Below are 41865 nucleotides of genomic sequence, written 5' to 3'. Positions count from 1 at the left end.
GTCCGCCGCCGGGCCGAGCCGGGCCCGCGGGAGGCGGCCGGCATCCTCACCGCCCTGCGCGAGGACCGCGAGGAAACGGCCTCCCGCCGACCCGCGCCCGGTCGGGGCGGGGGGGCCCCCCGCCCGGGGAACACCTGCCGCCGCCCGAGTGGGGGCCGCACTCCGGTACATGCCCCCACATGCCCTGTGAGCTGCGCGAACACCCTCCCGACCGGTCACCCGCCGTCACCCGACCGGCCCCGTCTGCCGCGAGATCCGCGGCGAGCGGGGGCAGGGTGGGTGCATGTGGTACCCACGACTTGTGCTGGGCGCCGCCCTTCTGCCGCTGGCGCTGCTGGCGGCGCGGGACGTTCCCGCCCACCTCCTCGAACCCCCGGGACCGGAGACCGCCGGTCCCGCCACCGCCTACACCGCGCCACGGCCCGCGGTCGTCAGCCGGAAGGCCTGGCGCGCCGACGAGAGCATGGTCAGGGAGGAGGCCAGCTACACGGGCCCGGTGAGCGCCGTCTTCGTCCACCACACCGGCCACCCCAACGGCTACGACTGCTCGGAGGTCCCGGAGCTGCTGCGTGCCCTGGAGACGGACCACGTCGAGGGCCAGGGATGGGACGACATCGGATACAACTTCGTCGTGGACAGGTGCGGGACCATCTACGAGGGGCGGGGCGGCGGCATCGGACGTCCGGTGTACGGCGCGCACACCAAGGGCTTCAACCGCAACAGCGTCGGTGTGGCGGCGCTGGGCACCTTCGGGGCGGGGCAGGAGGTGCCGCGCGCGGTGATCGACGCGATCGCCGCGGTCGCGGCGTGGAAGCTGCGGCCCGGTGCCGATCCGGAGGGCAGGGTGCGGCTGGTCTCGACGAACGACGAGAGCCGCTACGGCAAGGGCGAGGCGGCGGCGTTCGACGTCATCGCGGGCCACCGGGACAGCCACCAGACCGACTGTCCCGGCCAGGCGCTGTACGACCGGCTGCCGGAGATCCGCGCGGAGGCCACCCGCCTGCGCGCCCTCGACCCCTGACGGCGCCGGCGGCCCCGGGTACGCGGCGCGGCCGCGGGGCCGCCGGGTGCGCGCCTCACTCCTTCCCGGTCCTCTGCCCGTCGCTCCCCGGATCCGCCGCCGGTGCCCGGGCGGAGGAAGCCGCCGCGTACGGGGCCTGCGCGGGCGGGACCGCGGCCTGGGCGGAGGGTGCCACACCTGGCTGCGGGCCCTGCTGTGCCTTCTCCAGGAACCGCAGCAGTTCGACGGGGAAGGGCAGGACCAGGGTGGAGTTCTTCTCGGCGGCGACCGCCACCACCGTCTGCAGAAGCCGCAACTGTAGCGCGGACGGCGTGTCGGCCATCTGCTGCGCGGCCTCCGCCAGCTTCTTCGACGCCTGGAACTCCGCGTCGGCGTTGATGACGCGGGCCCGCCGGTCGCGGGCGGCCTCGGCCTGGCGGGCCATCGACCGCTTCATCGTCTCCGGCAGGGAGACGTCCTTGATCTCCACCCGGTCGACGTGGACGCCCCAGCCCACGGCCGGGCTGTCGATCATCAGCTCCAGGCCCTGGTTGAGTTTCTCCCGGTTGGACAGCAGATCGTCCAGATCGCTCTTGCCGATGATGGAGCGCAGCGAGGTCTGCGCCATCTGGGAGACCGCGAAGCGGTAGTCCTCCACCCGTACGACCGCGTCGACGGGGTCGACCACCTTGAAGTACACGACCGCGTCGACCCGGACGGTCACGTTGTCCCTGCTGATGCCCTCCTGGGCGGGCACCGGCAAGGTCACGATCTGCAGGTTGACCTTGCGCATCCGGTCGACAAACGGAACGATCATGGTGAAGCCCGGCGGGCGTACGTCCTTCATGACCCGCCCGAGCCGGAAGACCACCCCGCGTTCGTACTGTTTGACCACACGGGCCGCCAGTGCGACGTAGACGGCGCAGACGCAGAGCAGAACGATCCCCGCCGCCGCGAGTCCCTGGAGCATCGCAGACACCTACTGTCCATGGGCTGGGCTGTTTCCCCCGTCCGGTTCGCCTTGTATTTACCATAGCTCCGTATGAGTGACAGAGGGAGTCCCGCTCAGCGGGTGCCGACCGCGCCGGACACGGCGTCGCCGTCGGAGGAGGGCGGGTGGTCGACGAACCTCCGCTCAACCTCGGCCCGCTCGGCCTCCGACGGGTCGCTGTCGAGGGAGTCGAGCAGCGCGTCGCGCGCCGGACTGCCCTCGGGCCGCACCAGTCCGACGGCGAGGTACAGCGCCAGCGAGGTGAGGACCGGCAGGCCGACGCTCACGGTCTGGCTCGCGCCCTCCACGCCCCAGTAGAGATAAGCCCAGACCGTCAGGCCGCCCGCCCAGGAGACGAGCGCCGCGCGCGGCCCGTGACGCCGGAACCAGGGCAGCAGGCCCAGCATCAGCGGAATGGAGATCGGCCCCATGGTGGCGGCGACGACGCTCACCACGACCGTCATGATGAAGCCGTCCGGGTCGGCGAGGAGGGCGATGCCCATGCTGAACGTGACGAAGGCGACCGTGGTGATCCGGGCGAACAGCAGTTGTCCGGCCTCCGTCAGGCGCCGCACGCGCGGGACGACCACCGGGGCGAGATCGCGGGTGATGACGGCGGTGATGACGTTGGAGTCGGAGGCCACCATGGCCATGGTGTGGGAGAAGAAGCCGGCCAGGAGCAGCCCGATCAGACCGGCGGGCAGCAGCTCCTGGGCGAGCATGATGTACGACCTCTCGCCGTCGTCCAGGCCGGGGACGACGAGCGGGGCGGCGATCATCGGGACGAAGAGGATGAACGGCCACACGATCCACAGGAAGCTGGAGAGCAGCGCGGATCTCCTGGCCCGGGAGCCGGAGGGCGCGGCCATGTAGCGCTGCGCCAGGTTCCACATGCCGCCGTTGTACTCGAAGGTCTTCACCAGCAGGAACGCCATGATCAGCCCGGTCGTGACGGGGCCGTTGACCGGGTCGCCGCGGCCGGCCGGGAGGTCGTCCCACATCGTCCAGAGCGTGGCCACCCCGTCGAGGTGGGCGAAGAGCGCGAAGAGCATCGCGAACCCGGCGACGGCCTGGATGACGAACTGGCCGAAGTCGGTGAGGACGTCGGCCCACAGGCCGCCGAAGGCCATGTAGAGCATGGTGCAGGCGCCGGTCAGGGCGATGCCCCACACCAGCGGGATGTCCGCGAACCCCTGGAGCAGCAGGGCGATGGCGACCCACTTCGCGGCGATGTCCACCACCTTGAGCGCGGTGCCGCTGTAGGCGAGGACCTGCTGGGTGGGCAGGTCGTAGCGGACGGCGAGATAGGCGAGCGGGGAGTTGACGCCGTGCCTGGCGCGCAGCCGGTTCCAGCGCGCGGCGAAGAGGAAGGCGCCGACGCCGATGCCCAGTCCGATGGTGAGGGGCCACCAGAAGTAGACGGTGACACCGTGGTCGTACGCGACCGCGGCGAAGGTCACGAACATGATCGCGCTGTAGCCGGACATGTGGTGCGATATCCCGGAGAGCCACCACGGGATACGGCCGCGGGCCGTGAAGAAGTCGGCGATGGTGTGGATGCGTCTCCTCGACCACAGGCCGATGCCCACCATCACGAGGAAGTACGCGCCCAGCACGGTCCAGTCCAGTGCGGCCATGACGGCTCCTTAGTTCATAGATGTGAACAGCTGTCAACTCTATGAATGCGTGCCGTCACAGTAGGAGTGCCATCACGGGCCGTCAATACGTGTGAACGAAGGGATGGAGATGAGCCGGGGGAGCCGTGGCACCTCGCTTGGTGTTCATGCATATGCATGACGTTCCATCCAATGGTGTGAGTCTGCCAGTGTGGGGCCCGACCGGGCCCCACACAGGCAGACTCACACCAGCAGGGCGCGCCCGCGTTCCATCAGGGCGGACAGCTCCTTGACGTGCGCGCCGTCCGGCTCGCTCAGCGGGGGCCGCACGCCGCCCACGTCCAGGCCGCGCAGGCGCACTCCGGCCTTGACCAGTGAGACCGCGTAACCGCGGCCCTTGTTCCGCAGTTCCACCAGGGGGCGGTAGAAGCCGTCGAGGAGGCGGCGCACGGTGGCGTCGTCGCCCCCGGTGAAGGCGCGGTGGAAGGCGACGGCGATCTCCGGCGCGAAGCAGAAGGCGGCGGAGGAGTAGAGACCGACCCCGATGCCCCGGTAGGCGGGGCAGGTGAGTTCGGCGGTGGGCAGTCCGTTGAAGTACAGGAACTCGCGGCCGGGTTCCGCGGTACGCACCGCGCTGACGATCCGCTGCATCAGGTCGAGGTCGCCGACGCCGTCCTTCAGGCCGGCGATCCCGGGGTGGCGTGCGAGTTCGGCCACGGTGGCCGGAGCCAGGACGGCGTTGTCCCGCTGGTAGACGATGACGTCCAGCCCGGTCGAGCCGGCGAGGGCGGTGTAGTGGGCCAGCAGCCCCTCCTGGTCCGGCACGACCAGGTAGGGGGGCATGGCCAGGAGTCCGTCGGCGCCCGCCTCCTCCGCGGCGCGGGCGTACCGCGTGGCGAGGGCGGTGCCGTAGCCGGTACCGGCGACCACCGGCACCCGTCCCGCCGCCTCCGCCACCGCCGCGGAGACGCACGCGCCGTACTCCTCGGGGGTCAGGGCGTGGAACTCGCCGGTGCCGCAGCAGGCGAAGACGGCGCCGGCGCCGGCGTCGATGCCGCCGCGCACATGTGCGCGGAACACGTCGGTGTCGAGGGCGCCGTCCGGTCCGTACGCGGTGACGGGGAAGAAGAGCAGGCCGTCGAGCCGGGCGGAGAGAGGGGATGTGGTCACGGCACTCCCTGGTGTCGCGGGCTGGTGGATGATGTACACATCTACGATCGCTGTCCATATTCGTGAACATGATTACGGTAAGACAGTGGTTCGCCGCGGTCAAGGCGGCCGCCCCTCGGGAAAGTTCCGCCCGAGAAGAGGCGTGAGAAAGCGCTTTCCCATATGCTTGACGACGTTGAGGGGAGTCCTTACTGTCTCCACAGTTGTGAATGACGTTCAGTGAACCGCTCCTGTGTCGAGCCTGTTCCGGCGCGTGCGCGCCGGCCGTCCCACCGCACCGAGGAGACAGCCCATGCCCGCCCCCCAGACCGTCCTGCTCACCGGTGCCGCGGGCGGCCTCGGCACCCTGATGCGGGGCCTGCTCCCCTCCTACGGCTACACCCTCCGGCTCCTCGACGTCGCCCCCGTCGAGCCGCTCCCCGGGGCGGAGGAGCGGTCCGAGGAGACGATCACCGCCGACCTCGCGGACCGGGCCGCGCTGCGCGAGGCCGTGCGGGGCGTGGACGCCGTCGTCCATCTCGCCGGGATCTCCCTGGAGGCCCCCTTCGAGAAGATCGTGCGGGCGAACATCGAAGGCGCCTACAACCTCTACGAGGCGGTCCGCGAGGAGGGTGTCGGACGGGTCGTCTCGGCCTCCTCCAACCACGCCGTCGGCTACACGCCCTGCCCGCGCGAGGGCGATCCGCTGATCCCGGTGGACACCCCGCGCCGCCCCGACACCTTCTACGGGCTGTCCAAGTGCTTCGGCGAGGACCTGGCCCAGCTCTACTGGGACCGGCACGGCGTCGAGACCGTCTCCGTCCGCATCGGTTCCTGCTTTCCCGAGCCCACGACGGTGCGGATGCTCTCGGTCTGGATGAGCCCCGCCGACGGGGCCCGGCTGCTGCACGCCGCCCTGACCGCCGAGGGCGTCGGGCACACCGTCGTCTACGGCTCCTCCGCCAACACCCGGCTGTGGTGGGACCTCTCCTCGGCACGGGCGCTGGGGTACGAGCCGCGCGACGACTCCGAACCGTACGCGGCCGGGCTCATCGCCGAGCAGGGCGAACTCGACCCGGACAGGCCGGAACACGCGTGCCTGGGCGGCCACTTCACCACCGCCCCGCCGCTCTGGCCGCACTGACCCGCCGCTCCACCGCCCCTCCCGCCCCGGCGGCCTCAGCCGAAGTCGTCGAACACGGCCTGCAGCGCCTGCTCGTCGGCCTCCTCCGGCCCGGGTCCGCCCCGGCCGGAGTGCGGCACCTGTTCGGCCCACACCGCCTTGCCCGTCCGCATGTGGCGAACTCCCCTGTTCCTGGCGCGCCGCGCCACCGGGAACAGGCCCCGCCCGCCCTCCTCGGTCACCCCGGCACGCCGGATGCGCGGGGAGGAGTTGCTGCGGCCGGACACCTCGCGGATCAGGGAGGCGCCGCGCCGCAGCCGCACCGGCAAGGCCGCCCTGACCGGGCGGGAGTCCGACTCCAGATCGCTCTCGACGGGCAGCGCCGGGCGCTCCTGGTCGATGCCGAACAGGCGCGACCGCTGCCAGGAGGCGAGGATCTCCGCACGCACCTCGGGAGCGGGCGGTCGCTCGTCGCGACCGCCCCCCCGCGGGCATCGGGAAGTAATTCACCAAAAAGGAATAGTGGTGCGAAAAGAGCGGCCGCTCATGTCAGTGCGCGTACGCCGGCCGCCCCCGTGCGCGTTCCCGCGACCGGCGTCGGCGGTGTGTGATGCTGGCGGGACCATGCCGGTCGGACGGCGTGCGACGACCTGCAGTGATGTGCCGAGGAGGGCGACCCATGTCGAAGCCACCGCTTCCCGAAGAGGCCGTGACCATGCTGGAGAAGGCCAATCCGGCCGTCATCACCACTCTGCGCTCGGACGGCCAGCCGGTGTCCACCGCCACCTGGTACCTGTGGGACGGGGGCCGTGTGCTGGTCAACATGGACGAGGCCCGCAAACGGCTGCGGCACGTGCGCGACGACCCCCGTGTCACCCTCACCGTGCTCGACGAGGGCAACTGGTACACACACGTCAGCCTCATCGGCCGTGTCACCGAGATCCACGACGACCCGGAGCTCGCCGACATCGACCGGCTGGCCCGCCACTATCTGGGCGAACCGTATCCGCGGCGGGACCGCCGCCGCGTCAGTGCCTGGATCGAGATCGACCGCTGGCACGGCTGGGGCTCCCTGAAGGACAGCGACCAGCCGGGATGAGGCCTTTGGCCGGGCACCCGCGCCTCGAGGCCCGGCCGGGGCGGCCGCGAGCGGGCAGGAGTGTTCTTCTCCGTCCGGGGCACCGGTCGATGACAGCCCGGTTCGGTTGTTCCAGGAGGCACCGTGACGGAAACCGTCGTTCTCATCCTCGGCCTGGTGGTCGCGCCCATCGCCGCCCTCGCCCTGCTCACCTGGGGACTGAACGGCGCCGTGTGGCTGCTGGACCGCTTCGCCGGCCGGAGGCGGCCGGTGGCGCGGACCGTGCGGTGGCGGGCGCCGCGGACGGACCCGGGCGGCGGCGTCGGCACCCTTCCCCGCTGACTTCCCACCGGTCCCCGCGCTGACCCTGCCGGGGTATGGGCGGGTGAATCGGGCATGGCATCCGGCCCGCCCGGTCACACGTCGGAACATGAACGACTCACCGAGCACACCCCCCGCCGCCGACCCGGCGGACGAGCAGGCCGTCCGGCGCCTGGTACCGGTCTGGCTGAAGGAGTCCGCCGGCCATGACGCCGAGGCGGCCGGGCGGGCCCGGCGGGAGTGGGAACAGGACCGCCTGTCCTCCGACGCCGCCAGGGAGTTGGCCGCCTGGGTCACGGCCCGGGTCACCGACACCGGGTTCAACCAGGACGAGGGGCCTTCCAGGCCGGGGCCCGCGCACGTCAGCGTGGCCGACAAGGCCGCGGTCCACCGGTGGCTCGCCGCCCGGGGGCACGACGTGTGAGGCGGCGCCGGGCTCCCGGAGCGGGGCGGCGGCTCAGGTCCAGGTGTACTTGTCCCCGCCCACCCACCGCACGGTGGCCGGGTCGTCCAGGTCCACCGGGCTCAGCCCTGCGTCGTACGCCAGCCGGACCACGTCGGTGATGTCGTGGGCGAGACCGACCGTCCCGTCACCGAGCTGGACCGTGCGGAACGGCCGGTCCCCGTGTGTCACGCCCCAGACGATGATCGGGGGCTGCGACGGCTTCTCGTCGGTCACGCCTTCCATCGTGGACCGGTGCGGCCCTTCCCGCACCCCGGCCCTGCCTGTGGTCCGGGGCCGGGGTGCGGAGCGGGGTGGGCCGGCCGGATCAGCCGGACCGGCCCTTGATCAGTGCCCGGTGGGACTCCTGCAGGCCCTCGGGCAGGTCTCCGGGCGCGAACCACCTCGCCTCCAGGACCTCGAAAGGATCGACCTCGAGGGCGCCGCCGGCGAGCCGGGCCTCGTAGGCGACCTCCGCCCGCAGCCGGTACCCGCTGGTGAGACGGACGAGTTCGCCCACGTGCACGTCCAGCCCGGTCTCCTCGCGCACCTCGCGGACGACCGTCTCCTGGAAGGTCTCGCCCTTCTTCGCATAACCCGTCGGCAGGCCCCACGGACGGTCCTCCCGCCACATGCGGTGCCGCAGCAGGAGCACGTTGCCGTCCGCGTCGCGTACGACGCCGGTGACGCCCACCATGAACTTCGGGTTGGCCAGCCACAGCAGGCGCCACTGCAGCGGGCCACCGATGCGGTGCCAGATCCGGGCGACGATCCTCTTCACGGCCTCTTCTCCTTCGGCAGGCGCGGCACGGGCCGTCCTCCGCGCCGCACCGGTGCGGAAGGCGCCGCCGCCCACGATGGCGCATCCGACGCCCCCGCGCGGGAGGAAACCGGGACGGGCCGGTGCGCGCCACCCGCCGGCGGCGGAGACAGGCAGGCCGGCGGGGCGGCGGCGGGGGGACGGCCGGCGGGCGCGCGGCCTGCCCGTGCTCCGGTCCCGGTGTCAGGCGCGGAAGTCGTCCGGCCGCTCCGGGGACGCCTCGGCCAGTGCGGCGGCGACCTCCTCGGCGCCGGCCCGCAGTCCGTACACGGGTGTGCCGGGCTGCTGGCGCCAGGAGTCGTCGATGCCGCCCGCGTCGACGGTGTCGAAGCCCATCTCCTCGATGAGGGCCCGCACACGGCGTTTGGCGTCCTCGTCGTCCCCGGCCACCGGCAGGGCCATGCGCTCCGGGTCGCCCGCGGGGCGCGGCCTGTCGACGATGTCCTGGGCGTAGGTGTCGTTGAAGGCCTTGACGACCGGGTGGCCGATCTGCCGCTCGGTCCAGCGGCTCTCGGTCAGCCCCTCGTCCTCGATGGCGTCGATCCGGCCGTCGCGCTGCCGCGGGTAGTAGTTGCCCGTGTCGATGACGGCCACTTCGGGGACGGCCCCGTCGAGCAGCCCGGAGGGCAGGTCGGGCACGGCCTTCAGCGGGACGGTGACCACCACGACCTCCGCACCGCGCGCCGCCTCGGAGGCCGTGACGGGGGCGGCTCCGGTCTCCTCGGCCAGCGCGGTGAGGGTGTGCGGTCCGCGCGAGTTCGCCACCGACACCTCGTGACCGAGCGCGGTCAGCCGCCGGGTCAGATTGCCGCCGATGTTGCCTGCGCCGATGATGCCGATCTTCATCGCTTGCCCTTTCGCGTCCGTCGGTCCGGGGCGGTCGTCGGCCGCCCCGCGCCGGCCCGGCGAGGGCCGGGCGTCTTCCCGCGCAACGCCGCCGCCAGGGACATCTGTTCCCCGGCTCACCGCGCCTCCCGTCCGGCGTCGGCCGCGCAAGAGCGTGCGTGTGCGCCTGCTTGCTTCCTCCGTCCCTGTCCCGCTCTCCGGACGGAGGAGCCCGCACGGGCCGGTGCGAGGGAGGGCGGCGGGGCCGTCCGCCGGCCGTCCGTCGTGCTACAGGGCGGCCGCCAGGCGGGTGCCCTGGTCGATCGCGCGCTTGGCGTCGAGCTCGGCGGCGATGTCGGCGCCGCCGATGAGATGGGCCTTGACGCCACGCCCGGCCAGCTCGTCGTACAGGTCGCGCCGGGGCTCCTGCCCGGTGCACAGCACCACGGTGTCCACCGGCAGCACCCTGGGCTGTCCGTCGACGGTGAGGTGCAGGCCCTCGTCGTCGATGCGCTCGTAGGTGACGCCGGGGAGCATGGTGACGCCGCGTTCCCTGAGCTCGGTGCGGTGGATCCAGCCGGTGGTCCTGCCCAGGCCCGCGCCGACCTTGCTCGCCTTGCGCTGGAGCAGGTGGACGGTGCGCCCGCCGGTGGGGTGGGCGGGCTCGGTCAGACCGCCGGGGGAGCGGTACTCGGCATCGACGCCCCAGCGGGTGAGGAACGCCTCCGTCGTCTCCGGCCCGCCGGGCCCGCCGTCCGCCCCCGGGTGGGTGAGGTAGGCGGCGACGTCGAAGCCGATGCCGCCCGCGCCCAGGATCGCGACGCGCCGGCCGACGGGCCTGCGGCCGTGGAGGACGTCGAGGTAGCCCACCACGCTCGGGTGGTCGATGCCGGGGATCCCGGGAACGCGGGGGGTGACGCCGGTGGCCAGGACGATCTCGTCGTGGCCGGCGTCCGCGAGCTGCCCGGCGGTGACCTCGGCGCCCAGACGCCGCTCGACGCCGAGGGCGTCGAGCCGGTGGCGGTAGTAGCGCAGGGTCTCGTCGAACTCCTGCTTGCCGGGGACGCGGCGGGCGGTGTTGAGCTGCCCGCCGATCTCGGGGGCGGCGTCGTACAGGGTGACGGTGTGGCCGCGCTCGGCCGCGGAGACGGCGAAGGCGAGACCGGCCGGTCCGGCGCCGACCACCGCGATGTCCTTGACCCGGCGGGCGGGCTCCAGGACGAGCTCGGTCTCGTGGCAGGCCCGCGGGTTGACCAGGCAGGAGGTGATCTTGAGGCTGAAGGTGTGGTCGAGGCAGGCCTGGTTGCAGCCGATGCAGGTGTTGATCGCCCCGGGCGTTCCGGCGGCGGCCTTGGCGACGAAGTCGGCGTCGGCGAGCATGGGGCGGGCCAGGGAGACCATGTCGGCGTCGCCGCCGGCGAGGATCCGCTCGGCCAGCTCGGGGTTGTTGATGCGGTTGCAGGTGACCAGCGGGACGGAGACGGACCCCATCAGCCTGCGGGTGACCCAGGTGTAGGCGCCTCGGGGCACGGAGGCGGCGATGGTGGGGATGCGCGCCTCGTGCCAGCCGATGCCGGTGTTGATGATGGTGGCGCCCGCGGCCTCGACGGCGCGGGCGAGTTCGACGACCTCGGGGAAGGTGGAACCGCCGGGCACCAGGTCGAGCATGGACAGCCGGTAGACGATGATGAAGTCCTCGCCGACGCGCTCGCGGACCCGGCGCACGATCTCGACGGGGAAGCGCATGCGGTTGGTGTACGAGCCGCCCCAGCGGTCGGTGCGGTGGTTGGTGGCGGAGGCGGTGAACTCGTTGATCAGGTAGCCCTCGGAGCCCATGATCTCCACGCCGTCGTAGCCCGCGGACCGGGCGAGGGCGGCGCAGTGGGCGAAGTCCTCGATGGTCCGCTCGACCTCGGCGTCGGTGAGTTCGCGTGGGGTGTGCGGGCTGATCGGTGCCTTCAGCGGGCTTGGGGCGACGAGGTCGGGGTGGTAGGCGTAGCGGCCGAAGTGGAGGATCTGCATCGCGATGCGGCCGCCCTCGGCGTGGACGGCGTCGGTGACGGCACGGTGGCGCCCGGCCTCCTCCTCGGTGGTGAGCATGGCGCCGCCGGGATAGGGGCGTCCGGTCTCGTTGGGGGCTATGCCGCCGGTGACGATCAGGCCGACGCCGCCGCGGGCGCGCTCCGCGTAGAAGGCGGCCATCCGGGAGAAGCCGTCGGGGGCCTCCTCCAGTCCGACGTGCATCGAGCCCATGAGGACCCGGTTGGGCAGGGTGGTGAAGCCCAGATCCAGCGGCCGGAGCAGATGAGGGTAGGCGGTCATGCGGTCGGTCTCCCGGTTCGGTGCGGGTGAGGGCGGGGCGGAACGGTGGGACGGCTGGGCGAGACGGGGCGTGGCGGCCGGACGGGCCGGCGGTCAGGCGCCGGCGGCCTCGCGCGAGATCCGCTCGAACCGCGTGCCCATGGCCTCGGCGAGCGCCCGGGCGGCGGACAGCGGGCGGACCATGACGGTGAGGTCGTCGATCCTGCCGTCCTCGTCGAAGTGCAGGAAGTCGCAGCCCTGGATCCGCCGGCCGCCGACGGTGGCGGTGAAGACGAGGGCGTGGTCCCGGCCGTCCGGGCCGGAGAACTCACGGGTGTAGGCGAAGTCCTGGAGGACCCGCATCACACCGCGCAGGATCGCCGCGGTGATCGCCCTGCCCTCGTAGGGCCTGAACGCGACGGGGCTGGTGAAGACGACGTCCTCGGCCAGCAGGTCCGCCAGGGCCTGCTCGTCGCGGGCCTCCACGGCACGCCGGAAGGAGTTCATGCCGACCACCTCGATAGCCAAAAAGTTTACTAGGTGCGTTGGAGAGTAAATCCTGGCGGGGAGTCTGTCCACACCGGGCCGAAACCGCGCCCGCCTGCGCGGAAACCGGCGGGAGCAGTCGATTTGTCGGCGGGTCGCCCCCGTGCTCCAATACGGGGATGGCTCTGCGCAACGCGGTGATGGCAGCCCTACTGGAAGGCGAGGCATCGGGCTGGGACCTGGCCAAGGGGTTCGACTCCTCGGTCGCCGACTTCTGGACGGCCACGCCCCAGCAGCTCTACCGCGAACTCGAGCGCATGGAGCGGGAAGGACTCGTCGCCGCCCGTGTCGTCCAGCAGGAACGCCGGCCCAACAAACGGCTGTTCTCCCTGACCGAGGCGGGGCACGCCGCACTGCGCGACTACACCGCGGCCCCCCTCGCCCGGCCCACCGTCATCCGCGACGAACTGCTGGTGAAGGTTCAGAGCGCCGACGCGGGCGACATCGAGGGCGTCCGGGCCGCCGTGGAGACGCAACTGGAGTGGTCGACGGCCAAACTGGCCCGTTACGAGCGGGGGCGCGCCAAGCTGCTGGACGGACGCACGGAGGAGGAGTACTTCGCACGGGCCAGGCGTGTGGGCCCCTACCTCACACTGCTGCGCGGCATCGCGTTCGAACGCGAGAACCTGCAGTGGTGCGAGACCGCCCTGAGGGTCCTGCGGCGGCGCGGTGCCGCAGCGGGCGCCGACGAGCGCGGGGACGCGGTGGAGGCGTCCGGCAGCCGGCGGTGAGCGGCCCCGCGCCCGCCGGCCGGGGCCCGGACTACGTTTCCGAGCCCACCGCGCCGCCGGGCACCAGATCCGGATGCGCCTCCAGCAGCCGCTCGGGAGCCGCCTGCCGCCAGGAGTCGACGAGGATGTCCCGCAGCTCGGCGAGGTCCTCCAACGCGGCCAGCCTGACCCGCACCCACGCCGAGGACGCCTCGTGGGGCGGCACCCAGAACTTCTCCGGCTCGGCCGCGATCAGCTCGGTGCGCTCAAGGCGCGGACAGCGCACGGCGACGGAGGTCTCGTCGTCGGGGACGGTGATGTACATCTTCCCGGCCACCCGGAAGGTGGGCATGCTCCACGCCTCCTTCTCCACGGTCTCCGGGAGGGACAGCGCGATACGCCGGACGTCGTCTGAATCGATCACGGCGACACCGTAGCCGCGCCCACCGACACGGCGGGACCGTACCGGGCGCCCCGCCCTCTCAGGAGGGCCGGGACGCGGCCCGGGAGAGGAAGGCGTCCCGGTCCAGGAAGACCAGCCGGGCCCGCTTGTGCGGCAGCTCGATCTCGGGGCCGAGGACGAAACCGGTCCGCAGCAGCCGGGAGACCGCCTTCTCGTTGCGGGCGTCGGGTTCGGCGACGATCCGCCTGCGGCCGGGGTCCTCGGCCAGCAGACGGGTCAGGAAGACGGTCAGCAGGGTATCGGTGAAGCCCGGCCGCGCCCCGCCGTCCGCAGGGCCCACCATCAGATGGAGGCCGAAGTCCCCCGGCCGCACCTCGTAGTACTCACCGACCGGGTCGGCGCCCGGCTCGTAGGTCTGGAAGAGGGCGGCCGGCCGGTCGTCGAGGTGGATCAGGTAGGCGTGGTGCGTGGACAGGGAGTCCAGGTGCTCGTAGATCTCCAGGACCTGCTCGTGGGTGTGGCCGAGCATCCCCCAGAAGCGGGCCCGCTCCCGGGTCACCCAGTCGTGCAGCAGATCGACGTCGCGCGCGGGGTCCACGGGGACGACGCGGACCGTGCCGAAGCCCTCGACGCGGGCCTCGTGCACTGCTTCGCGGCGCCGGGGGGCCGAGGGCGTGGAGGGGGCGGAGGCGCCGGGGGGCGCGGCCGGGTCGGTCACTTCTCTCCTCGGTCGGAGGCTGCGGACGGTACGGATGGTACCGGTGGCGCGGCGGACTCCTCGGTGAGCTCGTCCCAGTCGGTGACCACCGGGACGAGCTCGCAGCGCGCCCACAGCGGGAGCTGGTCACGGTGGTGCGGGTCCCCGGGCACGCCCGAGGCGCCCAGTGGCACCACCCAGGTGCTGTCCTCGCGGCGGGCGAGGTCCCACACGTAGCGGGCGGCGGAGGCTCGGGTGCTGAGGTCGGTGACCCCGGGCACGCTGGAGGTGGCCAGCACGCAGTCGTGGTCGCCGTCCAGGGCAGGCCAGGGCTCACCGGGATCGGCCGGCAGCGCCTGCCAGGGCGCGAGCCGGTGGGTGTCGCCCCACCGCGCCGGCGGGCCCTGTGAGGCGGCCCCGCGCGCCGCCACCTCCTCGACGGCGGCCCGTACGGCCCCGGTCCGGTCCGCCAGCGGCAGACGGTCCGTGGTCAGCAGGTGCTCCAGGGCGTATCCGACGCGGGGCAGGAGCGCGAGCCAGGGCCGGAAGACCTCCGGGGCGTGCGGCGGGTCCGCCAGCGGCCGCAGCAGCGGATGCTGCGCCAGCAGCCGCACCGTCGCGGTGCGGACGGCGGCGAAGGCGGCGGCGCCGGCGCTGTCGGCGTCCATACGGCGGTCCCAGCCCAGCAGCCGTTCCCGCAGCCGCCGGGCGTTGGGCCCCAGTTCCCCGGGGCCGGTGCGCGCCAGCAGGTCCAGCAGGGGCGCGGCCGAGGCCAGCAGGGTGTCGCGGTGAACGGCAGCCATGTCCTTCGCGGACCACACGGCCCGCTCCGCCAGCAGTTCCCGGATGCGCCCGGCCCGGTGCGGCGGCGCGAACTCCACACCGAAAGGCCCGGCGATCCCCCGCTGGTTGGCCATGACCACGACGCCCTCGACGCGTTCGCGCGGCATCGGCCCGTGCCGGGCCCGCCAGGCGTACCGGGGCTCCCAGGCGGGCACGACCCTCGTGCGGTTGTCCGGATGGCGCACGGGGACGGCGCCCGCCACCCGGTGCAGCGTCCCGCCCGCGGTGTCGGCGGCCAGGACGACGTTGACCGGCTCCACCCAGCCGTCCAGGGCCCGGTCGATGTCGGCGACGCTCCGGGCCCGCAACAGGGCGGGAAGCACGCCGAAACCGAGGTCGGCGCCCGCACGCGAGGGGTGGCGCAGGGAGAGCGCGCCGAAGGCGTCCGGGACGTGGGAGCCCGGATCCGCCCAGGCCGCCGCCTCGTCGCCGTCGGCGATGACGGGACCGCGTTCGGTCTCGATCACCTCGACCGCCACGGGCTCGCCGCCGGCCACCTCGATCGTCTCGATACGGCGCTCGGCGGGCCGCCATCCGTCCGGGCCCAGCGCCTCCACCCGCTCCCCGCCCGGCCCGGTGCGCCGCAGCCGCTCGCGGTAGAGGTCCTGGTAGTCGGCCATGGCGTTGGTGATGGCCCAGGCCACATGGCCGGCGTGGCCGAAGTGGGCGATGCCGGGGACACCGGGGACGGCGAGGCCGACGACGTCGAACTCCGGGCAGGCCAGCCGGATCTGCTGGTAGACGCCCGGGGCCTCGATGAACCGGTGGGGGTCGCCCGCGACGATCGCCGAGCCCGTGGCGGTGCGCTCCGCCGGGACGAGCCAGCCGTTGCTGCCGGAGGTGCCGGGCCCGTCGGTGGCGAACACCCCGACCCACTCGGGCCCCAGGCGGCGGGCGACGGCGTCGCGCCAGAGTTTGGCCGGGAAACCCGCGAACAGGATGTGCGCCGACAGCCAGACGCCCATCGGCGTCCACGGCCGCCAGCGGCCGGGGAGGAGGCCGGTGGCGGCGAACTCCGGTGCCCGGGCGGCCCCTTCCGCCAGCCCGTCGTTGACTCCGCCGACGTAGGAGCGGACCCAGGCGGCGGTGCCGGGATCCTCGCGCTCCAGGGCCTCCATGCACCGCCGGGCGGTGTCGTCCAGCCGCACCCGCCGCGCGAACCGGTCCCAGGAGACGGCCTCCGCGCCGAGGAACGACGCGGTGGTGCCCTGCGAGCGGTGCCGCTCGACCTCGAGCTGCCAGGCGCGGTCCGCCGCAGCGTTGCGGCCCTGGGCGTACGCCAGCTCCTGCGCGCCGTCCGCGCGCAGGTGCGGCACGCCCCAGGCGTCCCGGTAGACCTTCACGGCCATGTGTCAGCTCTCCTTCCCGTGGGAGGGACGCGGCTTTGCCGCCGTACCCCGTACGGTGGGCCGCCCGGCGCGGCCCAGCAGCAGGCCGGCCGCGCAGCCGCCGGCGAGGACCGCCGCGGCGCCGGCCAGCTGCCCGGTCCGCAGGCCGGAGGCGAACGCCTCGGCGACCGCGGCCAGACCGGCCTCGCCGGAGACCCGGGCCAGCGCGGCGGGCAGCGACTCGGCGTTGCCCGCCGAGTCCGGCAGCAGGGCCGCGAACCGGGAGGCCAGGACGGCACCCAGGACGGCGACGCCCAGACCGGCGCCCATCTCGGTGAGGGTGCCGTTGACACCGGCCCCCGCGCCCGCCTTCTCCTTGGGGATCGAGCTCATGACGGCCTCGGCGATGGCCGGGTTGGCACAGCCGCAGCCCGCTCCCATCAGCACCAGGCCGGACAGGATCCCGCCATAGTCCCCGCCGCCGACGAGGGCGACGACCGCGAGACCGGCCGCCATCACGGCCATGCCCGAGGCGATCATCACCGGCAGGCCGAAGCGCGCGATCAGCCGCGCGGAGACGCCGGTGAAGTTCACCAGCACCACCGTCAGCGCGAAGGGCGCCACGGCCAGACCCGCCTGGAGCGGGCTGTCGCCGCGGACGAACTGGAACTGCTGCGTGAGCAGGTACAGGGCGCCGCCGCTGCCGAAGGTGATCAGCACGACACCCGTCACCGCCCCGGTGAAGCGGCGGCTGCGGAACAGGGCCGGATCCAGCATCGGGTGCTCGGTGCGCCGCTCCCAGCGCAGGAAGGCCGCCAGCACGGCGGCTCCCAGCACGGCCGGCACCAGGATCCGCGGAGAGGCCCAGCCCTCCTCCGGGCCGGTGATGACGGCGTAGACCACGCAGGTCATGCCGGTGACGGAGAGCACCAGGCCCGGCAGGTCCAGGCGACCGCCGCGCGGGTCGCGGCTCTCGGGGACGAGGACCGCGACGGCGACCAGCCCGAGAAGCACCACCGGGATGTTGATCAGGAAAACCGCGCCCCACCAGAAGTGGCTGAGCACCAGACCACCGACCACCGGACCGGAGGCGAAGCCGAGGGCGTTGACGGCGCCCCACAGGCCGATGGCCTTCGGCCGCTCGCTCGCGTCGAAGACCTGCATGACGACGGCGAGGGTGGTCGTCAGCAGCAGCGCCGCGCCCACGCCCATGCCCGCGCGGGCCGCGATGAGCTGGGCGGAGGAGGAGGCCAGTCCCGCGGCCAGCGAGCCGGCCCCGAACAGGGCCAGCCCGGTCAGCAGCATCCGCTTGCGTCCGTAGCGGTCGGCGGCGTTGCCCGCCGCGAGCAGCAGACCCGCCTGCACCAGGGCGTAGGCGTTGATCATCCACTGCACGTCCGCGGTGGACGCGTCCAGCTCACCGGTCAGCGACGGGATCGCCACGTTGAGCACGGTGTTGTCGAGCACCACGACGAGTTCGGCCAGGCAGACCACGGCCAGGATCGCCCAGCGGGCGGGGTGTCCGCCGGGCGGTCCGGCCTCCGCCGTGCCGGGTTCCTGGCCGGGCGCCGGGCCGGCGCCGGCGGCCGGGTCGGTGGTCACCACGGTGTGTCAGGCCCTCCCCGGGGCGTAGGGGGCGATGGGGTTCTTCAGGCTGCCGACGAGCTGGAGTGCTCCGGAGGGGTCCGCCAGGTCCACCATCTGCCGGTTGTCGCGCAGCTGGAGCCGGTTGAGGCAGGACAGTGCGAACTCCTCGGCGAAGATGTCGTACCGCTCGAACCGCCCGGCCAGCTCCGGCACGGACTCCTGGTAGCGGATCACCGCCTCGGCGACCGTGCGCCAGAAGGCGTCCTCGGTCAGTACGCCCCGGTCGGCGAGGATCGCGCCGAGGTGGCGCAGGAAGCAGTCGAAGACGTCGGTGAGGATGGCCAGCAGCCGCATGTCCTCGGGTGTCTCGGCGCGGACGCGCTCGACCTCGGGGGGCAGTTCCACGCCGGAGTCCATCACGACGATCTCCTCGGCGATGTCCTTGAACACCGCCCGCGCCACCGCGTCGTCCTCCAGGACGAGGATGACGTTCTCGCCGTGCGGCATGTACGCCAGGTCGTAGGCGTAGAAGCTGTGGAGCAGCGGGGCGAGGTAGGCGTCCAGGTAGCGGCCCAGCCAGGCCTCGGGGGTGAGGCCGGAGCGCTCGATCAGCGCGGCGGCCAGCGAGCCCCCTGCCGCGTCGGTGTGGAGCAGGGAGGCCATGGTGGCCAGGCGCTGCCCCTCCTCCAGGGCGGGGACGGGGCTCTCGCGCCACAGGGCCGCGAGCATCTTGCGGTAGGGCGAGTAGCGGTCGGTGGCGGCCTCGTAGCCGGGGTGGCGGTAGCCGACGGCGGCGCGCTCCCGGATGATCTCCAGTCCGGTGGCACGCAGGACGGGGTCCTTGGCGACCAGGTCGGCCAGCCAGTCGTTGATGGCGGGGGTGGCCTCCATGTAGGCCGCCGACAGGCCCCGCATGAAACCCATGTTGAGCACGGACAGGGCCGTCTTGACGTAGTGCTTGTCCGGCGCGGAGGTGTTGAAGAAGGTGCGGATGGACTGCTGCGCCAGGTACTCGTCCTCGCCCTCGCCCACCAGCACGATCCGGCGCTGGGCGACCTCGGCGGAGAAGGTCACGGCGAGCTTGTTCCACCACTGCCAGGGGTGGACGGGGATCAGCAGGTACTCCGCCGGGTCCAGGTCCTGACCGCGCAGGACGGAGTCGAACCGGTCGAGGGCGGCCTGCCCGAGCTCGGCGCGCAGCAGCGTGTGGTAGCCGGTGTCGGCCGAGCAGGTGAAGGTGGTGTGGTCACGGTGGGCGGCCACCCACAGCAGCCGCACCGGGGCCGCGGCCTCGGGCGCGTAGGCCAGGTACTCGTGGATCCCGAAGCCGAGGCGGCCGTTGTTGGCGACGAAGCAGGGATGACCCTCGGTCATACCGGTCTCGATCGCCTGGAAGCCGGCGCCGGCCAGCTCGGCGGCGGTGACCGGCTCCTTCGCCAGTTTGTACGCGGTGCTCGCCAGGGTGGAGCTGATCTCCTCCAGGTAGACGGGCAGTATCTCGTCGCTCAGGCCCAGGGCGCCGCGGAACTCGGTGAAGAACGCGAAGGCGTCCAGGGGTAGTTCGGCGCCGCCGCGGTGGCGGGTGATGCTGTCGGCGTCGATCTGCCAGTGGTCGAGCGCCATCAGGCGGGCCGTGAAGCGGTACTCGGTCCCCTCCCGGCCGTCCCCGTCCTCGCCGCCGGTGACGGCGTAGCGCCCGCCGCCCAGCTCGGCGGGGGCCAGCAGGCGCTCGTGGGAGAACTCCGACAGGGCCTTGCGCAGCAGCAGCCGTACGGCGGTGTCCCAGTTGCCGGGGGTCAGATGGGCCACGGCCCGCTGTGGACCGGACTGCGGGCCGGGATACGGGCCGGGGTGCGGTACGGCGCGGGGGGAGTCGGTGGTCACAGGGCGGCTCCTCGCATGGCGGCCTCGAAGCTCTCGCGGGTGCAGAAGCTCAGCAGGGCCTCCTTCTCCGGCTTGGCGATCGTGCCGGCGACCTCGAAACCGACGGCGGCGTTGAGGGCGTGCACGGCGGTGTTGCGGGCGTCGGGCTCGACGACCACACGGCGGGTGGCCGGGGCGTCGAAGAGCATCTCCATCACCGTGGTGATGACGGCGAGGGTGAACCCGTGGACCGGGGTGCCGGACGGCGCGGTGAGGAAGTGCATCCCGACATCGCCCGCCCGGTGGTCGTACAGCCCGGCCAGCTCCACGTGGGCGGGGTCGTAGCGCTCGACGAGGAAGGCGGGACTGCCGCGGTGCAGACCCAGGAAGGCGTCGTGGTGCGGGTGTTCGGCGATCCGCCGGTACTCGTCGGCCACCTGCCGCTCGTCGGCGTCCTGCATCATCCAGTACACGGCCTTGGGGTGGGTCACCCAGGAGTGCAGCAGGGGCGCGTCGGCGGCGGGGTCGAGGGCGACCACGGAGAATCCCCCCAGTCCGGGGTCCTCGCGGTGGAACAGGACGTCGCTCACGCGATGCCCCCCTCGGGTGCGCCGAAGTCCTGGAAGGTGATGGACCTCTCGACGGGGTAGACCTCGCGGCCGAGGATCTCGCGGATGATCCAGGAGTTGCGGTACGGGCCCATGCCCAGGTCCGGCGAGGTGACGCTGTGGGCGTGGACGGCGCCGTTCTGCAGGAAGACGCCGCGGCCGGTGACATCGACGCTGTAGTTGCGGGCCACGTCGAAGCGGCCCGATGAGTCGAAGCGGAGGCGGTCGCCGATCCCGTCCAGGAAGGCGGGGACGCGGTGGCGGTAGCCGGTGGCCAGGACCAGTCCCTCGGTGGTGAGGGTGAACTCCTCGTCCTGCTCGACCTGGTGCAGCCCGAGGGTGTAGGAGCCGCTCGCCTCGTCGTGGGAGGCGGAGGTCAGCGCTGTGTTGGTCAGCAGCCGGGTGGGGACGGGACCGGCGGCGCTCTTGGCGTACAGCAGGTCGAAGATGTCGTTGATCAGGGCCTCGTTGATGCCCTTGAACAGACCCTTCTGCTCGCCCTCCAGTCGGTGCCGGGTGGTCTCGGGCAGGGCGTGGAAGTAGTCGATGTAGTCGGGGGAGGTCATCTCCAGGGTCAGCTTGGTGTACTCCAGCGGGAAGAACCGCGGGGAGCGGGTGACCCAGTTCAGGCGGTAGCCGTGGGTGTCGATCTCCGAGAGCAGGTCGTGGTAGATCTCGGCGGCGCTCTGCCCGCTGCCCACGACCGTGATGCTTTTCTTGGCCTGGAGCGCCTTCCTGTGCTCCAGGTAGCGGGAGTTGTGGATCACGTCGCCGCCCAGCCCCTCGCAGGACTCGGGGACGTACGGCGGGGTACCGGTGCCCAGCACCAGGTGGCGGGCGCGGTGTTCGCCGAGTTCGCCGGTGGAGGTGTCGCGGGCGGTGACGGTGTACAGGCCCTCGGTCTCGTCGTGGGAGACGGCTGTGACCTCGCGGCCGAAGCGGACGCAGGACAGCCGGCCGGCGGCCCAGCGGCAGTAGGCGTTGTACTCGGCGCGCAGCGGATAGAAGCTCTCGCGGATGTAGAACTGGTACAGGCGCCCGGACTGCTTGAGGTAGTTGAGGAAGGAGTAGGGGGAGGTGGGGTCGGCCATGGTCACCAGGTCGGCCATGAAGGGCGTCTGCAGGGTGACGCCGTCCAGCAGCATGCCGGGGTGCCAGTCGAACTCCGGGCGGCTCTCCAGGAAGAGCCCGTCGAGGTCGTCGACCGGTTCCGTCAGACAGGCCAGCCCCAGGTTGAAGGGGCCCAGTCCGATGGCTATGAAGTCGTGAGGGGTGGACACGTCGTCTCCGTGGGTCTGGTGGATCCGGTGGTTCATGCGGCCGGTGAGCCGTCCGGGCGGGCGGCGGAGGAGGCCAGGTGTTCCTGGGCGTGCCCGGCGATCAGGTCGAGGACGGCGCGGATGTCGTCCGTCGTCGTCTCCGGGTTGAGCAGGGTGAACTTCAGGTGGTGGCGGCCGTCGACCACCGTTCCGGCGACCACGGCCTCGCCGGAGGCGGCCAGGGCCTCGCGGGCGTGCAGGTTGGCCAGGTCCACGGCCGTCTCGTCGGCGCGGCCTGCGCCTGCGCCGGTGTCCGTGCCGGGGGTGTAGCGGAAGACCAGGGTGGAGAGCGTCGGCCTGGTGACGACGGTGAAACGGGGATCGTCCTCCAGGATCCGCCAGGTGTCGGCGGCCAGATCCACCACCTGGTCGAAGAGCGTGCCGACGGCGTCGGCGCCCATGATGCGCAGGGTCAGCCACAGCTTGAGCGCGTCGAAGCGCCGGGTCGTCTGGAGGGACTTGTCGACCTGGTTGGGGATGAGCTTCTCGGCGCTGCGGGCCGGGTTGAGGTAGTCGGCGTGGTACGTGGCGTGCCGCAGGGTGGCGCCGTCGCGGACGAGGACGGCACTGGAACTGACCGGCTGGAAGAAGGACTTGTGGTAGTCGACGGTGACCGAGTCGGCCCGCTCGATGCCGCTCAGCAGATGGCGGCGCGTGGGCGAGGCCAGCAGTCCGCAGCCGTAGGCGGCGTCGACGTGGAACCAGGTCCCGGCCTCCTGGCACAGCTCGGCGATCTCGGGCAGGGGGTCGATGGAGCCGAAGTCGGTGGTGCCGGCGGTGGCGGAGACCGCCATCACCGTCAGGCCCTCCTCCCGGCAGCGGCGCAGCTCGCGGGCGAGGGCGTCGGTACGCATCCGGCGGTCGCCGTCGCAGGGGACGCAGATGACCGACTCCGGCTCCAGACCGAGGAGTTTGGCGGCCTTCAGCACGGAGAAGTGGCCGGCCTCGGAGGTCAGGACGCGCAGTTTCGGCAGCATCCGGGAGACCGGCGGCGGGGTGGAGGAGTTCTTCCGCAGCAGCCGGAGGGCCTCCTCGCGGGCCAGCAGCAGCGCCTGGAGGTTGGACTGGGTGCCGCCGCTGGTGAAGATGCCGTCGGCGGCACGGCCCAGGCCGATGCGTTCGGCGGTCCAGTCGATGAGCCGGCGCTCCATCAGGGTGCCGCCGGCGCTCTGGTCCCAGGTGTCCAGGGAGGAGTTGACGGCGGAGAGGACGGCCTCGCCGAGGAGGGCGGGAAGCACCACCGGGCAGTTGAGGTGGGCGAGGTAGCGGGGGTGGTGGAAGTAGACCGCGTCGCGGAGGTAGACGCGCTCCAGTTCGTCGAGGGCGGCGGCCGGGTCGCCCAGGGGGCGGTCGAGGTCGATGCCGTCCACCACCGGGGCCAGTTCGCCGGGGGTGACGCCGGTGAACGGGCGGCTGGTTCCGGCGACCGTCCGGGCGACCCGTGCCACGCCGTCGGAGACCAGCCGCCGGTAGTACTCGGCGGTGGAGTCGTTCAGCAGATGGGAACGGGGGGCGCCGCCGACGGGGCCGGCCGTGTCGACAGGAGCGAGAGGGGAGGCGGATCCCTGGGGGCTCACGCGCGGGTCCTCCGAATCGGGGGAGCGGGAAACTTAGGTAAGGCTATCCTAACTTACTTTGATCATGTGAGAGCCCCTCGTACCGCGGGTGGTACGTGGGGCTCTGTGCGGGTTCGACCCCGTGTCAGGCGGCGCCGGCGAGCGCCTCGGCGCGCAGTTCCTCCTCCGAGGCGCCCATTCGCCAGTACCCGGAGAAGGCCACCCGGCCGCGGTCGAAGCCTCGTTCGGACACCAGGTGGCGGCGCAGCGCACGCACCGCGGCGGCCTCACCCGCCAGCCACGCGTACGCGCCGTCCCGCGCCTCCTCGGGCAGCACGGCCTCGCGTACGGCGTCCACCACCGCGCCGTGCCGCCGGAAGTCCTCCCGGACCAGCCAGGTGACCTCCGCGTCGGCCGCGGTGGGCAGCGGCCGCACGTCCCCCGCCCGGGGTACCTCGACCCACGCCCGCGTCCGGACACCGGCGGGCAGCCAGGCCAGGATCCCGGCGAGGGCGGGCAGCGCCGTCTCGTCGGCGGCGAGCAGTACCCGGTCCGTGCCGGCGGGAGGGCGGAAGCCGACGCTCCTGTTCTCCGCGGTGACCGGGCCCAGCAGGCGGACCCGGTCACCGGGCCGGGCGCGCCGGGCCCAGCGGGTCGCGGGACCGGTGTCGCCGTGCAGGACGAAGTCGACGTCCACCTCACCCGTCTTCGGGCGCTGCGCGGCCACGGTGTAGGAGCGCATGACCGCGCGCACCGCCGGATCCATCGCCCGCCAGGCCGCGAACCAGCCGTCGCCCAGCTCCACCGGGACGACGGGCTCCCTCTGGCCGGGCTGAGGCAGGAAGAGCGAGAAGCTCTGGTCCCTCCCGCCGCCCGCGAACCGCCCGAGCCCCTCCCCGCCGAAGGTGATCCGGACCAGGGACGGCCCCAGCCGCGCGGTGCGCACGACCGAGGCCTCGAAGAAGCCGAAGGGCGAGGCCGGGCGCGCGGCGGGTGCCCGGCGGGGCGCCGGCAGCCGGTGAGTCGCGGCAGAGGCGGCGGGAGGGGCGACGGGGGTGGCGGTGCGCGGTGTCATCTGCGGGCTCTCCTTCTCGGAGGTTGCTGTCCTGCGCGGTCTCGGGGCGGCCCGGCTCAGCCGAGCTTCTCGGCCTTGGTGATGGCGTCGGCGAGGTTCTCCATCAGCGGGGCGGCACCCTGGTAGGAGAAGCGCGGTACCGGGTCCCACTCGGCGACCTGGCCGGCCTTCACCGCCGGGAGCGCCTCCCAGGTCGGCTTGGACCTCAGGTCCTTCGGCTGCAGGGCGGTGCTGCGGTTGTCCAGGATGATGAGGTCGGCCTCGTACTGCCCGGCGTTCTCCCAGCTGAGGCTCTCGAAGTAGCCGCCGCTGGCCTTGACGTCGTCGGGGATGACGAAGTCGACGCCCAGTTCGGCGAAGTACTTCAGGTCGGCCGCGGGCGCGGGGGTGGAGACGTAGAAGTAGTCGGCGCTGCCGGAGGCGGCCAGTACCCGCAGCCCGCCGCCGGCCTTGGCGGCCCTGCGGAGCTTCTCGGCCGCCGCCTCGAAACGCGCCTTGCCGTCGGTGACCTGCTCGGACTTCAGGTCGGCGCCCAGGGACTCGGCCAGGGCGGCGTAGCGCTGGATCGGCTGGAGCAGGGAGACCTCGGCGGTCTGGACGGCGACGCTGGGGGCCAGCTTGAGGATCTTGTCCGAGCTCTCCTCCGGCACGTACCACAGCGAGCTGGAGTCGTACTGGTGCGTGACCAGCAGCTCGGGGCTGAGCGCGGCGTACTTCTCGATGTCGAATTCGCCCCAGGCGTTGCCGATGACCTCGATCTTCTTCACGTCCAGGTCGCCGGCCTGCGGGTGGGCCGAGCCGTCCTCCAGGACCGTCTCGCCGAAGACGCCGACGATCCGGTCCTTCAGGCCGAAGTCGGCCAGGGCGGCGGCGGTGCCGGTGAAGGCGACGATGCGCTCGGGGGTCTTGCCGGCGGTGACCTTCTTCTTGCGGTCGTCGGTGAACGACCAGGGGCCGCCGTCCTTCTGCGAGGTCCTGTCCGACGTCTGCGAACCGCCGTCGTCCCCGCAGGCCGCGAGCAGGGCACCCAGACCGAGGGCGCCTCCCGCCGCGAGGATGCCCCGGCGGGAGAGGTTGGCGGTTCTTGCGTAGGACATGACGGGGCCTTTCTGGCAAACGCACGGGTATGCGGCGGGTGTTCTGCTGCCCGGCCGCGGCTGTTAGGTTAACCTAACCAAAGTTCGAGCCCAAGGGGGTGGTCGCCGATCTCCCCCGGCACACCGGAGTCCGCACGTGTCACTCATCAAACCGAGCCCCACACGGGAGAGAACGGCGCCGCCGCCCCCCGCCGCCGAGGGGCCGCCGACGCGAACCCGTACCGCCCTGCGCTCCGCCGGGCTGGCGGGCGCCGTGGCCCTCCTGCTCGTCCTGCTGGTGCTGAGCCTCGGCTTCGGCGCCCGGCCGCTGTCGGCGGGCGAGGTCTGGTCCGGGCTCTTCGACAGTGGCTCCGAGACCTGGAGTGTGGTGCGCGAGATGCGGCTGCCGCGCACCCTGCTCGGACTGCTCGTCGGCCTCGCCCTCGGGCTGGCCGGCGCGGTGATGCAGGCGCTGACCCGCAACCCGCTGGCGGACCCCGGGCTGCTGGGCATCAACGCCGGCGCCTCGGCCGCGGTGGTCACCTCCATCGCCTTCCTCGGGGTGACCGGCTTCACCGGCTACGTGTGGTTCGCCCTGGCCGGCGCCGCGGTCGTCTCCGTCCTCGTCTACGTCGTCGGCGGCGGGCGCGGGGCGACCCCGGCGCGGCTGGCCCTGGCCGGCGCGGCGCTCAACGCCGCCCTGTACTCCTACGTCAGCGCCGCGATGATCCTGGACGCCGCGGCGCTGGAGCGGATGCGTTTTTGGACCGTCGGTTCGCTGGCCTCGGCCCGGATGGACGCCGTGGTGCAGGTGCTGCCGTTCATCGCCACCGGCGCCCTGGCCGCCTTCGCCCTCGCCCGGCCGCTCAACGCCCTCACACTCGGCGACGACCAGGCCCGCGCCCTGGGCGCCCGGCCGGAGAGGGTCCGCGCGGCCTGCGTCGTCGCCATCACCCTGCTGTGCGGCGCGGCCACCGCCGCCGCCGGCCCCGTCGTCTTCGTCGGGCTGATGGTGCCGCACCTGGTCCGCGCGATCACCGGCCCCGACCTGCGCTGGATGCTGCCGTACTGCGCGGTGCTCGCCCCCGTGCTGCTGCTCGGCTCCGATGTGCTCGGCCGGTTGCTGGGCCGTCCGGGCGAGCTCCAGGTCGGCGTCGTCACCGCCGTCCTGGGCGGCCCCATCTTCCTCTACGTCCTGCGACGGCGGAAGGTGGCCGCCGCATGAGGACCGACACGGGAAACGGCATGGGGACCGGTGTGAGGACCCTCCGCGCCGGACCGGCGCTCAGCCTCCGCTTCCGCCCCCGCGCCCTGATCGCCGCCGCCGTCTGCCTGCTCGCGGCCCTGGCCGCCGGTGTCGTCACCATGGGCAGCGGCGACTACCCCATGAGCCCCGCCGAGGTGCTGACCACCCTCACCGGCGGCGGCACCCCCGCCCAGGACTTCATCGTCAACGAACTGCGGCTGCCCCGGGTGCTCGCCGCCCTCCTCGTCGGCGCCTCCCTCGGCCTGGCCGGAGCCGTCTTCCAGTCCGTGGTGCGCAACCCGCTGGGCAGCCCCGACATGCTCGGCCTCACCCAGGGAGCCTCCACCGGCGCCCTCCTCGTCGTCCTCGCCGGCGGCAGCAGCGCGGCCCTGGCCGGCGGAGCCATCACCGGAGGACTCCTGACCGGACTGCTCATCTACGCCCTCGCCTGGCGCCAGGGAGTGCACGGCTACCGGCTGGTGCTCACCGGCATCGGCGTCCTGGCGATGCTCACCGGCGTCAACGGCTACCTGCTCACCCGCGGCAAGCTGATGGAGGCTTCCCGCGCGATCCTGTGGATCACCGGCAGCCTCGACGGCCGCGGCTGGCCCGAGCTCACCCCGCTGCTGATCGCCCTGGCGGTACTGGGCCCGGTCACCGTCCTGGGCTGCGGGCGGGCCCTGCGGATGACGGAGATGGGCGACGACACGGCCCACGCCCTCGGCGTGAGCGTCGAACGCGCCCGCACCGCCGCGCTGGGCTCCGCCGTCGTCCTGGTCTCCTTCGCCGCGGCCTGTGCCGGGCCGGTCTCCTTCGTCGCGCTCACCGCGCCCCAGCTCGCCAAGCGCCTCACCCGTGCGCCCGGCCCCAACCTGCTGCCCGCCGCCTGCATGGGCGCGGCCGTACTGGTGACCGCCGACTGGGCCGCCCAGAACCTCTTCACCGGACGGCAGATCCCCGTGGGCGTCGTCACCGGTCTCCTCGGCGGCTGCTACCTGGTGTGGCTGCTGGCCACCCAGCGGAAGGCAGGACGGATATGAGCATCCTCGCGGAAGCCCGGGCTCCCGAAGGCCCGGCCGGACAATCCCAGGACGGAGCAGAACGGATGACGCAGGGCAACCACCGTGACCACGGAGCCCCGGCCGCCGGGGGGACGAGACTGAGCGGCCAGGGCCTGACCCTCGCCTACGACCGGCGCACGATCGCCGAGGACCTCACGGTCGCGATACCGGACCGCTCCTTCACCGTCGTCATAGGTCCCAACGCCTGCGGCAAGTCCACCCTGCTGCGCGCCCTGTCGCGGATGCTGAAGCCGGTCGCCGGAACGGTCCTCCTGGACGGCGGGGACATCTCCTCCACAGGCGCCAAGCAGGTGGCCCGCACCCTCGGCCTGCTGCCGCAGTCCTCCGTCGCCCCCGAGGGCATCTCCGTCTCCGAACTGGTCTCCCGGGGCCGCTACCCCCACCAGAGCCTGCTGCGCCAGTGGTCGGCGGAGGACGAGCGCGTCGTCACGGAGGCGATGGCCTCCACCGGCGTCGCCGAGCTCGCCGACCGCTCGGTGGACGAACTGTCCGGCGGGCAGCGGCAGCGGGTGTGGATCGCCATGGCGCTGGCCCAGCAGACCCCCCTGCTGCTGCTGGACGAGCCGACCACCTACCTCGACCTCGCCCACCAGATCGACATCCTGGACCTGTGCGCCCGCCTCCACCAGGAGCAGGGCCGCACCCTGGTCGCCGTCCTCCACGACCTCAACCACGCCGCCCGGTACGCCACCCATCTGATCGCCATGCGCGAGGGGAGGGTGGTGGCCTCCGGACCACCGGAGGAGATCGTGACCGCCGAACTGGTCGAGGAGGTCTTCGGCCTGCCCTGCCAGGTCATCGACGACCCGGAGACCGGGACCCCGCTGGTGGTGCCCGCGGCGCGGCGCCGTGCCCGCAAGCCGCAGGCGGCCGGGCAGCTCTCCTGATCCGCCCTCCGGTCCCGGCCCCGGCCCGGCCGGAGAAGGGGTCAGCCGACCTGTTCGCGCGCGCGCTCCACCGCGGCACGGACCGGGCCGCGGTGCACCGGTCCGTGACCGGGGAGCAGGATCTCCGCGCCGGTGACCGCCAGGGCGGAGAGCGAGTCCAGCGCGCGGTCGCGGTCGTGGTGGAACATGCGGGGCAGCAGTTGGGGCCCCCGGCGGCCGGAGGTGGGGTGCCCGCTGACGAGGGCGTCGCCGGTGACCAGGATCCCCCTGTCCGGCAGGTGGTAGGCGCAGTGGCCGTCGGTGTGGCCCGGGGTGTGGACGGGCACCGGGCGCCCGGGCACGTCGAGCGGGCCGCCGGACGGGAACTCCCGCGGCTCGGCGACCGGTGTCTCCCTCTTCCCGCCGGACCGCAGCGCGTGCACGGCCCAGGGCAGGACGCCGCGACGCCACCCGTTGGCGGCGATCTGCCCGATGGAGACCTGCTGGAGGAAGTCCCGGCGGGCGTGGGGCACTTCCTCCCGGTGGGCCAGGACGGGGACCTCGTACTCCGTACGCAGGTACTCGGCCGAGCCGATGTGGTCGCTGTGGGCGTGCGTGACCAGTACCGCCGTCACCGCCGACGGCTCGGCGCCGACGGCGCGGAGCGAGGCGAGCACCAGCTCGCGGTCCCCGGGATACCCGGTGTCCACCAGCGTCACCGCGTCGCCGTCCTGGACGATCACCCAGTTGGTGTTGCTGCCCGTGACCAGGTGGACGCCTGTCTCGACCTGGAACATCTCCGGTGTGCGCATCGCTTCTCCTCCCGACTCCCCGGCAGGGTACGGCGTGATCGGGAGGAGAGCCCGGGCCGGTGACCGCGACCACGGCGGGAGGATGGCAGGATCACAGGGTGGTGGAACGGATCATCGCCGCATGTGACGGCGCGTCGAAGGGAAACCCCGGGCCCGCGGCCTGGGCATGGGTCATCGCCGGTGCGGACGGCGACGCGGAACGCTGGGCGGCCGGTCCGCTGGGCCGGGCGACCAACAACGTGGCGGAGCTGACCGCGCTGGAGAGACTGCTGGAGGTCCTGGACCCGGCCGTACCGGCACAGGTGCGGATGGACTCCCAGTACGCGATGAAGGCGGTCACCACCTGGCTGCCGGGCTGGCGACGCAAGGGCTGGAAGACCTCGGCCGGCACACCGGTGGCCAACCGGGACCTGGTGGTGCGCATCGACGAACTGCTGGCCGGACGGGAGGTGGAGTTCGTCCACACCCCGGCCCACCGGGCGGACGGCGACCGGCTCAACGACGCCGCCGACCGCGCCGCGAGCCACAGCGCGCACCCAGCGGCCGATCGGCTCCGCGTCGGGGGACGACCTGCCCCCGCCCGAACCCGGCACCGCCCCTCCCGGCGGACGCCCCCGCCGGGAGGGGGCGAAGCCGGCGCGGAAGGCCGGGGCGCCGGGCCGCTCCTCCGGGAGACCGCTCAAGGCACGCTTCCCGGGCCGGTGCCGCTGTGGCCGGCCGTACGCGAAGGGCGAGACGATCGCGAAGAACCCCGATGGCTGGGGCCACCCCTCCTGCGCCGCCACCGGATCGGGCGGGGCGTGACACCGAGGGAACGGTGAGGAAGGCGGTAGCGGGCCGCGCCGGGGCGGCGGCAGACGGAGAAGCCTGTCTACGGCGCAACCATCGGGTTCCGTCGCAATTCCTCCACGCACAGCACGAATTCCGCACGACGTGGAGGAGAACTTGCCTGCGCAAGCGCCCAGTCATAGCCGTGGCCGTCCTCACCGCCGTTCCGGCCCGGGCCGCCGAGTACCGCTCGGCGCTGAAGATCCGCGGCGTCCAGTACGACGCGCCCGGCCGGGACTCCAACAGCTGCTCCTCGGGAAACACCGACCAGGAGTACCTGACGCTCAAGAACTACTCGTCCTCCGCGACCGTCAACCTCAGGGGGTACGTGGTCAAGGACGCCGCCGGCAACCGCTTCGCCTTCACCGCGAACCGCTACCCGCAGCCCGGTGACCACATCCGGCTCCGCGGCGGCCGCGGCAGCGACCGCGACACGATCTACCTGTACAAACCCTCCGGCAGCCGCTCGGACGTGCACTCCTGCACCAGTAGCGGTTCCGACCCCGGCCGCAACGGCTACATCGCCTTCCACAAGTGATCCGGAGGCCCGTGGACCGCCCCCGCCCCGGAGGAGGGGCGGGGGGAGCGGCCCGCGGGCCCGCGCCGCCCTACCGGGCCGTGCCGAAGGCCTGGGTCCAGTAGTGGCCGGGCTGGGCCAGGCCGACGCCGATCTCCTCGAAGGAGCAGTTGAGGATGTTGCGCTTGTGGCCGGGGCTGGACATCCAGCCGTCCATCACGCTCTCGGGGGTCCGGTAGCCGTAGGCGACGTTCTCGCCGTAGGTCCGCCACTCGTAGCCGGCCCGTTCGATCCGGTCTCCGGGGCCGGAGCCGTCGGAGCCGGAGTGGGACATGTTCCGGTGGTCGGCCATGTCCTCGCTGTGGGCCCGGGCGGCCTCGGTCAGCTTCTCGTTCACCTTCAGGGGGGCGCACCCGGCCTCGGAGCGCTCGCTGTTGACGAGTTCCACGACGCGGGCCGCCGCGTCGTCGGCCGGGGCGGGTGTGGTGGGAACGGAAGGCGCGGAGGTGTCGGGTGCCGGGGAGGCGCTCGGGGGAGTGGCGGGCGTCCGGGTCCTCTCCGTCGCGGGCCGCGAGGTCGGCCTGGAGCCCGGCGACCGGTCCTCGGAGTGCCGGCTTCGCCAGGAGCGGTCCCGTTCATCGGAGGAGCGGTTCTGCCATGAGTGGGAGCGGTCGTCGGCCGTCGCCGGCCGGTCCGCGCAGGCAAGGGCCACGGTGGGCACTCCCAGGGCGGTCACGGCGAGGGCCGCGACGGATATCCTCCGGTAGCGCCTCGTTCTGCGGTGCTTGTTCATATGTGACCCCAATCGTCGGATCGCGGATCCCCCCGGGATGTGGACGACCCGCACAGCGCCCGTGTCCGGGCCGCGGGAACGCGGTGCGGGCCGTCATTGTCGGGACGGCCCGACAAGCGGGGCAACGAGCCTTGGTACTACGCCGGGTCGTAGGTCCCCGCGCCCCTTGCGAACGGCACGGAGCCGTGCCGGGGCGGGTGCCGGGGCGCGCGACGGCGCCGTGTCACCCCGTCAGGAGCCGCCCTGTACGGCGGCGCGCGGAGGAGCGCTCGAGGCGGGGCGGGGTCCGCCGAACCGGGCGTACGGTATGACCGTTTCGAGTGAGACGGGTCCTCTATGTCCTTCGGGTGTCGCCTACTACCCGCCAGGCGTAGTACCGATATGCGCTGTGATGGATGTCACGGAACCGGCGGGCGTCCGGCATGTTTGCGCACTCCGCCGGCCGGCCCGTCGGCGGTCTGTGGGCGGCACCGCGGGCCGCTCCCGGCGCAGCGGGTGGAACAGAGAACGTCGTACACGGTTCGAGGAGCGCACATGGCGAGCGGCACCGGTATCGTCCGGCCGACGGGACGACCGACGCAGGAACCGGCGGAACACGGCCGGCGCGATGAACAGGACGTCGCCCGCCGTCTGCTCGACTCGGCGGCGAGGCTCGCCTACGACCCGGCCGTCGAGGTGGACCGGGAGACGCCGCTGGACAAGGACTTCCACGGCGCCAGCCCCGAGTGGAGCACGCTCTACGGCACCCCGTACTGGGACGAACTGACCGAGGAGCAGCGCAAGGAGCTGACACGGTGGCCAGCACGGGCATCTGGTTCGAGATGATCCTCCAGCAGATGGTGCTGCGTGACATCTACTCCAAGGATCCGGCCAGTGCCGAGTTCCAGTGGGCACTGACCGAGATCGCCGAGAAGTGCCGGCACTCGATCATGTTCGCGCGCGGGGCCCGAAAGCTGGGCGCCCCGCCCTGACCCCCGTATCGCCGCGAGCATCGACGCGGCCGGGCCGGGGGACAAGGCGGCCGTACTGCGGGGCGTACCCCGGCAGGCGGTGGACTGGTCCCCTCCGCCCGGGCCGGGACGGCGCATCGTGCTGCGCTTCCACAGCGCGCCGGCGGAGGTGCTCGGCGACGGGCGCGTACGGGCGGTGCGCACCACGGCGGCGGAAGGAGAGCCGGCGATACCGGCCGGCCTGGTGGTGAGGGCGGTCGGCCACCGCGGCGCGCCGGTCCCCGGACTGCCCTTCGACGAGGCAACCGGCACCGTCCCGCACGAGGGCGGGCGTGTGACCGGGCGGCCGGGGACGTACGTCGTGGGCTGGATCGAACGCGGACCCTCGGGTGGCATCGGAGCCAGCCGCGCCTGCGCCGCCGAGACGGTCGGCACCCTGCTCGCCGACGCGCTCGACGGTGCCCTGCCCGCGCCCGAGCACGGTGCGAGGGCGTTCCGCCGGCTGGTGAGGGGCCGCAACCGCCGTCTGGTCGACGCCCGTGGCCAGGCCGCGATCGACCGGGCGGAGGTGACCCGCGGGCTGCGGACCGGCCGGCCGCGGGAGAAGCTGGCAACCGTCCCCGAACTGGTGGCGGCGGCCGCCGACGGCTTCCGCGCTGAAACCCGCCCGCTCCGGTGGGCGTCAGGTGGCGGGCCGCCGTCCGTGGTCGGTCCTGGCCTCGAGGGCGTGCAGGACGGCCACCATGTCGCGGTCGCCGTGCCCCAGGGCGACCGTCTCGCCGAAGAGGGCGTGGCAGACGTCCAGCAGGGGGGAGGCCAGACGTGCCTCGCGGGCGGCCTCGAAGATCAGCCGGTTGTTCTTCAGGACGTCCAGGGCGGCGGCCTGGACGCCGAAGTCGCGTGCCAGCAGTTTGGGCGCCTTCATACGGGAGACACCGCTGGCCATCGGGCCGGCGTCGAGCACCTCCAGGAACAGCCGCCGGTCCAGGCCGTGGCGGTCGGCGAAGTGGAACGCCTCGGTGAACCCGGTGACCATGGTGATCAGGAACAGGTTCACCGAGAGCTTCATCAGCAGCGCGTTCGGAGCGGGTCCGCACACGAACACCTCCCGGCACATCGGCCGCAGCAGCGGGCGCACCGACTCCACGGCCGTCGGCTCCCCGGCCGCCATCGCCACCAACTGCCCCGACTCGGCGGGCACCCGGGAGCCGGAGACGGGGGCCTCGACGTAACCGCCGCCGGCCGCGCGGACATCGGCCTCCAGCCCCCGCGAGTAGTGGGGCGAGGTCGTGCCCATGTGCACGACCGTGCGTCCGGCGACGTGCTGTGCGAAGTCCGGTTCGCCGCGGCCCAGTACGGCGTCGGTCGCCGCCTCGTCGGCCAGCATCAGGAAGACGGTGCCGGCGCGCTCGAAGACCTCGCGGGGGTTCGCGGCCACCTCCGCCCCGGCCGCACGCAGCGGCTCGCTCCTGGCCGCGGTGCGGTTCCAGACGGTCGGCGCCATGCCGGCGCGGGCCAGGTTGAGCGCCATGGGCTGCCCCATGACGCCGAGGCCGATGAAACCCACGTCCACGCTGTGCCGCCCTTCCGGCCGGAGGACCCCGGCCCACCGGCCCGGCGGGTTCCGCCGGACCCGCTGCTTATGACAGCCGTCATAGTAGCGGTCGTTGTGACGTGTGTCATAGTGCGGGCGCGGCCGGGGCGGAGGGCGCGGGTCCCTCCCCGTACCGGTGGCGTTCGGGGCGGCGCCGATAAGCTGGTCGGACCGGTGGGGCGAGGGTCGCCCACCCGGTTCGCCAGGGGGTCGGAGGTCGGCGATGACGGTTTCCCGGCGGGGTCCGCGCGAGCGGATGGTCTTCAGCGCGGCCCAGCTCATCCGGCGCGACGGAGTCGCCGCGACCGGCCTGCGCGACATCGTCGCGCACGCGCGGGCCCCGAGGGGATCGCTGCGGCACTACTTCCCGGGCGGCAAGGAGCAGCTTGTCAACGAGGCCGTGGAATGGGCCGGCCGTTACGCGGCCAAGCGCGTGGCCCGGTTCCTGGCCGAGATGCCCGAGCCGTCGCCGAGCCGTCTGTTCGAGGCGATGGTGCGCCAGTGGACCGACGAGTACCGGTCGGCCGGGTTCGCCACGGGCTGCCCCGTCGTCGCCGCCACGGTGGACCGCGCCGGCTCCGCCGAGTCCACCGGACAGGCGGCCGCCGCCGCGTTCGCCGCCTGGAACCGCCCGGTGGCGCAGGCGCTGACGGAGATGGGCGTGCCGGCCGACCGGTCGGCCTCGCTGGCGACGCTGATGATCAGTGCCCTGGAGGGGGCGATCGTGATCGCCAGGGCCGAGCGCGACACGCGGGCCCTTGAGACCGTGGCACGGGAGCTCGGCCCCCTCCTCGACGCGGGTGTCGCTCCGCGGAACTGACGCCCGCGGCGCTGAGAGGACCGGTGGCGGCGATGGCGGGGCATAGCGTGGGCATACGGAGACCGGGGCCGGCGTGTGCCCGGTACGGCGAAGGGAGCTCACACCATGGCGACCGCGCAGCGCATGGTGGTCATCGGGGGCAACGCGGCGGGCATGTCGGCCGCCTCGCAGGCACGCAGGCTGAAACGGCCCGGGGAACTGGAGATCGTCGCCCTCGAACGGGGTGGCTACGTGTCCTACTCCGCCTGCGGCATCCCCTACTGGGTGGGCGGTGACGTCGCGTCCGCCGGCGAGCTGATCGCGCGGACTTCCGGGGAGCACCGCGAGCGGGGCATCGACCTGCGGCTGCACACCGAGGTCACCGAGCTCGACCCGGACGGCTGCCGCGTCCGGGTCCGCGACGGCGGCGACGGCGGCGGTCCCGGGAAGTGGCTGGGCTACGACCACCTGGTCATCGCCACCGGGGCCCGCCCCCTGCGCCCCGCCCTGCCGGGCATCGACGCGCCGGGTGTGCACGGCGTGCAGACCATGGACGACGGCAGAGCCCTGCTGGAGGCCCTGGAGAAGACCGAGGCGGCACGCGCACCGCGGCGCGCGGTGGTGGTCGGCGCCGGTTACATCGGCGTGGAGATGGCCGAGGCGCTGGTCCGCCGCGGTTACCGGGTCACGGTGCTGGACCGGGCCGAGGAGCCGATGACCACACTGGACCCCGACATGGGGCGGCTGGTGCGCGAGGCGATGTGCCGCATGGGCATCGAGACGGTCACCGAGGCCGCCGTCACCGCCGTCCGCACCGGTGAGGACGGCCGGGTGCGGGCGGTCGCCACCGAGGAGGCCGAGTACGAGGCCGAGCTGGTGATCCTCGGGCTGGGCGTGCGGCCCGAGACTGGGCTCGCACGCGAGGCGGGACTGCCGCTGGGCGGGTCCGGCGGCCTGCTCACCGACCTGGCGATGCGGGTGCGGGGGCGGGAGAACGTCTGGGCGGGCGGCGACTGCGTCGAGGTCCTCGACCTCGTCTCCGGCCGCGACCGCCACATCGCGCTGGGCACGCACGCCAACAAGCACGGCCAGGTCATCGGCACCAACATCGGCGGCGGTTACGCCACCTTCCCCGGAGTCGTCGGCACGGCCGTCAGCAAGATCTGCGACCTGGAGATCGCCCGCACCGGCCTGCTGGAGAGCCAGGCCCGGTCCGCGGGGCTGCGGTTCGTGACCGTGACGATCGAGTCGACCAGCCGCGCCGGCTACTACCCGGGCGCCGCGCCGATGCATGTGAAGATGCTCGCCGAACACCGCACGGGCCGCCTGCTGGGCGTGCAGATCGTCGGACGCGAGGGCGCGGGCAAACGCGTGGACGTGGCAGCGGTCGCCCTGTCCGCGTCGATGACGGTCGAGCAGATGACCTTCCTGGACCTGGGCTACGCCCCGCCGTTCTCCCCGCTGTGGGATCCGGTGCTGGTGGCGGCCCGGAAGGCGGCCGCGGCAGTGCGCCGGGCCGGTACGCACTGACGGGCCGGAGCCGGTGCGACGGTCAGGCCGGTTGCCGTGCGAAGAGTTCCAGATGGCCGCACTTCGGGCAGCGGTAGGCGTCGATCTGCCACCGGGGGCGGCCCATGCGCTTGGCGCCACCGAACACGCCGCGCTCCAGCGGCCCGGCGATCCAGCGGGCGTATCCCCGGGAGTTGTCACCCGAGTCCTCGACGAATCCCGGCTCCAGGCCGGTCGTGCCGCACTGGGTGCACTTCGCGGTGTCCACGGCAGGAGTCTATCGAGCCGTTGCGGAGTCCGGCCGGCCCCGCCGCCGGCGGGCTTCCGCTCCTGCCGGGGAGTCCTCTGTGCACGCGCTTGTCATGACGACGACATAAGATGCACGCGCCGTTCATGAATTTTTCCCAGAGGATGTACATGTCATGACAACCTGTGCGCCGTTCCGCTCCCGCCGCGGCATATCCGCCGCCGTCGCCCTGCTCGCGATCGGGGCCGCGGGGTGCTCCGACATCGTCGACAGTGCCGAGAGCGGTGCGACGAAGGTGGCCCGTCAGCGGTCGGTTTTCTCGCTGTCCACCGGAGACTGCTACAACCCCAACAGCGAGAAGACCGAGGGCGAGGCGCTCGCCATCGAGCTCGTGCCGTGCGACGAACCGCACCGGGGCCAGGTCGTCGGCGAGTTCGACATCGAGGAGAAGGGGGAGTTCCCCGGCGACGAGGCGGTCACGTCGGTCGCCGACGAGCGCTGCCCGGCCGAGGCGGGTGAGTTCGCCCCGGACACCTGGGCGCTGCCCGAGGGGGTCGGCCTCTCCTACTACACGCCCACCGCGGAGAGCTGGGCCACCGGCGACCGCGCCGTGAGCTGCACCTACACCAAGGAGTCGGGTGAGCTCACCGGCTCGCTGGAGGCCGGCGCCAAGTCGCTGAAACCGGGTCAGAAGACCTATCTCGACGGTGCGAACGCCGTCTACGACGCCCTGTGGGGGAACCAGCCCACCGCGGAAAGTGTCGAGGAGGACCTCGAGGGCTACAAGGCGCAGGCGGACGCCGTCGCCACCGCCCTCGACGCGCACCTGGACGGTCTGCGGGGCATGGAGGGCACGGAGACCGGCAGGCTCCGGGCCCGGCTGGAGAAGGCCGCCGGTCACTGGAGGGGCGCCGCGAAGGCGGGTGACGCCGACGCGTTCTACACCTCCTACGACCCCGCCTTCACCGGTCTGGACCCCAGCGGCACGGTCGCCGCCCGCAAGGAGCTCGGTCTGGCCACCACCGTCCCGGCCGAGGACGCGGAGGTCTGGGCGAGCTGACCCCCCGCCGGCCCCGCACGCCCGGGTGGCGGCGCCGGTCACGGCGGCCGGCCCGCCATCCGGACGGGCGGGGGTTCTGCGGGCGCCGGCCCGGGGAGGGGGCGATCACGCCGATTGACGGATTGGGGTGCGCCGCGGCTGGGCAGGGAGCTTGCAGCGTGTCATGAGCACGCTCAACCCCCCACAAGGAGGACGACCATGCACGTCCGCACACTCGCCCGTGGCCTCACCGCGGCCCTGGCGGCCACCTTCGCGCTGGCCGGCGGCCCGGCCGCCGCCGCGCCGGCCGCTCCCGCCGCCGAGGACCGTGCCCTCGCCCCGCGGATCATCACCTACGACGCCGGTGGGGCGGCGGAGTTCAAAGCCGCGGTCGACCGCGGCGCGGCGATCTGGAACGAGAGTGTCGACGCCGTCGAGCTGCGGCCGGTGGCGGCCGGACAGCGTGCCAACATCCGGGTCCTCGCCGACAACGGCTGGCCCCGCGCCTACACCTACTCGCTGGGCAACGGTGTCGTGTACATCGGCCGGCAGGCCGTCGACCAGGGCTACAACACCGTTCGCATCTCCTCCCACGAGCTGGGCCACATCCTGGGACTGCCGGACCGCAAGCCCGGTCCCTGCTCGAGCCTGATGTCCGGTTCGAGCGCCGGGACCGGGTGCACGAACCCCTACCCGAACGCGGCGGAGAGGGCGGAGGTCGAGAGTGACTTCGGCGGTGCGTTCACCCGGCAGGCCGGGGCGCCGCTCAGTGTGGTGACCGTGGACTGACGCACGGCGCAGGGGCGCCCCGCCCCGGCGCCGTCGCGGTCGGGAGGGTCCCGGAGCGCGGCCGTGAACGCGCGCTCCGGGACCCTCCGTCCCCACCGGTGCGCCGGGGCGGGGCGCCGTGCCCGGTCAGCGGTCGTCGTGGCGGATCAGGGAGCGGACCATGCGGCAGGTCGCCCCGGAGGGCGGGTGGACGCCGATCCGCTCGGCCGTGGTGCGGATCCTGCGGTCGGTGGCCTGCTCCGGGCGGTGGACGCCGGTGTCGAGCAGGGCTATGGCCAGTCGCATGGCCTTCAGGCGGCGGTTGTGCGAGACGTACCACTCGCGGGGCCGGCCGGCCGGGAGCGGTTTCTTCGGCAGGGTGGTCAGGGTCGTCAGCGCAGTGGTGGCGGGTGGGATCGGAGCCTTCGAACGGTGCTTGGCGGCGAGCGCGGCAGAGGCCATCGGCTTCCTCCTGAGGTGGTCGTCCGGCCGTCTCGATCTACCTTCGATTTTACCGTGATCCGCTGACAAAAGACCTGGTCAATGGGGGAGCGATGGGCTCCGGAGTGCCGTGTTCGCGGGCCGCGCGGCACCCTGCGGTGCGGTGGTGGCCCGGGCTTCGGAGCGAGCGGGTCCCTCGTTCGATAAGTGTTGATTTGTCGACAATGCGCGCCTATCCTGTGAGTCAGGACAAGTTTCGAACATGGATTCGAACTCAAGCTTCGGCCGCGCGGGTGCACGTCCCGTCGGGCCGGGACCGCGTCCCGCCACCCGGCGAGCCCACCCCGAACCGCCGTCGAACGCGCCAGAGGAGAAACGGCGTGAACACCCTCGCTTTCACCCCAGCCACCAAGGAACGGGCCAAGGCCCGCATCGCGCTCACCGGGCCGACCGGATCGGGCAAGACCTACACCGCACTCGTCACCGGCACCGCGATCGGTGAGCGGGTGGCCCTCGTCGACACCGAGCACGGCAGCGCCTCCAAGTACGCCGACGAGTTCGCCTTCGACACCCTTCAGCTCACCTCGTTCGAGCCCACCGGGCTCATCGACGTCCTCGCGGTCGCCGCCCACGAGGGCTACGACACCGTGATCGTCGACTCGCTCTCGCACTTCTGGTCCGGCGCGGGCGGCGTGCTCGAACAGGTCGACAACGCCGCCAAGCGCTACGGGACGGGCAGCAGCTTCGCCGCCTGGAAGGAGACCCGCCCGATGGAGCGGGCGATGATCGACGCCCTGCTCGCCTACCCCGGGCACCTCATCGTCACCATGCGCACCAAGACCGAGTACGTGGTGGAGACCGACGACCGCGGGCGCAAGGTGCCGCGCAAGGTCGGGCTCAAGCCCGAGCAGCGGGAGGGCATCGAGTACGAGTTCGACGTGGTCGGCGACCTCGACCACGAGAACACCCTGGTGATCTCCAAATCCCGGGCGAAGCCGCTGTCCGGACTGGTGATCCGCAAACCGGGCACGGAGTTCGCCGACTCCGTCCTCGACTGGCTCAACGCGGGCAGGCCCACCCCGAGCGCGTCGGACTACCTCGCCACCGCCACCGCCCCGGACACCACCTACGAGGACCTCCGCGCCCTCTACGAGGAGGCCCGCCGGCACAACCTGCTCGCCGCCGCCGTCCTGGACCCGGCGGGGGAGCCCACCACACTGGGCGACCTCATCGTGCGCCGCGGGACCGAGGCGAGGAAGGAGACCGGGAGGACCGGGGAGGAGGCCCGGAAGGAGACCGAGCGGAAAGCCGTGGCGGCATGAACCTCAAGGAGCACGCGACCAGGGTCGCCGTCCTCAAGGTGCTGCGCGACGCGGTGGAGGAGCAGTACCAGGCCACCCGCCGCGAGGTCCTCGGCGAACTGCGCGCGGCCCGTGAGGAGTACGCGCTGAAGTCGATACGGGTGACCCTGCGGGACGGCGCGCCCATCGCCACCATCACGCTCATCGACCCCAAACCGGAGGTCGTGGTCGCCGACGAGGACGCCTTCACCACCTGGGTGGTGGAGAACCACCCGGACGAGGTGGAGACCCTCGTGAGGGTGCGTCCCAGCTGGCGCAGGCAGCTCACCGCCCGGCTCACCGCCTGGCCGGGACCGGTCACCGACCCGCGCACCGGAGAGGTGGTCCCGGGCCTGGAGACGGCACCGCCGCCGGAGCCGCGCTCGTTCAGCCTCCGGCCCGTGCCGGGTGGAACGGAGCAGGTGGCCCGGGCCTGGCGCACCGGCGAGATCGACCTGCCCCGGCTGCTCACCCCCGACAGCGGAGAAGAGCGCGGCGGGATTCGGGGCGAGATCCGGGGCGGGGAGCGATGACCACCGGTGCCGCGCGTCCACGGCGAACCCGCCCCACGCCCGCCGTACACCCCCCCCCGCACGAGAGGAGCCGGCCATGGCCGGTGAGCCCGTCATCACCGTCGTCGGCAACCTGACCGACGACCCCGACATCCGAGCCACCCCGTCCGGGGACACGGTCACCCACTTCACCGTCGCCTCCACCCCCCGCACCTTCGACCGGCGGAGCAACGAGTGGAGGGACTCCGCCGAGACGCTGTTCCTGCGCTGCTCGGCCTGGCGGCAGGAGGCGGAGCACGTCGCCGAGTCCCTCACGCGCGGCACGCGCGTCATCGTCCAGGGCAGGCTGCGCCAGCGGACGTTCGAGACGCGCCAGGGCGAGAAGCGCACCGTGGTGGAGTGCGAGGTGGACGAGGTCGGCCCCTCCCTGCGGTTCGCCAGTGCGGCGGTCGCCAGGGGCCCGCGTACGGGCGTCCCCGCCGGCGACCGTCCCGGCGCCGCTTTGGCGGCCGGCGGCCCGCCCGGCCGGGAGGACGGCGAGCGGCACCCACCCAGGGAGAGCGAACTCCCCTTCTGACCGCGGCGGTCTCTCGCGAGACCGCGCACCCGGCGCCGGTCGGCGGACAGCCGTGGCCGACGTACCGAGCCGTCCGCCGCGCCGGCGCGATCCGACCCACCGAGGTGGACCAGTGAAAGAACAGGACCGCGAGAAGGCGCTCGACGCCGCGCTCGCACAGATTGAACGGCAGTTCGGCAAGGGCGCGGTGATGCGCCTGGGCGACGGGGCGTGGGACCCCATCGAGGCCATTCCGACCGGGTCGACCGCTCTGGACGTGGCGCTGGGTGTGGGCGGTCTGCCGCGCGGCCGGGTGGTGGAGGTCTACGGGCCGGAGTCCTCCGGCAAGACCACGCTGACCCTGCACGCGGTGGCCAACGCCCAGCGGATGGGCGGCACGGTCGCCTTCGTCGACGCCGAGCACGCGCTGGACCCGGAGTACGCCAAGCGGCTGGGGGTGGACGTGGACTCCCTGATCCTGTCCCAGCCCGACAACGGTGAGCAGGCGCTGGAGATCACCGACATGCTCATCCGGTCCGGGGCGCTGGATCTGATCGTGATCGACTCGGTGGCCGCCCTGGTGCCGCGCGCGGAGATCGAGGGCGAGATGGGCGACTCCCATGTGGGTCTGCAGGCGCGGCTGATGAGCCAGGCGCTGCGCAAGATCACCGGTGCGCTCAGCCAGTCCA

Annotated in this window: 42 protein-coding genes and 3 pseudogenes; 21 read left to right on the top strand and 24 right to left on the bottom strand. The window is 73.0% G+C overall.

Annotated features, from left to right (window positions below; genetic code table 11):
* Nucleotides 1-283: 283 nt before the first annotated feature.
* Nucleotides 284-1021 carry a peptidoglycan recognition protein family protein gene (locus AC2CJA_RS02615; RefSeq protein ID WP_484600996.1) on the top strand — a complete coding sequence of 246 codons (738 nt, stop codon included), beginning with the start codon at nucleotides 284-286 and terminating at the stop codon, nucleotides 1019-1021.
* A gap of 55 nt (nucleotides 1022-1076) precedes the next feature.
* Here the strand turns inward: AC2CJA_RS02615 and AC2CJA_RS02610 are convergent, their stop codons facing one another.
* The 3 genes from AC2CJA_RS02610 to AC2CJA_RS02600 form a co-directional block, all read right to left on the bottom strand.
* Nucleotides 1077-1970, bottom strand: a complete 894-nt coding sequence (locus tag AC2CJA_RS02610) for a slipin family protein (protein ID WP_484600995.1) — start codon at nucleotides 1968-1970, stop codon at nucleotides 1077-1079.
* A gap of 95 nt (nucleotides 1971-2065) precedes the next feature.
* Nucleotides 2066-3628 carry a sodium:solute symporter family protein gene (locus AC2CJA_RS02605; RefSeq protein ID WP_484600994.1) on the bottom strand — a complete coding sequence of 521 codons (1563 nt, stop codon included), beginning with the start codon at nucleotides 3626-3628 and terminating at the stop codon, nucleotides 2066-2068.
* A 222-nt stretch (nucleotides 3629-3850) separates the two neighbouring features.
* Nucleotides 3851-4777, bottom strand: coding sequence for a 5-dehydro-4-deoxyglucarate dehydratase (locus AC2CJA_RS02600; RefSeq protein ID WP_484600993.1), 927 nt, complete (start codon nucleotides 4775-4777; stop codon nucleotides 3851-3853).
* 292 nt (nucleotides 4778-5069) lie between these two features.
* On the opposite strand from AC2CJA_RS02600, the gene AC2CJA_RS02595 reads away from it, so the two are divergent.
* Nucleotides 5070-5900: an NAD-dependent epimerase/dehydratase family protein gene (locus tag AC2CJA_RS02595; RefSeq protein WP_484600992.1), complete on the top strand. Its 831-nt coding sequence runs from the start codon at nucleotides 5070-5072 to the stop codon at nucleotides 5898-5900.
* A 35-nt stretch (nucleotides 5901-5935) separates the two neighbouring features.
* On the opposite strand, the gene AC2CJA_RS02590 is transcribed toward AC2CJA_RS02595, so the two are convergent.
* Nucleotides 5936-6328 carry a hypothetical protein gene (locus tag AC2CJA_RS02590; RefSeq protein ID WP_484600991.1) on the bottom strand — a complete coding sequence of 131 codons (393 nt, stop codon included), beginning with the start codon at nucleotides 6326-6328 and terminating at the stop codon, nucleotides 5936-5938.
* Between the two features lie 230 nt (nucleotides 6329-6558).
* On the opposite strand from AC2CJA_RS02590, the gene AC2CJA_RS02585 reads away from it, so the two are divergent.
* The 3 genes from AC2CJA_RS02585 (at nucleotide 6559) to AC2CJA_RS02575 (ending at nucleotide 7702) form a co-directional block, all read left to right on the top strand.
* A complete protein-coding gene (locus tag AC2CJA_RS02585) occupies nucleotides 6559-6978 on the top strand; it encodes a PPOX class F420-dependent oxidoreductase (protein ID WP_484600990.1) in 420 nt (139 codons plus the stop codon).
* A gap of 123 nt (nucleotides 6979-7101) precedes the next feature.
* On the top strand, nucleotides 7102-7299 hold the full coding sequence (locus AC2CJA_RS02580) for a hypothetical protein (protein ID WP_484600989.1): 198 nt from the start codon (nucleotides 7102-7104) through the stop codon (nucleotides 7297-7299).
* Nucleotides 7300-7387: 88 nt separating this feature from the next.
* Nucleotides 7388-7702, top strand: coding sequence for a hypothetical protein (locus tag AC2CJA_RS02575; RefSeq protein WP_484600988.1), 315 nt, complete (start codon nucleotides 7388-7390; stop codon nucleotides 7700-7702).
* Between the two features lie 33 nt (nucleotides 7703-7735).
* On the opposite strand, the gene AC2CJA_RS02570 is transcribed toward AC2CJA_RS02575, so the two are convergent.
* The 5 genes from AC2CJA_RS02570 to AC2CJA_RS02550 all read right to left on the bottom strand — a co-directional run bounded on the left by AC2CJA_RS02570 (nucleotide 7736) and on the right by AC2CJA_RS02550 (nucleotide 12173).
* The gene (locus AC2CJA_RS02570) at nucleotides 7736-7966 is read right to left on the bottom strand and encodes a hypothetical protein (protein WP_237882721.1); all 231 of its coding nucleotides are present in this window, start codon (nucleotides 7964-7966) and stop codon (nucleotides 7736-7738) included.
* Between the two features lie 82 nt (nucleotides 7967-8048).
* The gene (locus AC2CJA_RS02565) at nucleotides 8049-8501 is read right to left on the bottom strand and encodes an NUDIX domain-containing protein (RefSeq protein ID WP_484600986.1); all 453 of its coding nucleotides are present in this window, start codon (nucleotides 8499-8501) and stop codon (nucleotides 8049-8051) included.
* A 222-nt stretch (nucleotides 8502-8723) separates the two neighbouring features.
* On the bottom strand, nucleotides 8724-9386 hold the full coding sequence (locus AC2CJA_RS02560) for an NADPH-dependent F420 reductase (RefSeq protein WP_484600985.1): 663 nt from the start codon (nucleotides 9384-9386) through the stop codon (nucleotides 8724-8726).
* Nucleotides 9387-9653: 267 nt separating this feature from the next.
* A complete protein-coding gene (locus tag AC2CJA_RS02555; protein ID WP_484600984.1) occupies nucleotides 9654-11687 on the bottom strand; it encodes an oxidoreductase in 2034 nt (677 codons plus the stop codon).
* Between the two features lie 93 nt (nucleotides 11688-11780).
* Nucleotides 11781-12173 (bottom strand): nuclear transport factor 2 family protein, encoded by a 393-nt coding sequence (locus AC2CJA_RS02550; protein WP_484601001.1) that lies wholly within the window; start codon nucleotides 12171-12173, stop codon nucleotides 11781-11783.
* A 158-nt stretch (nucleotides 12174-12331) separates the two neighbouring features.
* Between AC2CJA_RS02550 and AC2CJA_RS02545 the strand changes: the two genes are divergently transcribed.
* Nucleotides 12332-12943: a PadR family transcriptional regulator gene (locus tag AC2CJA_RS02545; protein WP_484600983.1), complete on the top strand. Its 612-nt coding sequence runs from the start codon at nucleotides 12332-12334 to the stop codon at nucleotides 12941-12943.
* A 31-nt stretch (nucleotides 12944-12974) separates the two neighbouring features.
* On the opposite strand, the gene AC2CJA_RS02540 is transcribed toward AC2CJA_RS02545, so the two are convergent.
* The 10 genes from AC2CJA_RS02540 to AC2CJA_RS02495 form a co-directional block, all read right to left on the bottom strand.
* Nucleotides 12975-13346, bottom strand: a complete 372-nt coding sequence (locus tag AC2CJA_RS02540) for an MmcQ/YjbR family DNA-binding protein (RefSeq protein ID WP_484600982.1) — start codon at nucleotides 13344-13346, stop codon at nucleotides 12975-12977.
* 58 nt (nucleotides 13347-13404) lie between these two features.
* A complete protein-coding gene (locus AC2CJA_RS02535; RefSeq protein WP_484600981.1) occupies nucleotides 13405-14043 on the bottom strand; it encodes a GNAT family N-acetyltransferase in 639 nt (212 codons plus the stop codon).
* On the bottom strand, nucleotides 14040-16214 hold the full coding sequence (locus AC2CJA_RS02530; RefSeq protein WP_484600980.1) for a penicillin acylase family protein: 2175 nt from the start codon (nucleotides 16212-16214) through the stop codon (nucleotides 14040-14042). The genes AC2CJA_RS02535 and AC2CJA_RS02530 overlap by 4 nt, the downstream gene beginning before the upstream one ends.
* Before the next feature lie 3 nt (nucleotides 16215-16217).
* The gene (locus tag AC2CJA_RS02525) at nucleotides 16218-17795 is read right to left on the bottom strand and encodes a DHA2 family efflux MFS transporter permease subunit (RefSeq protein WP_484601000.1); all 1578 of its coding nucleotides are present in this window, start codon (nucleotides 17793-17795) and stop codon (nucleotides 16218-16220) included.
* 9 nt (nucleotides 17796-17804) lie between these two features.
* Nucleotides 17805-19589 (bottom strand): IucA/IucC family protein, encoded by a 1785-nt coding sequence (locus AC2CJA_RS02520; RefSeq protein ID WP_484600999.1) that lies wholly within the window; start codon nucleotides 19587-19589, stop codon nucleotides 17805-17807.
* 71 nt (nucleotides 19590-19660) lie between these two features.
* On the bottom strand, nucleotides 19661-20233 hold the full coding sequence (locus AC2CJA_RS02515; protein WP_484600979.1) for a GNAT family N-acetyltransferase: 573 nt from the start codon (nucleotides 20231-20233) through the stop codon (nucleotides 19661-19663).
* A complete protein-coding gene (locus AC2CJA_RS02510; RefSeq protein ID WP_484600978.1) occupies nucleotides 20230-21567 on the bottom strand; it encodes a lysine N(6)-hydroxylase/L-ornithine N(5)-oxygenase family protein in 1338 nt (445 codons plus the stop codon). The genes AC2CJA_RS02515 and AC2CJA_RS02510 overlap by 4 nt, the downstream gene beginning before the upstream one ends.
* Nucleotides 21564-23069: a pyridoxal phosphate-dependent decarboxylase family protein gene (locus tag AC2CJA_RS02505; protein WP_484600998.1), complete on the bottom strand. Its 1506-nt coding sequence runs from the start codon at nucleotides 23067-23069 to the stop codon at nucleotides 21564-21566. The genes AC2CJA_RS02510 and AC2CJA_RS02505 overlap by 4 nt, the downstream gene beginning before the upstream one ends.
* 202 nt (nucleotides 23070-23271) lie before the next feature.
* Entirely contained in the window at nucleotides 23272-24201 is a 930-nt protein-coding gene (locus AC2CJA_RS02500; protein ID WP_484600977.1) for a siderophore-interacting protein, read from the bottom strand.
* 56 nt (nucleotides 24202-24257) lie between these two features.
* Nucleotides 24258-25298 carry an ABC transporter substrate-binding protein gene (locus AC2CJA_RS02495; RefSeq protein ID WP_484600976.1) on the bottom strand — a complete coding sequence of 347 codons (1041 nt, stop codon included), beginning with the start codon at nucleotides 25296-25298 and terminating at the stop codon, nucleotides 24258-24260.
* Nucleotides 25299-25434: 136 nt separating this feature from the next.
* Between AC2CJA_RS02495 and AC2CJA_RS02490 the strand changes: the two genes are divergently transcribed.
* The 3 genes from AC2CJA_RS02490 (at nucleotide 25435) to AC2CJA_RS02480 (ending at nucleotide 28492) form a co-directional block, all read left to right on the top strand.
* Complete coding sequence (locus tag AC2CJA_RS02490; protein WP_484600975.1) at nucleotides 25435-26502, top strand: FecCD family ABC transporter permease; 1068 nt, start codon at nucleotides 25435-25437, stop codon at nucleotides 26500-26502.
* Entirely contained in the window at nucleotides 26499-27563 is a 1065-nt protein-coding gene (locus AC2CJA_RS02485) for a FecCD family ABC transporter permease (RefSeq protein ID WP_484600974.1), read from the top strand. The genes AC2CJA_RS02490 and AC2CJA_RS02485 overlap by 4 nt, the downstream gene beginning before the upstream one ends.
* A gap of 65 nt (nucleotides 27564-27628) precedes the next feature.
* The gene (locus AC2CJA_RS02480; protein ID WP_484600973.1) at nucleotides 27629-28492 is read left to right on the top strand and encodes an ABC transporter ATP-binding protein; all 864 of its coding nucleotides are present in this window, start codon (nucleotides 27629-27631) and stop codon (nucleotides 28490-28492) included.
* Nucleotides 28493-28533: 41 nt separating this feature from the next.
* Here the strand turns inward: AC2CJA_RS02480 and AC2CJA_RS02475 are convergent, their stop codons facing one another.
* Nucleotides 28534-29283: an MBL fold metallo-hydrolase gene (locus AC2CJA_RS02475; RefSeq protein ID WP_484600972.1), complete on the bottom strand. Its 750-nt coding sequence runs from the start codon at nucleotides 29281-29283 to the stop codon at nucleotides 28534-28536.
* A 98-nt stretch (nucleotides 29284-29381) separates the two neighbouring features.
* Between AC2CJA_RS02475 and AC2CJA_RS02470 the strand changes: the two are divergent.
* Nucleotides 29382-30087, top strand: a pseudogene (locus AC2CJA_RS02470) (ribonuclease H family protein).
* A gap of 145 nt (nucleotides 30088-30232) precedes the next feature.
* Nucleotides 30233-30649: a lamin tail domain-containing protein gene (locus AC2CJA_RS02465; RefSeq protein ID WP_484600997.1), complete on the top strand. Its 417-nt coding sequence runs from the start codon at nucleotides 30233-30235 to the stop codon at nucleotides 30647-30649.
* 70 nt (nucleotides 30650-30719) lie between these two features.
* On the opposite strand, the gene AC2CJA_RS02460 is transcribed toward AC2CJA_RS02465, so the two are convergent.
* Nucleotides 30720-31421 carry a CAP domain-containing protein gene (locus tag AC2CJA_RS02460; protein WP_484600971.1) on the bottom strand — a complete coding sequence of 234 codons (702 nt, stop codon included), beginning with the start codon at nucleotides 31419-31421 and terminating at the stop codon, nucleotides 30720-30722.
* Between the two features lie 534 nt (nucleotides 31422-31955).
* On the opposite strand from AC2CJA_RS02460, the pseudogene AC2CJA_RS02455 reads away from it, so the two are divergent.
* Together AC2CJA_RS02455 and AC2CJA_RS02450 are read left to right on the top strand one after the other, a co-directional pair.
* A pseudogene (locus tag AC2CJA_RS02455) lies at nucleotides 31956-32386 on the top strand (diiron oxygenase); the annotation flags it as partial.
* A gap of 4 nt (nucleotides 32387-32390) precedes the next feature.
* Nucleotides 32391-33026, top strand: a pseudogene (locus AC2CJA_RS02450) (ferredoxin--NADP reductase domain-containing protein); the annotation flags it as partial.
* Between the two features lie 27 nt (nucleotides 33027-33053).
* Here AC2CJA_RS02450 and AC2CJA_RS02445 read toward each other — a convergent pair.
* Nucleotides 33054-33944: an NAD(P)-dependent oxidoreductase gene (locus tag AC2CJA_RS02445; RefSeq protein ID WP_484600970.1), complete on the bottom strand. Its 891-nt coding sequence runs from the start codon at nucleotides 33942-33944 to the stop codon at nucleotides 33054-33056.
* 244 nt (nucleotides 33945-34188) lie between these two features.
* On the opposite strand from AC2CJA_RS02445, the gene AC2CJA_RS02440 reads away from it, so the two are divergent.
* Together AC2CJA_RS02440 and AC2CJA_RS02435 are read left to right on the top strand one after the other, a co-directional pair.
* On the top strand, nucleotides 34189-34785 hold the full coding sequence (locus tag AC2CJA_RS02440; protein ID WP_484600969.1) for a TetR/AcrR family transcriptional regulator: 597 nt from the start codon (nucleotides 34189-34191) through the stop codon (nucleotides 34783-34785).
* 105 nt (nucleotides 34786-34890) lie between these two features.
* Nucleotides 34891-36294, top strand: coding sequence for an FAD-dependent oxidoreductase (locus AC2CJA_RS02435; RefSeq protein WP_484600968.1), 1404 nt, complete (start codon nucleotides 34891-34893; stop codon nucleotides 36292-36294).
* Between the two features lie 22 nt (nucleotides 36295-36316).
* Here the strand turns inward: AC2CJA_RS02435 and AC2CJA_RS02430 are convergent, their stop codons facing one another.
* Nucleotides 36317-36541 carry a hypothetical protein gene (locus AC2CJA_RS02430; RefSeq protein ID WP_484600967.1) on the bottom strand — a complete coding sequence of 75 codons (225 nt, stop codon included), beginning with the start codon at nucleotides 36539-36541 and terminating at the stop codon, nucleotides 36317-36319.
* 154 nt (nucleotides 36542-36695) lie between these two features.
* Between AC2CJA_RS02430 and AC2CJA_RS02425 the strand changes: the two genes are divergently transcribed.
* Both AC2CJA_RS02425 and AC2CJA_RS02420 read left to right on the top strand, forming a co-directional pair.
* Nucleotides 36696-37580 carry a septum formation family protein gene (locus tag AC2CJA_RS02425; protein ID WP_484600966.1) on the top strand — a complete coding sequence of 295 codons (885 nt, stop codon included), beginning with the start codon at nucleotides 36696-36698 and terminating at the stop codon, nucleotides 37578-37580.
* 198 nt (nucleotides 37581-37778) lie between these two features.
* On the top strand, nucleotides 37779-38348 hold the full coding sequence (locus AC2CJA_RS02420; protein ID WP_241712589.1) for a snapalysin family zinc-dependent metalloprotease: 570 nt from the start codon (nucleotides 37779-37781) through the stop codon (nucleotides 38346-38348).
* A gap of 126 nt (nucleotides 38349-38474) precedes the next feature.
* Here the strand turns inward: AC2CJA_RS02420 and AC2CJA_RS02415 are convergent, their stop codons facing one another.
* Complete coding sequence (locus AC2CJA_RS02415; protein ID WP_484600965.1) at nucleotides 38475-38789, bottom strand: hypothetical protein; 315 nt, start codon at nucleotides 38787-38789, stop codon at nucleotides 38475-38477.
* 359 nt (nucleotides 38790-39148) lie between these two features.
* Here AC2CJA_RS02415 and AC2CJA_RS02410 point away from each other — a divergent pair, with 359 nt between their 5' ends.
* From AC2CJA_RS02410 to AC2CJA_RS02395, 4 genes are all read left to right on the top strand, one after another.
* Entirely contained in the window at nucleotides 39149-40090 is a 942-nt protein-coding gene (locus tag AC2CJA_RS02410) for an ATP-binding protein (RefSeq protein WP_484600964.1), read from the top strand.
* Complete coding sequence (locus tag AC2CJA_RS02405; protein WP_484600963.1) at nucleotides 40087-40641, top strand: hypothetical protein; 555 nt, start codon at nucleotides 40087-40089, stop codon at nucleotides 40639-40641. Before AC2CJA_RS02410 ends, AC2CJA_RS02405 begins: the two co-directional genes overlap by 4 nt.
* Before the next feature lie 76 nt (nucleotides 40642-40717).
* Complete coding sequence (locus AC2CJA_RS02400) at nucleotides 40718-41197, top strand: single-stranded DNA-binding protein (protein WP_484600962.1); 480 nt, start codon at nucleotides 40718-40720, stop codon at nucleotides 41195-41197.
* A gap of 112 nt (nucleotides 41198-41309) precedes the next feature.
* Nucleotides 41310-41865: ATPase domain-containing protein (locus AC2CJA_RS02395; protein WP_484600961.1), on the top strand; the 556-nt coding region annotated here is incomplete at its 3' end.

The organism is Streptomyces sp. ATLC9 (genome assembly GCF_057196705.1).
This window is presented reverse-complemented; position numbering and strand designations above follow the sequence as displayed.

What these genes read in the sequence shown, in the direction of transcription:
- AC2CJA_RS02615 (WP_484600996.1), top strand. Translation starts at nt 284, where the DNA reads ATGTGGTACCCACGACTTGTGCTGGGCGCCGCCCTTCTGCCGCTGGCG.
- AC2CJA_RS02610 (WP_484600995.1), bottom strand. Translation starts at nt 1,970, where the DNA reads ATGCTCCAGGGACTCGCGGCGGCGGGGATCGTTCTGCTCTGCGTCTGC.
- AC2CJA_RS02605 (WP_484600994.1), bottom strand. Translation starts at nt 3,628, where the DNA reads ATGGCCGCACTGGACTGGACCGTGCTGGGCGCGTACTTCCTCGTGATG.
- AC2CJA_RS02595 (WP_484600992.1), top strand. Translation starts at nt 5,070, where the DNA reads ATGCCCGCCCCCCAGACCGTCCTGCTCACCGGTGCCGCGGGCGGCCTC.
- AC2CJA_RS02585 (WP_484600990.1), top strand. Translation starts at nt 6,559, where the DNA reads ATGTCGAAGCCACCGCTTCCCGAAGAGGCCGTGACCATGCTGGAGAAG.
- AC2CJA_RS02575 (WP_484600988.1), top strand. Translation starts at nt 7,388, where the DNA reads ATGAACGACTCACCGAGCACACCCCCCGCCGCCGACCCGGCGGACGAG.
- AC2CJA_RS02570 (WP_237882721.1), bottom strand. Translation starts at nt 7,966, where the DNA reads ATGGAAGGCGTGACCGACGAGAAGCCGTCGCAGCCCCCGATCATCGTC.
- AC2CJA_RS02560 (WP_484600985.1), bottom strand. Translation starts at nt 9,386, where the DNA reads ATGAAGATCGGCATCATCGGCGCAGGCAACATCGGCGGCAATCTGACC.
- AC2CJA_RS02555 (WP_484600984.1), bottom strand. Translation starts at nt 11,687, where the DNA reads ATGACCGCCTACCCTCATCTGCTCCGGCCGCTGGATCTGGGCTTCACC.
- AC2CJA_RS02550 (WP_484601001.1), bottom strand. Translation starts at nt 12,173, where the DNA reads ATGAACTCCTTCCGGCGTGCCGTGGAGGCCCGCGACGAGCAGGCCCTG.
- AC2CJA_RS02545 (WP_484600983.1), top strand. Translation starts at nt 12,332, where the DNA reads ATGGCTCTGCGCAACGCGGTGATGGCAGCCCTACTGGAAGGCGAGGCA.
- AC2CJA_RS02530 (WP_484600980.1), bottom strand. Translation starts at nt 16,214, where the DNA reads ATGGCCGTGAAGGTCTACCGGGACGCCTGGGGCGTGCCGCACCTGCGC.
- AC2CJA_RS02510 (WP_484600978.1), bottom strand. Translation starts at nt 21,567, where the DNA reads ATGAACCACCGGATCCACCAGACCCACGGAGACGACGTGTCCACCCCT.
- AC2CJA_RS02500 (WP_484600977.1), bottom strand. Translation starts at nt 24,201, where the DNA reads ATGACACCGCGCACCGCCACCCCCGTCGCCCCTCCCGCCGCCTCTGCC.
- AC2CJA_RS02495 (WP_484600976.1), bottom strand. Translation starts at nt 25,298, where the DNA reads ATGTCCTACGCAAGAACCGCCAACCTCTCCCGCCGGGGCATCCTCGCG.
- AC2CJA_RS02485 (WP_484600974.1), top strand. Translation starts at nt 26,499, where the DNA reads ATGAGGACCGACACGGGAAACGGCATGGGGACCGGTGTGAGGACCCTC.
- AC2CJA_RS02480 (WP_484600973.1), top strand. Translation starts at nt 27,629, where the DNA reads ATGACGCAGGGCAACCACCGTGACCACGGAGCCCCGGCCGCCGGGGGG.
- AC2CJA_RS02475 (WP_484600972.1), bottom strand. Translation starts at nt 29,283, where the DNA reads ATGCGCACACCGGAGATGTTCCAGGTCGAGACAGGCGTCCACCTGGTC.
- AC2CJA_RS02460 (WP_484600971.1), bottom strand. Translation starts at nt 31,421, where the DNA reads ATGAACAAGCACCGCAGAACGAGGCGCTACCGGAGGATATCCGTCGCG.
- AC2CJA_RS02440 (WP_484600969.1), top strand. Translation starts at nt 34,189, where the DNA reads ATGACGGTTTCCCGGCGGGGTCCGCGCGAGCGGATGGTCTTCAGCGCG.
- AC2CJA_RS02435 (WP_484600968.1), top strand. Translation starts at nt 34,891, where the DNA reads ATGGCGACCGCGCAGCGCATGGTGGTCATCGGGGGCAACGCGGCGGGC.
- AC2CJA_RS02425 (WP_484600966.1), top strand. Translation starts at nt 36,696, where the DNA reads ATGACAACCTGTGCGCCGTTCCGCTCCCGCCGCGGCATATCCGCCGCC.
- AC2CJA_RS02420 (WP_241712589.1), top strand. Translation starts at nt 37,779, where the DNA reads ATGCACGTCCGCACACTCGCCCGTGGCCTCACCGCGGCCCTGGCGGCC.
- AC2CJA_RS02415 (WP_484600965.1), bottom strand. Translation starts at nt 38,789, where the DNA reads ATGGCCTCTGCCGCGCTCGCCGCCAAGCACCGTTCGAAGGCTCCGATC.
- AC2CJA_RS02405 (WP_484600963.1), top strand. Translation starts at nt 40,087, where the DNA reads ATGAACCTCAAGGAGCACGCGACCAGGGTCGCCGTCCTCAAGGTGCTG.
- AC2CJA_RS02400 (WP_484600962.1), top strand. Translation starts at nt 40,718, where the DNA reads ATGGCCGGTGAGCCCGTCATCACCGTCGTCGGCAACCTGACCGACGAC.